The organism is Mycobacterium sp. E1747, from assembly GCF_001667775.1.
GTDB lineage: Bacteria > Actinomycetota > Actinomycetes > Mycobacteriales > Mycobacteriaceae > Mycobacterium.
This window is the reverse complement of record NZ_LZJI01000072.1, coordinates 1-56,374: the sequence shown is the minus strand read 5'-3', so window position 1 is coordinate 56,374 and position 56,374 is coordinate 1. Positions and strand designations below refer to the sequence as shown.

Below are 56,374 nucleotides of genomic sequence, written 5' to 3'. Positions count from 1 at the left end.
TCCCTCCGGCGCGAGCCGTGAGGAGCAGATCCGGGTGGCCGAGAATGTGCTGCACTCGCAGGGCATCGGCGCCTGGCCGGTCTGCGGACGCCGCGGCTGACCATCGCACCAATAAGTAGTGCCGGGCCCAAGGCCCGGCACTACTTATCTGCGGGTCCGGTAGCGTCGGGCGCGTGACCGCAGCGCAGCGCGAGTTCGACATCGTGTTGTACGGGGCGAGCGGCTTCGTCGGGAAGTTGACCGCCGAGTACCTGGCACGGACGGGGCCGGGCGCGCGGGTGGCGCTGGCCGGCAGGTCACCCGAGCGGCTGCGGGCCGTCCGCGACACACTCGGCGAGTCCGCGCAGTCCTGGCCGCTGATCGCCGCCGACGCCTCGTCGCCGACGACGCTGAACGAGATGGCGGCCCGCACCCAGGTCGTCATCACCACGGTCGGCCCCTACACCCGCTACGGGCTCCCGCTGGTGGCCGCCTGCGCCGCGGCGGGCACCGACTACGCCGACCTGACCGGTGAGCCTCCCTTCATCCGCAACAGCATCGACCAGTACCACAAGCAGGCCGCCGACACCGGCGCGCGCATCGTGCACGCGTGCGGCTTCGATTCCGTTCCCTCGGATCTGACGGTGTACGCGCTTTACCTCGCGGCGCGCGCCGACGGCGCGGGTGAGCTTGCCCAGACCGATTTCGTCGTCCGCTCCCTCTCCGGCGGACTGTCCGGCGGCACCATCGCCTCGCTGCTCGAAGTTCTCGAGGCCGCCTCCGCGGATCCCGACATCCGGCGGCAGCTGGCCGATCCCTACACGCTGAGCAGCGATCGCGCCGCCGAACCGGAGTTGGGCCGCCAGCCCGATCTGCCCTGGCGTCGTGGTCGCGACATCGCTCCCGAACTGGCCGGCGTGTGGACCGGCGGATTCATGATGGCGCCGGCCAACACGCGAATCGTCCGGCGCAGCAATGCCTTACTGGACTGGGCCTACGGCCGCCGGTTCCGCTACGCCGAAAGCATGAGCCTGGGCTCGTCGCCGCTGGCCCCGGCGGGATCCGCCGTCTTGAGCGGCGTGGGCAACGCGAGCATGGAGCTGGGCAGCCGCTACTTCAAGCTGTTGCCACGCCGGCTGGTGCAGCGCGTCGTCCCGAAGCCCGGGACCGGGCCCAGCGCGGCGGTCCGCGAGCGTGGTCACTACCGCATCGAGACCTATACCACCACGACCGCCGGCGCCCGATATGTGGCGCGCATGCAGCAGCGCGGAGATCCCGGTTACCAGGCGACCTCGGTGCTGTTGGGGGAGTGCGGTCTTGCGCTGGCATTCGACCGTGACAAGCTCAGCGACCTGCGCGGCGTGCTCACCCCCGCGGCCGCCATGGGCGACGCGCTGCTGGCCAGGTTCCCCGCCGCGGGCGTGACGCTGCACGTGGACCGACTGGCATAGTGAGCTGACTCACCTGCGATTTGGGCAGTTACATCAGGGTGAACGGCCCTCCCTAGAATTGACGGGTGACCGTCAGCCGCAGCCCAGCCACCGACCTGCCGAAGTCGTGGGATCCCGCTGCGGCCGAAGGCGCGATCTACCAGAAGTGGCTCGACGCGGGCTACTTCGAGGCTGACCCGACAAGCGCCAAACCCGGGTACTCCATCGTGCTGCCGCCGCCGAATGTCACCGGCAGCCTGCACATGGGCCACGCGCTGGAACACACGATGATGGACGCCCTGACGCGCCGCAAGCGCATGCAGGGATATGAGGTGCTGTGGCAGCCCGGCATGGACCACGCGGGTATCGCGACCCAGAGCGTGGTCGAAAAGCAGCTCGCGGTCGACGGCAAGACCAAAGAGGACTTGGGCCGGGAGCTGTTCGTCGACAAGGTGTGGGACTGGAAGCGCGAGTCCGGCGGCGCCATCGGCGGCCAGATGCGGCGGCTCGGCGACGGGGTGGCGTGGAGCCGCGACCGGTTCACCATGGACGAGGGCCTGTCGCGGGCGGTGCGCACCATCTTCAAGCGGCTCTACGACGCCGGGCTGATCTATCAGGCCGAGCGGCTGGTGAACTGGTCGCCGGTGCTCGAGACGGCGATCTCCGACCTCGAGGTCAACTACCTTGACATCGAAGGCGAACTGGTGTCGTTCCGCTACGGCTCGCTCGACGACTCGCAGCCCCACATCGTGGTCGCCACCACGCGGGTCGAGACGATGCTCGGCGACACCGCCATCGCGGTCCACCCCGACGACGCGCGCTACCGCCACCTGGTCGGCACCACGTTGCCGCACCCCTTCGTGGACCGGCAGTTGCTGATCGTCGCCGACGAACACGTCGACCCCGAATTCGGCACGGGCGCAGTGAAAGTCACGCCCGCGCACGACCCGAACGACTTCGAGATCGGGCTGCGGCACCAGCTGCCGATGATCTCGATCATGGACACCAAGGGTCGGATATCCGACACCGGAACACAATTCGACGGCATGGACCGCTTCGAGGCCCGGGTCGCGGTGCGCGAGGCGCTGGCCGCCCAGGGCCGTGTCATCGCGGAGAAGCGCCCCTACCTGCACAGCGTCGGACACTCCGAGCGTAGCGGCGAGCCGATCGAGCCGCGGCTGTCGTTGCAATGGTGGGTGCGGGTGGAATCGCTGGCGAAGGCCGCCGGCGACGCGGTTCGCAACGGCGACACCGTGATTCACCCGGCCAGCCTGGAGCCGCGCTGGTTCGCCTGGGTCGACGACATGCACGACTGGTGCATCTCGCGGCAGCTATGGTGGGGCCACCGCATCCCGATCTGGTACGGGCCCAACGGCGAACAGATGTGCGTCGGCCCCGACGAGACGCCGCCGCAGGGCTGGGTGCAGGACCCCGACGTGCTGGACACCTGGTTCTCCTCGGCGCTGTGGCCGTTTTCCACGCTGGGCTGGCCGGAGAAGACCCCGGAGCTGGAAAAGTTCTACCCGACAAGCGTTTTGGTCACCGGATACGACATCTTGTTCTTCTGGGTGGCGCGGATGATGATGTTCGGCACGTTCGTGGGCGGCGACGACGCCATCACCCTCGACGGCCGCCGCGGCCCGCAGGTGCCGTTCACCGACGTGTTCCTGCATGGGCTGATCCGCGACGAATTCGGTCGCAAGATGAGTAAGTCCAAGGGCAATGTGATCGACCCGTTGGACTGGGTGGACATGTTCGGGGCGGACGCGCTGAGGTTCACGCTGGCGCGCGGCGCCAGCCCCGGCGGTGACCTCGCCGTCGGTGAGGACGCGGTGCGCGCGTCGCGCAATTTCTGCACCAAGCTGTTCAACGCCACCCGTTACGCGCTGCTGAACGGCGCCCAGCTCGCGCCGCTGCCGGCGCACGACGAGCTGACCGATGCGGACCGCTGGATCCTGGGTCGGTTGGAAGAGGTTCGCGCCGAGGTTGATTCGGCGCTCGACGGTTACGAGTTCAGCCGCGCCTGCGAGGCGCTCTACCACTTCGCGTGGGACGAATTCTGCGACTGGTACGTCGAATTGGCCAAGACGCAGCTGGCCGAGGGTAGGGCGCACACCACCGCCGTGCTCGCCGCGGTCCTGGACACGCTGCTGCGCCTGCTGCACCCCGTCATCCCCTTCCTCACCGAGGCGTTGTGGCAGGCGCTGACCAACCAGGAGTCGCTGGTGATCGCCGACTGGCCCCGGCCATCGGGGATCGTCCTGGATCCCGTTGCCGCGCAACGGATCAGTGACATGCAGCGGTTGGTCACCGAGGTCCGCCGGTTCCGCAGTGACCAAGGCCTGGCCGACCGGCAGAAAGTCCCTGCCCGACTGGGCGGGGTGGACGACGCGGATCTGAGCGCCCAGGTGGCCGCGGTGACGTCGTTGGCGTGGCTCACCGCCCCTGGCGACGATTTCGAGCCGTCGGTGTCGTTGGAGGTGCGGCTCGGCCCCGCCATGGACAGCACGGTCGTCGTCGAACTGGACACCTCGGGCACCATCGACGTCGCAGCGGAACGCCGCCGCCTGGAGAAGGACCTCGCCGCGGCGCAGAAGGAGTTGGCTTCCACCACAGCCAAATTGGCTAACGAGGACTTTCTGGCCAAGGCCCCGCCGAACGTCGTCGGCAAGATCCGCGACCGCCAGCGGGTGGCCCAGGACGAAGCCGACCGGATCACCGCGCGGTTGGCCGGGTTGCAGTGAGCGAGCCCTCCGACTGGTCTGAGCCCGGCGACGCCACCAGCCTCGCGCCGACCCCTGACGAGATCGCCGCCCTGCTGCAGGTCGAGCACCTGCTGGACCAACGCTGGCCGGAGACGAAGATCGAGCCGAGCCTGACCCGGATCAGCGCGCTGATGGACCTGCTGGGGTCGCCGCAGCTGGCCTATCCCTCGATCCATATCGCGGGCACCAACGGCAAGACCTCGGTCGCGCGCATGGTCGACGCGCTGGTGACGGCGCTGCACGGGCGCACCGGGCGAACCACCAGCCCGCACCTGCAATCGGCGGTCGAGCGCATCGCGATCGATGGACGCCCCATCACCCCGGCGCAGTACGTCGCGACGTACCGGGAAATCGAGCCCTTCGTGCAGATGATCGACGCGCAGTCCCAAGCCGCCGGTGGACCGGCGATGAGCAAGTTCGAGGTGTTGACCGCGATGGCGTTCGCCGCGTTCGCCGACGCGCCCGTCGACGTCGCGGTCATCGAGGTCGGTATGGGCGGGCGGTGGGACGCCACCAATGTCGTCAACGCGCCGGTGGCGGTCGTCACCCCGGTGGGCATCGACCACGTCGAGTACCTCGGGAACGACCTTGCCGGCATCGCCGGCGAGAAGGCCGGGATCATCACCAAGGCGCCCGACGGCGCACCGGACACCGTGGCCGTCATCGCGCGCCAGGCGCCCGAGGCGATGGAGGTGCTCCTGGCCCAGGCCGTGCGCGCCGACGCCGCGGTGGCCCGTGAGGATTCGGAGTTCGCGGTTCTGGGCCGTCAAGTCGCGATCGGCGGGCAGGTGCTTTCATTGCAGGGCCTGGGTGGGGTGTACTCCGACATCTACCTGCCGCTGCACGGCGAGCACCAGGCGCACAACGCGGCGGTGGCGCTCGCGGCGGTGGAGGCCTTCTTCGGCGCCGGTGCTCAGCGGCAGCTCGACGTCGAGGCGGTGCGCGCCGGGTTCGCCGCCGTCACCAGCCCCGGCCGGCTGGAGCGGATGCGCAGCGCGCCCACCGTGTTCATCGACGCCGCGCACAACCCGGCCGGTGCTGCCGCGCTGGCGCAGACGCTCAGCGACGAATTCGACTTCCGCTACTTGGTCGGTGTGCTCAGCGTGCTGGCCGAGAAGGACGTCGGCGGCATCCTGGCCGCGCTCGAGCCGGTGCTGGACGCGGTCGTCGTGACCCACAACGGTTCGCCGCGGGCGCTGGACGTCGAGTCGCTGGCGCTGGCGGCCGGGGAGCGCTTCGGACCCGATCGGGTGATTTCGGCCGACAACCTGCGTGACGCCATCGACGCGGCGACCGCACTGGTCGACGACGCGACGCTGGACGCGGACGCGGAGGCCTTCTCCGGCACCGGGATCGTCATCACCGGATCGGTCGTCACCGCGGGGGTGGCACGAACCCTGTTTGGCCGAGATCCGCAATGACCGACCCCAGCCGGCCCGACCCCTGGAAGAGCTTCGGCGCCGTGATGGCCGCCACGCTTTTCCTGGAAGCCATCGTGGTGTTGCTGGCGATTCCCGTGGTGAGCGCGGTCGGCGGCGGGCTGACCGCCGGGTCCCTGGGCTACCTGGTCAGCGTGGCCGGGCTGCTCATCGTGCTGGGCGGGTTACAGCGCAAACCCTGGGCGATCTGGGTGAACCTGGCCGCTCAGCTGCTCCTACTCGCCGGCTTCGCGGTGTACCCAGGCGTGGGATTCATCGGGGTGCTGTTCACCGGCTTGTGGGCCGTGATCGCGTACTTCCGGGCCGAGGTGCTGCGCCGCCAGCGGTAGGGCCGGCCGCGGTCGCCGCCCGAGGAGATCGCCGACCAGTTCTGTACGCTGTGCGCCGTGACCGAACGGACCCTCGTACTGATCAAGCCGGACGGCGTCGAGCGGCAGCTGATAGGGGAAATCCTCAGCCGCATCGAGCGCAAGGGCTTGACCATTGCCGCGCTGGAGCTTCGGCGCGTCGGCGACGACCTGGCCGCCGCGCATTACGCCGAGCACGAGGGCAAGCCCTTCTTCGGATCCCTGTTGGAGTTCATCACCTCGGGGCCGGTCGTTGCCGCGATCGTCCAGGGACCGCGGGCGGTCGCGGCGTTTCGGCAGCTCGCGGGCGGTACCGACCCGGTGGACAAGGCCACCCCGGGGACGATTCGGGGCGATTTCGGGCTGGAGACGCAGTTCAACCTCGTGCACGGATCGGATTCCACCGAGTCCGCGAAGCGCGAAATCGCGCTCTGGTTTCCCGACGCATAGCGCCCCGGCTAACCACGCCGGACGGCCTCGAACGGGGCGGGTTTGCTCAGGGGCGGTTGGACTCGCCCAGTGATGTGGGATACTGACGGAGGGTGAACGTCGCCGGACCGGTGTCGGACACCCGAATGAAGACTTAGACAAGCGCGACCATCGCCATCCCGCGTTGGTGCGCGGCATGTCAGGCCGTCATTCAGCACGGCGCCGAGTGCGTTCCCCGCGAACCGCTCGGGGCGAGACCATCACAAGCCCGGGAGAAGTCCACCCGGGCCCATAGCGAAGCCCTCGCGTGGCCGCGTCGCAAGGACGCGCCCGGGGGCTTGAGGAGAATACGTGGTAGACGGTGCACCATCCACAGAGTCATCCGAAGAGCCGACACGGCACGACGAATTGCCGGACCGTCTGAGAGTTCACTCGCTGGCACGAACGCTGGGAACCACCAGTAAGCGAGTGCTGGACGCGCTGAGCGCCCTCGACGGGCGAATTCGCAGCGCGCACTCCACCGTGGACCGCGCGGACGCGGTCCGCGTCCGCGACCTGCTGGGAGCCCAGCCCGATGCCGGCGTCGACGCCGCCGATGCCGCCGCGACCAGCGATGCCGCCGCGACCAGCGAAGACCTCGACGAACCCGAATCCCGGCTGATGCTGGCGGCGCCGGAGAACGCCGACGAGCGGCCGCATTACATGCCGCTGTTCGTCGCCCCGCAGCCGATGCAGGCCGACGAAGGGGACGAGAACGCCGACGACGACTCCGACTCCGACGATTCCGACACCGACGACGAAGACGACGAACAGGCCGATCGCCCGGCCAACCGGCGGCGACGTCGCGGCCGTCGAGGCCGCGGACGCGGGCGCGGCGAGCAGGGCGGACCCGATGGCCAAAACGACGCCGGCGACGACGACGAGCCGCAGCAGCGGGGCCAGAAGGCGGGCCGGGGCGACTCCTCCGACGCCGAGGACGATGAGGGCGACGACTCGGACGACTCCGACGACTCGGACACCGGCGATGACGGCTCGGCGGAGGGCGCCAGCCGCCGCCGCCGCAGGCGCCGGCGGCGCAAATCGGGCTCGAATGACGATGGTGACGAAAACTCGTCGCCGGATGATCCGCCGAACACCGTGGTGCACGAGCGGGCACCGCGCAACGGCAAGAACGACGGCGGCGGCGGCTCGTCGAACGCCGAGATCAAAGGCATCGACGGCTCCACCCGGCTGGAAGCCAAGCGGCAGCGCCGCCGGGACGGGCGCGACGCCGGCCGGCGCCGCCCACCGGTCCTCACCGAGGCGGAGTTCCTGGCGCGCCGCGAGGCCGTCGAGCGGATCATGGTGGTGCGCGACCGGGTCCGCACCGAGCCGCCGCATCAAGGGGCGCGGTATACCCAGATCGCGGTCCTCGAAGACGGCATCGTCGTCGAGCACTTCGTGACGTCTGCCTCGTCCGCCTCGCTGGTGGGCAACATCTATCTCGGGATCGTGCAGAACGTCCTGCCCTCCATGGAGGCCGCGTTCGTCGACATCGGGCGCGGCCGCAACGGCGTGCTCTACGCCGGCGAGGTCAACTGGGAAGCCGCGGGACTCGGCGGGTCGGATCGCAAGATCGAGCAGGCCCTCAAACCGGGCGACTACGTCGTGGTCCAGGTCAGCAAGGACCCCGTCGGCCACAAGGGCGCCCGGCTGACCACCCAGGTGTCGCTGGCCGGCCGGTACCTGGTCTACGTGCCGGGCGCGTCCTCGACCGGCATCAGCCGCAAGCTGCCCGATACCGAACGCCAACGGCTCAAGGAGATTCTGCGCGAGGTCGTGCCGTCCGATGCGGGGGTGATCATCCGCACCGCGTCCGAAGGCGTCAAAGAGGACGACATCCGCAACGACGTCACCCGCCTGCAGGAGCGCTGGAAGGAGATCGAGGCCAAGGCCGCCCAGATCACCGAGAAGGCCGCCGGCGCCGCCGTCGCGCTCTACGAGGAGCCGGACGTGCTGGTCAAGGTCATCCGCGACCTGTTCAACGAGGATTTCGCCGGCCTGATCGTGTCCGGTGACGAAGCCTGGACGACCATCACCGACTACGTGAATGCCGTTGCGCCCGATCTGGTTTCGAAGCTGAATAAGTACGAGCCGCCCAGCGGTCCCGAGGGGCAGGCCGGCCCGGACGTGTTCGCCGTGCATCGCATCGACGAGCAACTCGCCAAGGCGATGGAGCGCAAGGTGTGGCTGCCGTCGGGCGGCACGCTGGTGATCGACCGGACCGAGGCCATGACGGTGGTCGACGTCAACACCGGTAAGTTCACCGGCTCCGGTGGCAACCTCGAGCAGACCGTGACCAAGAACAACTTGGAGGCTGCCGAGGAGATCGTGCGCCAACTGCGGCTGCGCGACATCGGCGGCATCGTGGTCATCGACTTCATCGACATGGTCCTCGAGTCCAACCGCGACCTGGTGTTGCGGCGGCTGACCGAGGCGCTGGCCCGCGACCGTACCCGCCATCAGGTTTCCGAGGTGACGTCGCTGGGCTTGGTCCAGCTGACCCGCAAGCGGCTGGGAACCGGTTTGATCGAGGCATTCTCCACGTCGTGCCCCCACTGCGGCGGCCGCGGCATCCTGCTGCACACCGACCCGGTGGACTCGGCCCCCTCGAACGGACGCAAGTCCGAGTCCGGTGGCCGCCGGGGCAGGCGCTCCAAGAAGAACCGGGCCGAAGAGCCGGTGGTGGCCAAGGTGCCCGCGCATGCGCCCGGTGAGCACCCGATGTTCAAGGCGATGGCCGCCGGCGGCTCCGCCCAGAACGGCCTCGACGACGAGGAATCCGACGAATCCACCGAGGAAGCGGCCAACGAGCCCGACGAGCAGCAGCAACGGGACGTGGCCGACGTCGAGGACACCGACCAGGAGGACTTCGAGGAGTCCGACGACGACACCGACGAAGACGCCGACGACGATTCTGACGACGACCTCGACGAGGACGACGAGGACCTCGACGACGAGGAAGACCTCGGCGACGACGACGACGACCTGGAAATGGACGACGACGACCTCGACGTTGAGGACGACTCCGATGACTCCGACGACGAGGGCTCCGTCAGCGCCGGACCGGGGTTCGGACCGCCCCGGCGGCGCCGCGCGGCTGGTCGGCCGGCGGGGCCGCCGATCCATGCGGACTGACCGGGCCGGTTTGACCCTTTCGCCGCTGGTCAAGTAGCCTAGGACAGTTGTCGCCAGCCCGTTTGGACTTTGGCCGGCGACAGCGGGCTCCCGGGCAGTCGGCGCGGACCCGCAACCCAGACCCACCACGCGCACGCCGGTGGCTCGCGCGCGACGAGCCGAAGAACCGGTTGAGCAGAGGAAAGAAGGCAGGAGTAACGATGGCGACCTACGCAATCGTCAAGACGGGCGGCAAGCAGTACAAGGTCGCCGTCGGGGACGTGGTCAAGGTCGAGAAACTCGACTCCGACCCGGGCGCGAACGTCTCGTTGCCGGTCACCCTGGTCGTGGACGGCGCGAAGGTGACCACCGACGCCGCGGCCCTGGCCAAGGTGGCGGTGACCGGCGAGGTGCTCGAGCACACCAAGGGACCCAAGATCCGCATCCACAAGTTCAGGAACAAGACCGGCTACCACAAGCGTCAGGGACACCGTCAGCAGCTGACGGTCCTGAAGGTCACCGGGATCGCGTGATGAGCCGTCAGGCGAAGAACAGACAAGACTGAGCGGAGACCACATAAATGGCACACAAGAAGGGCGCTTCCAGCTCGCGCAACGGCCGCGATTCCGCTGCTCAGCGGCTGGGCGTGAAGCGGTTCGGCGGCCAGATCGTCAAGGCCGGCGAGATCATCGTCCGCCAGCGCGGCACCAAGTTCCACCCCGGTCTCAACGTCGGGCGTGGCGGCGACGACACGTTGTTCGCCAAGGCTGCCGGAGCCGTCGAGTTCGGCATCAAGCGCGGCCGCAAAACCGTCAACATCGTCGCGGCCGGACAGACCGACTGAGCTTCGCGAGCGTGCAGTCGTTGCGATAATTCGAGGCGAATCTCGCAGCAGCAGCGCATTCGGGGAGCTCGAAGGGCTGGTATTCGATGCCTCGATTTGTCGATCGGGTCGTCATTCACGCGCGCGCGGGTTCCGGCGGTAATGGCTGCGCGTCGGTCCATCGCGAGAAATTCAAGCCACTGGGCGGTCCCGACGGCGGCAACGGCGGGCGCGGCGGCAGTATCGTGTTCGTCGTCGACCCGCAGGTGCACACGTTGCTGGACTTCCATTTCCATCCGCATGTCACCGCGCCGTCAGGCAAGCAGGGGATGGGAAACAACCGCGACGGAGCGGCCGGAGCGGATTTGGAAGTCAAAGTCCCCGACGGCACCGTCGTATTGGACGAAAATGGCAGGCTCCTAGCGGATTTGGTCGGTGCGGGCACCCGCTTCGAGGCGGCCGCCGGCGGTCGTGGCGGCTTGGGCAACGCGGCGCTCGCGTCACGGGCCCGCAAGGCTCCCGGCTTCGCGCTGCTCGGCGAGGAGGGCGAGACCCGGGACCTGACGCTGGAACTCAAGACCGTCGCCGACGCGGGTCTCATCGGGTTTCCCTCGGCCGGGAAATCATCACTGGTGTCGGCGATTTCGGCGGCCAAGCCCAAGATCGCCGACTACCCGTTCACCACACTGGTGCCCAACCTCGGTGTGGTGTCGGCGGGCGAGCACACCTTCACCGTCGCCGATGTTCCTGGCCTGATTCCCGGCGCATCCCAGGGCCGCGGTCTGGGCCTGGATTTCCTTCGGCACATCGAACGGTGCGCCGTGCTGGTGCACGTCATCGACTGCGCCACCGCCGAGCCTGGGCGCGACCCGATCTCCGACATCGACGCGCTGGAAGCGGAACTCGCCGCCTATCGGCCTACCCTGCAGGGGGATACGACGCTGGGTGATCTCGCCGAGCGGCCGCGTGCGGTGGTGCTCAACAAGATCGACGTGCCCGAGGCGCGCGAGCTCGCCGAGTTCGTCCGCGACGAGATCGCCGAGCGTGGCTGGCCGGTGTTCCTGGTGTCTACGGTCTCCCGGGAAGGGCTGCAGCCGTTGATATTCGGGCTCTGGCGGATCATCTCGGAATACCACGCCGCCCAGCCGGAGATCGTGCCGCGGCGGCCGGTGATCCGTCCGGTTCCCGTCGACGACAGCGGCTTCTCCGTCGAGCCCGACGGCGAGGGCGGCTTCGTGGTCAGCGGTGCCCGCCCCCAGCGCTGGGTCCGGCAAACCAACTTCGACAACGACGAAGCCGTCGGCTATCTCGCCGACCGCCTGGCTCGCCTGGGTGTCGAGGACGAACTGCTGCGCCTGGGCGCGCAACCCGGATGCGCCGTGACCATCGGAGACATGACCTTCGACTGGGAGCCGCAAACGCCCGCGGGACAACACGTGGCGATGTCCGGGAGAGGCACCGATGTGCGGTTGGAGCGCAGCGAGCGCGCCGGCGCCTCGGAGCGTAAAGCGGCCCGGCGTCAGCGCCGCGCCGGCGACGATGCAGTGGGGGTACCTCCCGCTTGCGGGGGACGCAGCGATGCGGAGGAGCGGCGCAGAACCAGAGAACGCGGTGACGAGTCGTGACCGTCGCCGACGATGGGGTGGGGTACGCCCCCAGCGGGAGGGACCTCCACCCGCGTGCGGGGGAGAGCGGCGCGTCGTGACAGCTCAGCGTGAGGCGGTCCGGACCGCGCGCAGCCTGGTGGTCAAGATCGGGACCAACGCGCTGACCAGCGAGTCCGGGGTGTTCGACGCCGGTCGGCTTGCCGAGCTGGCCGACGCCATCGAGTCGCGCATGAAGGCGGGCACCGACGTCGTGATCGTCTCGTCGGGCGCCATCGCCGCCGGCATTGAGCCGCTCGGATTGGCACGCCGTCCTAAGGATTTGGCGACCAAACAGGCCGCGGCCAGCGTCGGGCAGGTCGCATTGGTGAATGCGTGGAGCGCTGCGTTCGCGCGGTATGGCCGCACGGTGGGGCAGGTGCTGCTGACCGCGCACGACATCTCCATGCGGGCCCAGCACACCAACGCCCAGCGCACCCTGGATCGGTTGCGCGCCCTGCACGCGGTGGCGATCGTCAACGAGAACGACACGGTGGCCACCAACGAGATCCGGTTCGGTGACAATGATCGGTTGTCGGCGCTGGTGGCTCACCTGATCGGCGCTGAAGCCCTGGTGCTGCTCTCCGACATCGACGGGCTGTACGACGCCGATCCTCGAAAATTCAAGGGCGCCAGATTCATTGAGGAAGTGTCCGGCGCGGCGGATCTGGCCGGTGTGGTGGCCGGCCCGGGCAGCGACCTCGGAACCGGAGGAATGATGTCCAAGATGTCGTCGGCATTGCTGGCCGCCGACGCCGGGGTGCCGGTCCTGCTGGCGGCGGCATCCGATGCCGCCGCCGCGCTCACCGACGCCTCGGTCGGCACGGTCTTTGCCGCCCGGCCCGCCCGGATGTCGGCCCGCCGGTTCTGGGTCCGGTATGCCGCCGAAGCGGCCGGCGCGCTGACGCTCGACGAGGGCGCGGTGCGCGCGGTGGTGGACCGGCGCCGTTCGCTGTTGGCGGCCGGCATCACAGCCGTGTCGGGCCGGTTCTACGCCGGGGACGTCGTCGAACTGCGCGGCCCGGACACCGCGATGGTGGCCCGGGGCGTGGTGGCCTATGACGCCACCGAACTGGCGACCATGATAGGCCGGTCAACCTCGGAGCTGCCGGGCGAACTCCGTCGGCCCGCCGTGCACGCCGACGACCTCGTGGCGGTGTAGGGCGGCTAGCTGAACGGGTTGCTGTTGTCCTGCCAGGCCGCCGATTCGGGACGCGGCCCAAAACGGCGGGCGTAGTCCTCGTGCATCTTCGCTTGCTTCTTGTTCTTGATCACATCGACCAGATTCGGGTCGAGGCCGTGCTGCGCCAGCCGGTGCCTACGCCAAACCTTATTCAGCGCAAGCGAGATCAACAGTGCCCAGATGTAGAGCGGCGCGGTCATCTCGGTGTGCACATACAGCGACGCGGGCAACAGCCAGAACGGTGCGAGAACGAACAGCGGCGGGATGGCCCACCGAATCATGTGCCGGCGCACGGCTCCCGGGCCGGCCAGATCGTTGGCCACCCACGTGCGCATCGAGCTGGGTAGGCATCGACCGTACGAGTAGGCGATACGTTGCCAGGCGTTCGGTTTGGTGTCGGTCATGGTGGCTCCTACGGGCGGGCGGGTCAGGACTGTAATGCGCCCGCTGCCAGCGCGGCCGCGTTGACGCGGCTGAGCACTTGGTGCAGGTGCCGAAGTTCGCCGATGTCGACGCCCAGGCGCTCGATCACGGCGGGCGGAATCTTGAGTGCGCGTCGACGCAAGGCGGTGCCGCTCTCGGTGAGTTTCACCTCGGTGGAGCGCTCGTCGACGACGCTCCGGGTGCGGGTGATCAGGCCGAGTGCCTCCAAGCGCTTGAGCATCGGCGACAGGGTGGCCGAATCCATTTGCAACGTGGTGGCAATGTCCTTGACCGACAGCGGTTTCCGCCGGGCCCCAGCTGTCTTCTGGTGATCCCAAAGGGTCAGCATCACCAGGTACTGGGGGTGCGTCAGCCCCAACGGCTCCAACAACGGCCGATAGACCGCCAAAACGGCGCGGTTGGTCGCGCTCAGCGCGAAACAGACCTGCTGTTCCAGGGAAAGCGGGTCGATCTCCGGTGCCGTCAACTGCGCCACCATCGAATGGTAAACGAATAGTTAGGGCATTAACTATATCGTGTTCGTCACACCCGCACCGGCGCATCAGTCGGCCGAGGTTGCCTTGAGATATAGCGCGCCCCAAACGATCTCGGCCAGCGTGGCGGCCAGTTCGCCGTCGTACCCGGCGGACGCGGTCGGCAGGTTCTGTTGGCAAGCGCGCTCGACCATCCACGTCAGAGCGCTGGCGGTGGTGGCTGCGGGCAAACCCGGCCGAATCGAGCCATCGGCCTGACCGTCTTCGATCACCCGGGTCAACCGCCCGGTGATAGCGGTCAACAGGTTGCGGTAGGCCGCCGCGACCAGCGGGTCATAGCCGGCCATCTCGTTGAGGGCGACCAACACCGGTTGGTGACGCCGATAGCTGGCGATGATGCCGTCCATCGCGGCGCGGACGTCGCCAGGATCGTGCCGCCCCGCCACGCTCCACCAGCGGTCCGCGCTGTCCGCGAGGTCGGCGAACACCTGATTGGCCAGGCGGCGCAACAGGTGCCCCTTGTCCTCGAAGTAGATATAGAAACTCGCGCGCGAAATGTCGGCCGCGCTCGACAGCCGGTCCACGCTGAGCTCGGTGAAACTGGCGCCGTCGCGCATCAGTCGCTCGGTGGCGTCCAGCAGCCGGCGCTCGATTTGCTCTCTTCGCTGCTGCCGCTCCTGTTCGCGGTTGGCCTGCGGCTTCCGGGTGACCGATGGCATTTCTCCAGCATACGGCGCTCCTGGACGCCTTGACTAGACACTATGTCTAGGAATATCGTCGCTGACAGTCTGTGACCGAGGTCATATCCAACGGAGGATCGCCATGACCGTGATGACCGGGACGTCGGGCAACGCAAGGCCGGGCCGCCCGTATGACCCCATCGACCTGTCCTCGCGCGCGTTCTGGTCGACGACGGCGGCCGAGCGGGAACGGTCGTTCGCGGTGCTGCGGGCCGAACGACCGGTGAGCTGGCACCCGCCGGTCCAGGACGCGCTGATGCCCGATCCCGACGACCGCGGCTACTGGGCGGTCACCCGCCGCGCCGACATCGCCACCGTCAGCCGCAACAATGAGGTGTTCCTGTCCGGCCAGGGGGTGATGTTCGAGAGCATCCCGGTGGAACTGCTCGAAGCTAGCCAGTCGTTCCTGGCGATGGATCCGCCTCGGCACACCAAGCTGCGCAAGCTGGTCAGCGCCGCGTTCACCCCACGCCAGATCCGCCGCGTCGAGGACTCGATCAAGGCGAACGCGAGGGCGATCGTCGACGAGTTGCGCGCCGCGGGCAGCGGCGCGGACTTCGTCGAGCACTGCGCCAAGCAACTGCCGATCCGCACCCTGTCGGACATGGTGGGGATCCCGGAATCTGAGCGAGAGCGGGTGGCGCACGCTGCCGACGCGCTGGTGTCCTGGGCCGACCCCATTTACCTCGACGGCCGCCATCCCCTTGAGGTTCTGCTCGAAAACCAGGGGTACCTGCACCAAATCGCCGGCGCACTCGCCGCCGAGCGCCGCGATCATCCCGGAGACGACCTGTTCAGCGGCCTGGTGAACGCGGAGGTCGACGGTGACCGGCTGACCGACGCGGAGGTGGCCGCCTTCTTCGTGCTGCTTTCCGTGGCCGCCAACGACACCACCCGTCAGACCACCAGCCACGCGATGAAAGCCCTCACCGACTTCGGAGACCAAAGAGCCTGGTTGCTGGAGGATTTCGACAACCGGATAGGAACGGCAGTCGAGGAATTCGTCCGCTGGGCCAGCCCCGTCATGACCTTCCGCCGCACGGCTGCAACGGATTTCGAGCTGGGCGACCAGACGATCCGGGCGGGGGAGAAGGTGGTGATGTTCTACCCGTCCGGCAATTGGGACACCGAGGTGTTCGACCATCCCGAGCGATTGGACCTGAGCCGCAATCCCAACCCACACGTTGGCTTCGGCGGCGGCGGCCTGCACTTCTGCCTGGGCGCCCATGTGGCCAGGGCGCAGCTGCGGGCCATCTTCTCCGAGCTGTTGCGGCAGCTGCCGGACATCCAGGCGGGCGACCCCGCCTACGTGGCGGGCAATTTCGTGCACGCCATCCGCAGCATGCCGTGCACGTTCTAAAGCATTGCGAGCGGCGATAACTCGTCGACAAGCAACGTCAGCAGCTCGGAGCAGCCGCCGTCGACCTTGACGCTGGCCAGGTCATCGCCGCGGGTAGGGCCGCGGTTGATGATGGCGATCGGGGTACCGAGCGCGGCGGCGTGGCGCGCGAACCGGTAACCGGAGAACACCGTGAGCGAGGAGCCGGCGACCAGCAGCGCGTCGGCTTCGTCCACCAGTGAATATGCTTGATCGACAACGGCTTTGGTCACACTTTCGCCGAAGTAGACGATGTCCGGTTTGAGCATTCCGCCGCAGCTTGGGCAGTCGAGATAGCGGAACGAGGCGGTGTCGGCGACCACGGCGTCGGCGTCGGGGGCGACCGCCAGACCGCCGACCGCTTCGGCGCGTTCGATGAATCCCGGGTTGAGCGCTTCCAGCTGATCGGCCAGCGCGGCGCGGCTCATGGTGTATCCGCAACCCAGGCAGACCACCCGCGCGTAGGTGCCGTGCAGGTTGACGACGTTGGCGCTGCCCGCCTTGGTGTGCAGCAGGTCGACGTTCTGGGTGATCAACCCGGTCACCACCGAAGCCCGCTCGAGCGCGGCCAACGCCCGGTGTCCGGCGTTGGGCAGCGTGTCGTCCATGTGTCGCCAGCCGATGTGGTTGCGCGCCCAGTAACGCTGCCGGAACGCCGGATCCGAGGTGAACTGACGGATCGTCATGGGATTGCTGGGCGGCGAATCGGGCCCGCGGTAGTCGGGAATGCCGGAGTCGGTGGAAAGACCGGCGCCCGTCAGCACCGCGATCCGGCGACCGGCCAGCAACGCGACCAACTCCGGCGATTCGGCGCATCGGGTGGTCATCTCTTCGAGGGTACGGGTCGCCGAGCATCCGACGTCTCCCTTGAGAAGTGGTCACCGCGACGAGCGGCGCTACCGGCGCGCCGCGCCGGCGATCACGCGCCTGTCGGTCGCTACCGGCCCCTGCCGGTGCGCGCTGACTAACCCAGGCAGTCCGCGGCGGTGGTGATCTCCGCCGACATGTTCTTCTCCATCATCTTGCACGCCGCCTCGGCCAGCCCGGCGTCGATGCCGGCGATGGCGTCGGTGGGGATGACGACGGGAAAGTGGCGCACGTAGGCGTCGAGTGCGGTGTAGAGGATGCACTGCTCGGTGACCTGCCCGGCGATGACCAGGCGCTTGGTCTCCAGCCGGTTCAACAGATACGCCAGCGCGGTTGCATAGAAGGCGCTGTGCCGCACCTTGGTCATCACGCGGCAGTCTCCGGACGGCACGAGCGGCTTCACCAGATCGGGCCGGGCACCATCGAGCGCGGAGCCGACGATGTCGGAGAACTGGGCGGCGAAATCGCCGTAGTTGTCGTTGACGTAGATCAGGTCCACGTCGTCGGATTCGCGTGCGCGCCGGACCAAATCGGCCAACGGGTCGATGATCTTGCCGACATTGGGTATTAGTTCTTCAGCATCGGGATGCTGATAGGTGTTCATCATGTCGACCACCACCACCGCAGTATCGCTCATGATGAAGGGGATACCCGGCGGCCGCAGGTTGACACCGGTCAGGCGACAATGGAAGGGCGATGGACTTTTACAACGCTTACAGCCAGGGGTTTGTCCGGGTTGCCGCGTGCACCCAGCACACCACGATCGGTGATCCGGCCGCCAACGCCGAGTCGGTCTTGGGGCTGGCGCGCGAGTGCCATGACGACGGCGTCGCGGTGGCGGTGTTCCCGGAGCTCACGTTGTCCGGGTATTCGATCGAGGACATCGTGATGCAAGACCTCTTGCTCGACGACGTGACGGCCGCCGTTGAGAGCATCGTCGCGTCCTCGACCGATCTGCTGCCGATCCTCGTTATCGGCGCCCCGCTGCGCCACCGGCATCGCATCTACAACACTGCGGTGGTGATTCACCGTGGCGCCGTGCTGGGTGTGGTGCCGAAGTCCTACCTGCCGACCTACCGGGAGTTCTACGAGCGCCGCCAGATCGCGCCTGGAGATGACGAGCGCGGCACCATCCGGATCTGTGACACCGACGTCCCGTTCGGCCCCGACCTGCTGTTCGCCGCCTCCGACATCCCCGGCTTCGTTCTGCATGTCGAAATCTGTGAGGACATGTTCGTGCCGATCCCGCCCAGCGCGGAAGCGGCGCTGGCCGGCGCGACGGTGCTGGCCAACCTTTCCGGCAGTCCCATCACGATCGGCCGCTCCGAGGACCGCTGCCTGCTGGCCCGCTCGGCGTCGGCGCGCTGCCTGGCCGCCTACGTCTATGCCGCCGCGGGCGAGGGCGAGTCGACCACCGACCTCGCCTGGGACGGCCAGACCATGGTGTGGGAGAACGGCGAACTGCTGGCCTCGTCCGAGCGCTTCCCGAAGGGGGAGCGACGCAGCGTCGCCGACGTCGACCTCGACCTGCTGCGGTCAGAACGCCTGCGCATGGGGACATTCGACGACAACCGACGCCACCACCGCGGGGCGGCCGAGTCGTTCCGGCGCGTGGACTTCCGGCTGGACCCGCCTGCCGGCGACCTCGGATTGCGCCGCGACGTCGAGCGTTTCCCGTTCGTCCCGGCCAATCGCGAACGCCTGGAACAGGATTGCTACGAGGCCTACAACATTCAGGTCTCCGGTCTCGAGCAGCGGCTGCGCGCGCTGAACTACCCGAAGATCGTCATCGGGATCTCCGGCGGCCTGGATTCGACGCATGCGCTGATCGTCGCCGCGCGCGCGATGGACCGGGAAGAACGGCCGCGCAGCGACATTCTCGCGTTCACGCTGCCGGGCTTTGCCACGGGCGATCGCACCAAACGCAACGCCATCGAGTTGTGCCGCGCGCTCGGGGTCACCTTCTCCGAGATCGACATCACCAAGACCGCGATGCTGATGTTCAAGGAGATGGACCATCCGTTCGGGCGCGGAGAAAAGGTTTACGACGTCACCTTCGAGAACGTGCAGGCGGGCCTGCGCACCGACTACCTCTTCCGGCTGGCCAACCAGCGTGGCGGCATCGTGCTCGGCACCGGCGACCTCTCCGAGATCGGGCTCGGTTGGTCGACCTACGGAGTCGGCGACCAGATGTCGCACTACAACGTCAACGGCGGTGTCCCGAAGACGCTGATCCAGCATCTGATCCGCTGGGTGATCTCGTCCGGCCAGTTTGAATCCGACGTCACCGACGTGCTGCGGTCGGTGCTGGACACCGAGATCTCCCCGGAGCTGGTTCCTAAAGGCGAAGAGGAGGAGCTGCAGAGCAGCGAGGACAAGGTCGGACCGTATGCCCTGCAGGACTTCTCGCTGTTTCACGTGCTGCGCTACGGGTTCCGGCCCTCGAAGATCGCGTTTCTGGCGTGGCACGCGTGGAGCGACCCCGAGCGGGGCAACTGGCCGCCGGGATTCCCCGAGGACAAGCGACCGACATACTCGCTGAAGGAGATTCGGCATTGGCTCGGGGTCTTCGTGCAGCGCTTCTACTCGTTCAGCCAATTCAAGCGTTCGGCGTTGCCCAACGGCCCGAAGGTGTCGCACGGCGGCGCGCTGTCACCGCGCGGTGATTGGCGCGCCCCGTCGGACATGTCCGCGCGCATCTGGCTCGACGAGATCGACCGCCAGGTCCCCGAGGAATAGCGCGCAGGGCCCGCCCGGGATCGGCCGGACGGGCCCGAACGCCCGGCTTACCCCCTCGCGCGCCGCCAGCCCTGGTATTGCAGCTCCGCGAACACTAGCGTGTAGGCCCCGGCCGCCAGGTTCAACGCGACGCCGGCCGAGGTCAACGGGAAGACGTCCGTGAGCACCAGCACGACGGCGGCCACCGTGTAGAGCAGGTTGGCGATGATGACGCCCATGCCGGCGCGGCGCACCGACGGTAGGGTGGCGAGCCCGAACACGGCCACGCCGTAGCCGATCAAGAACGCGCCCATCCCGTACTCGAACGCCTTCGTGGTGCCCGAGAGCTCGGCGAGCCGGCCCGCCAGCGGGATGCCGGCCAGACCGACCAATCCGCTGATGGCGGCGTCGGCGCGCATGGCCAGGCGCAGCAATCCGTCCCGGGTGCCCGTGCGATCAATGGTGGTAGCGGACATGAGGTTCCTTTCTCGATGGCTGATAGCAATCGCCACCGACGTTGCCCGCGAACGACTGCCAGATCGACGCCAAGCGCTGCCAACTGCTGCCAACCGCAGGTCAGGACAGTGATTGGAGCGACACCTCGATCGCTTCGGCATCGGGTGCGCAGTCGCCGGCGCCGGTCACCAGCGTCGCCAGCGCGCCCGCGGCGCAGGCGCGCCGCAACGCGCGCAGCCGCTCGGCGGGCGAACCCGTATCGGGTGGCCAGCTTCCGGCGAGCACGCCGGCGAACACGTCCCCCGCCCCGGTGGTGTCCACCGCGGCCACCGCAGGCGCGGGCACCGCGAAGTCGCCGTCGACGCCCAGATACCGCGCGCCGCGCGCCCCCAGGGTGATCACCAGGTGATCGGGGCGCAACGGCCATTGGTCGGCCTCGGCCTCGTTGGCGATGACCACATCGGCCAGGGCGGCAAGCTCGGACAACGAGCTGGGGTCCTGCCCGGATGGTGAGGCGTTGACGATGACGACGGCGCCGGCCGAACGGGCCAGCCGTGCCGCGGTCGCTGCGGCCTGCACGGGAATTTCCAATTGCGTCAATAATACGTCGCAATCGCCGATGGCGGTTCGGGCGGCCGTGCGGTCCAGCGTCAGATGCGCGTTCGCCCCCGGCGCGACCACGATGGTGTTTTCAGCGTTCGCATCGACAACGACGATCGCCATGCCGCTCGGCCCGGGCACTTCGGCGGTGCCCTCCAGCTCCACCCCGTTGTCCAGCAGGTGGGCGCGTAACCGCGCGGCGGCCGGGTCCTCGCCGACCGCTCCGACGAATTGCACCCGTGCACCCGCACGCGCGGCCGCCACCGCCTGGTTGCCGCCCTTGCCGCCCGGCGCGGAGGTCAACGACGAGGCCAGCACAGTCTCGCCGGGGCGGGGCAGAGTGTCGACGCGCAGCGACAGGTCCATGTTCGCGCTGCCGACCACACAGACGCGCGCCATTACGTCGACGTCAGCCGATAGCAACGGCTAAAACGTTTGCGGTGCAGCAATTTTGGCGGCCGTGTCAACACCCGCAGTCCTCGCCGCGCCACGCTTGGAAACCCTCGCGGACCGCGACGCCGGCGATGACCAGGCCGACCGCCGGGTCCAGCCACCAGCCGCCCGGCCACAAGGCGATGACGGCGAGCGTCAGCAGCACCGCCGCGGATTGCGCGGCGCACAGATAGTTTTGGGTGCCTTCCCCGGCGGTGGCGCGTGAGTTCAGGCGGCCGCCGAGCCGCCGCTTGGCCCATCCGAGTAGCGGCATCAAGACCAGCGCCGCCGCGGTCAAGGCGATCCCGATGACCGTCGTGCCCGGGCGGGCGCCGGTGAGCAGATTCCGGACCGATTCGACAGCGATGTAGGGCGCGATGAGCCAGAACGAGATAGCCACCCCACGCTGCGCCCGGCGCTCCGAGGTCTCCGACAGCATCCGGTCACCGGTGAATCGCCACACGACGATCACGCTCGCCAGGCCCTCGACCGCACTACCGAGCGCCCACCCGATCAGCGAGATGGACCCGACGGTAAACCCCTGCCACAGTCCGAACGCTCCCTCCGCGCACATCCAGAGGAGGCTCGCCCACGCGAGCCACCGCGCCCAGCCCGCCGCCCGTATCCACTCGGCGTCGCGCTCTGCACCCCGGATGGTTGCCACGTCGGTGGCGCCGCAGCCGTCCCCACACGAGTCGCTCATAGCGCCAAGAATAGGTGCACTGCGTGGGGTTGATGAAGGCCCGAGCGTTCTTCGCCTTGAACGCTTTGCCGCAATCACCCATATCCTGAGACGCGCGCGCTAGTGTGCTGCGTGAGCGATGCTGCCTGTCCGAGGAAGGGCGAAGTCGAGTGACATCGAGCGAGCTACGAGCCGCTGAACCGGCTTCCCAGAACGCACCGGCGCCCGCCCCGGCCGAAACGGTTGTGACGCAAGCGAGCGAGGCCCGCAAAAGACCTAAGTTTCGCCGTCGTCGGCTCTTCCGGATCGGCCTGCAATCCAAGCTTCTGCTGATGCTGCTGTTGAGCAGCATCCTGTCGATCGCGGTGATCGGCTTCATCGGGGCGTCATCGGGCCGCAACGCGTTGCGCCAAGTCGAATCCGAGCGACTCACCGAGCTGCGTGAGTCCCAGGCGCGGCAGGTGCAGTCGCTGTTCAAGGAGGTGACGAATTCCCTGATCGTCTACAGCGGCGGCTTCAGCATCGTCGAGGCGACCACGGCGTTCACCGACGGCTTCGCGCAGTTGTCCAACGCGACGATCACCCCGGCCCAGCAGCAAGCCCTGGTCAATTACTACGACAACAACATGATCAAGCCGATCAAGCGCATCACCGGGGAGGACCTCGACCGCAACGCGATCTTCCCGAGTTCCAACGCGCAGAAGTACCTTCAGGCCAACTACACCGCGCCGTACCCCTCGATCGCCGAGGCGAGGAAGGTGGAGGACGCCGGCGACGGCAGCGCTTGGTCGGCGGCCAGCGCCCGCTACAGCTTCTACATGCGCGACATCGTCACCCGCTTCGAATACCCGGACGCGCTGCTGTTGGACATGCAGGGCAACGTCGTGTTTTCGGTGAACAAGGGGCCAGACCTCGGCACCAATATTCTCACCGGCCCGTACCGCGAATCCCAACTGCGAGACGCATATCAAAAAGCCTTGCGCTCCAACGATCTCGAGTTCGTCTGGATCACCGACTTTCAGCCATACCAGCCGCAACTCGACACTCCCACGGCGTGGGTGGTGTCGCCGGTGGGAATGAACGGCAAATTCAACGGCGTCATGGCCCTGCCCCTGCCGATCTCCAAGATCAACAAGATCATGACCGCCGGCAAGCACTGGGAGGACGCCGGCATGGGTCCGGCAACGGAGACATACCTCGCCGGCGCCGACAACCTCATGCGTTCTGACTCAAGGCTTTTCCTCGAGGACCCGGCGGAATACCGGCGCGAAGCCATCGCCTCCGGGACCCCGCCCGACGTGGTCGAGGAAGCGATCCGCCTGGGTGGCACGACGCTGGTGCAGCCGGTCGCGACCGCGGGCCTTCGCGCCGCCCAACACGGACAGACCGGGGTCATCAGCGCCACCGACTATCTGGGCAACAGGGAGCTGGAGGCCTACGCTCCGCTGACGGTGCCGAATTCCGATCTGCATTGGTCGATCCTGGCGACGCGCGACAACTCCGATGCCTTTGCGCGTCTCGGACGGTTCAGCAGAACGCTCGTGCTTGCGGTGTCGATCATGATCTTCGCCATCTGCGTGGCGTCGATGGTGCTGGCACAGCTGATGTTGCGCCCGATCCGTCGCCTGCAGGCCGGCACGCAGAAGATCAGCTCCGGTGACTACGAGGTCAACATCCCGGTGCAGACGCGTGACGAAATCGGCGAGCTGACTTCGGCTTTCAACGAGATGAGCCGCAACCTGGCCATCAAGGAGGAATTGCTCAACGAACAGCGTCGGGAAAACGACCGCTTGTTGCTGGCGCTGATGCCCGAATCCGTCGTCCAGCGATATCGCGAGGGCCAGGAGACCATCGCGCAGGAACACCAAGACGTGGCCGTCATCTTCGCCGAGATCGTCGGACTCGACGAGGTGTCCGTCGACTTATCCGGTGACGAGCTGGTGGGCATCATCGACGAACTCTTCCGGCAATTCGACTCGGCCGCCGAATCTCTCGGCGTCGAGCGAATCCGCACCTTCCACAACGGCTACCTCGCCAGCTGCGGCGTGGTGACGCCGCGGCTGGACAGCATTCACCGAAGCGTTGACTTCGCGCTCGAAATGCGGCACGTCATCGAGCGGTTCAACAGCCAAACCGGTCACGAGTTGCGCCTTCGAGTGGGGATCAGCACCGGCAACGTCATCAGCGGGCTGGTCGGCCGCTCGGGGCTCGTCTATGACATGTGGGGCGCCGCGGTGAGCCTCGCCTACCAAATGCAAAGCGGTTCAGACCAATCGGGCATTTACGTCACATCGCAGGTGTACGAGGCGATGCGTGACGTGCGCCAGTTCGCTCCTGCCGGCACCATCTCGGTCGGCGGTAGCGACCAGGCGATCTACCGGTTGGCGGAGCGATCATGAACCTGTTCGAATCGTCGTGGTTCTACTGGGCGATCGGGGTCGCGGTCGGATTCCCGGTCTGTTTGATCCTGCTCACCGAGTTGCACCGCGCGCTGGTCCGACGGAGAAGCCACCTGGCCAGACAGATAAGCCTGCTGCGCAACTACCTGCTGCCGCTGGGTGCGCTGCTGCTCTTGGTCGTCAAGGCTTCGCAGATTCCGGCCGGGGACGGCTCCGTGCGCATCCTCACCACGGTCTTCGGGCTGCTGGTGCTGGTGTTGGTGCTCTCCGCGCTGAATGCCACCGTGTTCGAGGGCGCGCCCGCAGAAAGCTGGCGCAAGCGGTTGCCCGCCATCTTCATCGACGTCGCCCGCTTCGGAGTCATCGGCGTGGGCCTGGCGCTGATGCTCTCCTACATCTGGGGCGTCCGGATCGGCGGCCTGTTCACCGCGCTGGGCATCACCTCGGTCGTCATCGGCCTGATGCTGCAGAACTCCGTCGGCCAGGTCGTTTCCGGCTTGTTCATGCTGTTCGAGCAGCCGTTCCGGATCAATGACTGGCTGGACACCGGTACGACGCGGGGCCGCGTCGTCGAAGTGAACTGGCGGTCCGTCCACATCGACACCGGCAGCGGCATCCGCATCATGCCCAACTCGATGCTGGCCAGCACCTCGTTCACGAACCTGAGTCGCCCGTTGCGCGCCTACGACTGCGCCATCACCACGAAGTTCTCCGCCGGCGATTCCCCGGACAAGGTGTGCGCCATGTTGACGCGGGTCGCGGGTGCGCTGCCGGCCCGCAAACCCGAGGTCTTGCCCACCACGGTCGCGCTGGGCGGCGCCCAGTACCGCACCACGATCAGGCTGATGTCGCCCGCCGACGCGGAAGCCACCGAAGCCACCTTCCTGCGCTGGGTGTGGTACGCCGCGCGGCGGGCCCGTCTGCGGCTGGACGGTGCCGACGACAACTACTCCACCAGGCGGCGCGTGGAGAAAGCGCTGCGCACGGTGGTCGCACCGGCCTTGCGGCTGAGTCACACCGATCAGCAATCGCTGGTGCCGTACGCCAAGCTCGTCCGCTACGGTGCCGACGAAATCATCGAGTCCGCCGGTCAGGTGTCCTCCGGCATGACCTTCCTGATCGCCGGCCGCGTCCGGTTGACGGCGACGACCGAAGACGGGTCGGTGGTGCCGGCCAGCATCCTCGACGAGGGATCGTTCCTCGGCCTGACCGCGCTGACCCGTCAACCCAACCTGGCCGGCGCGTACGCGCTGGACGAGGTGACGGCGCTGCAGATCGAGCGTGAGCACCTCGAGCACCTCGTGATGCGTAAACCGTTGCTGCTCCAAGACTTAGGGCGACTGATCGAAGAGCGGCAGACCAAGGTACGAGAGGCGGCCCACCGCGACCGGGTCGGGCAGGCCGGCGTCGCGCCGCCAGAGCCGGCGAAACCGCTGCGCTGACCCGCCGACGCTCGCAATCTCGGTGCGGCGCGTTACGTGCGCAGCGAATGACGTCAGACCCGGGCCGCCGCGCTCGTCCGGCTAACGCCCGATACCCTGGTTCAATGAGTCTGCAAGCACCCTCGCTTCCTGACTTGCGCCGGGAGGTCCACAATGCCGCTCGGCGCGCCCGGGTCGCCTCCCGCGTCCTGGCATTGTTGCCGACGGTGGCCAAGGACCAGGCGCTACGCTCCGCGGCCGACGCGATAGCGGCCCACACCGATCTGATTCTGTCCGCCAACGCCGAAGATCTGAGCGCGGCCGAAGCCGCCGGCACCCCTACCGCGATGCTCGACCGGCTGGCGTTGGACTCCAAACGCGTCGAGGGAATCGCCGCCGGCCTGCGCCAGGTCGCCGGGCTGCCCGACCCGGTCGGGGAGGTGCTGCGGGGTTACACCCTGCCCAACGGTTTGCATCTGCGGCAACAGCGCGTGCCGCTCGGCGTCGTCGGCATGATCTATGAGGGTAGGCCCAACGTCACCGTGGACGCCTTCGGTCTGGCACTCAAGTCGGGCAATGCGGTGCTGTTGCGGGGCAGTTCGTCGGCGGCGCGGTCGAATCAGGCGCTGGTGCAGGTGCTGCGCGCCTCGCTCGTCAGTGAGGACCTGCCCGCCGATGCGGTGCAACTGCTTTCGGCCGCCGATCGCTCGACGGTGACGCACCTGATTCAGGCCCGCGGGCTGGTGGACGTCGTGATCCCGCGCGGGGGAGCGAGCCTGATCGACGCGGTGGTTCGCGATGCGCAGGTGCCCACCATCGAGACGGGTGTCGGCAACTGTCACGTGTACGTGCACGAAGGAGCCGACCTGGATCTCGCGGAACGAATCCTGCTGAACTCCAAGACCCGCCGCCCCAGCGTCTGCAACGCCGCCGAGACGCTGTTGGTGGACGCCACGATCGCGAAGAAGGCGCTGCCCCGGTTGATTGGCGCCCTCGAGAATGCGGGTGTGACCGTGCACGGCGGGGTTTCGGCGGACGCCGGGGAGGACGACCTGCGCCGCGAGTATCTGTCGATGGACATCGCCGTTGCGGTGGTGGACGGCATCGACGCCGCGATCGCTCACATCAACGAGTACGGGACTGGGCACACCGAGGCGATCGTGACCAGCAATATGGCTGCCGCCCAACGGTTTAGCGACGGTGTCGACGCGGCCGCGGTGATGGTCAACGCGTCGACGGCGTTCACCGACGGTGAGCAGTTCGGCTTCGGCGCGGAAATCGGTATCTCGACCCAGAAATTGCATGCGCGCGGCCCGATGGGCCTGCCGGAGTTGACCTCCACCAAGTGGATTGCGTGGGGTGACGGGCAAGTCCGGCCCACCTGACAACGCGACGAAAAGTGCTTTAGGAGAACCCAGATAGTGAGCGTGCCCGCCCGGCCCAAGCCGTTGTTCGCCGACATCGACGACGTGTCGCGGCGGTTGGCCGAGACCGGTTACCTGCCCGACACCGCCACCGCCACCGCCGTGTTCCTGGCGGACCGGCTCGGCAAGCCACTGCTCGTGGAGGGTCCCGCCGGTGTCGGTAAGACCGAACTGGCCCGCGCCGTCGCCCAGGCGACCGACTCGGGGCTGGTCCGCCTGCAGTGCTACGAGGGGGTGGATGAGGCACGCGCCCTGTACGAGTGGAACCACGCCAAGCAGATACTTCGTATCCAGGCCGGCTCAGGGGACTGGGACCAAACCAAGGACGACGTATTCAGCGAGGAGTTCCTGCTGCAGCGGCCGCTGCTGACCGCGATCCGGCGCACCGAGCCCACCGTGCTGCTGATCGACGAGACCGACAAGGCCGACATCGAAATCGAGGGCCTGCTGCTCGAGGTGCTGTCCGACTTCGCGGTGACGGTCCCCGAACTGGGCACGATCACCGCGGAACGGACGCCGTTCGTCGTGCTGACCTCCAACGCGACCCGGGAGCTGTCCGAGGCCCTCAAGCGTCGCTGCCTGTTCTTGCATATCGACTTTCCCAGTCCCGAACTGGAGCGCCGCATCCTGTTGTCGCGCGTGCCCGAGCTGCCCCAGCACCTCGCCGATGAGCTGGTGCGCATCATCGGCGTGCTGCGCGGCATGCAACTCAAGAAGGTGCCGTCCATCGCCGAGACCATCGACTGGGGTCGCACCCTGCTGGCGCTGGGCCTGGACACCATCGACGACGCCGTCGTTGCCGCCACGTTGGGCGTCGTGCTCAAGCATCAGTCCGATCAGCAGCGCGCAAGCGGCGAACTCCGGTTGAACTAGGAACCCATGGCCTCCCGCCGCATCCGCTTCACCCGGCCGCTCGCCCCGCATGGACTGCCGGGCCACCTGGTGGGCTTCGTCGAAGCGCTTCGCGGAGTTGGTATTTCGGTGGGCCCGTCCGAGACGGTGGACGCCGGCCGGGTGATGGTGACGCTCGGCTTGGGCGACCGGGAGGTGCTGCGCGAGGGCATCGCCTGCGCGGTGCTGCGCCAACCCGATCACCGCGACACCTACGACGCCATGTTCGACCTGTGGTTTCCCGCGGCGCTGGGCGCACGCGCGGTGGTCGCCGACGAGGGAGCCGACGGGCCACAAGACGACGATTCGTTGCCGCCCGACGACGTCGAGGCGATGCGCCAGATGTTGCTGGACCTGCTCAACGAGAACCCCGACCTCGCCGCCATGGACGAGCGGCTCGTCGCGATGATCGCGCGCATCGTCGAGGCATACGGCAAGTACAGTTCCAGCCGCGGCCCCTCGTTCTCCTCGTATCAGGCGCTCAAGGCGATGGCGTTGGACGAATTGGAGGGCAAGCTGTTGGCGGGCCTGCTCGCCCCGTACGGCGACGAGCCCACGCCAACCCAGGAGCAGATCGCCAAAGCCCTGGCCGCGCAGCGGATTTCGCAGTTACGCAAACTGGTCGACGCCGAGACCAAACGGCGCACCGCCGAGCAACTCGGCCGCGACCACGTCCAGATGTACGGCATCCCACAGCTTTCGGAGAACGTCGAATTCCTGCGCGCCTCGGGCGAACAGCTGCGCCAGATGCAACGGGTCGTGGCGCCGCTGGCCCGCACCCTGGCGACCCGGCTCGCGGCCCGGCGGCGGCGCTCCCGGGCCGGCACCATCGACCTGCGCAAGACGCTGCGCAAATCGATGTCCACCGGCGGCGTGCCGATCGACGTGGTGCTGGCCAAGCCCCGCCCGGCCCGGCCGGAACTGGTGGTGCTGTGCGATGTTTCGGGTTCGGTCGCCGGGTTCAGTCACTTCACCCTGCTCCTGGTACACGCCCTGCGGCAGCAGTTCTCACGGGTTCGGGTCTTCGCGTTCATCGACACGACCGACGAGGTCACCCACATGTTCGGCCCGGAAGCCGACCTAGCCGTGGCGATCCAGCGGATCACCCGGGAGGCCGGCGTGTACAGCCGTGACGGGCACTCCGACTACGGCAACGCCTTCGCCTCGTTCCTACAGGCCCACCCGAACGCGCTGTCGCCGCGCAGCTCGCTGCTGGTTCTGGGCGACGGGCGCACCAACTACCGCAATCCGGAGACCGAGCTGCTGTCGCACATGGTGACCGCCAGCCGGCACGCGCACTGGCTCAATCCCGAGCCCAAGCACCTGTGGGGCAGCGGCGACTCGGCGGTGCCGCGCTACCAAGAGGTCATCACGATGCACGAATGCCGGTCGGCCAAGCAGTTGGCCGCGGTGATCGACCAACTGCTGCCGGTGTGAGCCCCCATCGCCTTGTCGCTCTTCACGGGGGCGCCACCCACGATGGCCAGCGTCACGCCAGCGTGACCCCGAGCGCCGAGCGTCACGCCAGCGTGTGTCGCGCGATCGGCCGGCTGCCCGCTCGGGGCTGCTGTGGCCGCTGTGACCAAATCGGGCCTGGTCGGCGCCTCAAGTAAGCTGGCAAATCGTGCAAAAGGAGCTGCGCAGGCTAGGTGTGATGGGTGGGACGTTCGATCCCATCCATTACGGGCACCTGGTTGCCGCCAGCGAGGTCGCCGACCTGTTCGACCTCGACGAAGTGGTGTTCGTGCCCAGCGGCCAGCCCTGGCAAAAGGATCGGCACGTATCCGCGGCCGAGGACCGGTACCTGATGACGGTGATCGCCACCGCGTCGAACCCGCGCTTCTCGGTGAGCCGGGTCGACATCGACCGCGCCGGTCCCACCTACACCAAGGACACCCTGCGGGATCTGCACGCTCTCAACCCGGATTCGCAGCTGTACTTCATCACCGGCGCCGACGCGCTCGCCTCCATCCTGTCCTGGCAGGGTTGGCAGGAGATGTTCGACCTGGCGCGATTCGTCGGCGTCAGCCGGCCCGGATACGAGCTGCGGCGCGAACACATCACCGGTGTGCTGGGCGAGCTGGCCGAGGATGTGCTGACGCTCGTCGAGATCCCGGCGTTGGCCATCTCGTCGACCGATTGCCGGCTGCGCGCCGAACAACACCGGCCCCTGTGGTACCTGATGCCCGACGGCGTCGTGCAATACGTCTCCAAGCGCCGGCTGTACCGCGCCGGCGAACACTCGAAGGACACCGTGAGCCGATCAACCCTGCCCGCCGGGAACAACACATGACCGCCACGCAGGAGGCCATCGACATGGCGACCGTGGCCGCCGGCGCGGCCGCCTCGAAACTGGCAGATGACGTCATCGTGATCGACGTGTCGGGCCAGCTGGTCATCACGGACTGTTTCGTGATCGCCTCGGCGTCCAATGAGCGACAGGTCAACGCCATCGTCGACGAGGTCGAGGAGAAGATGCGCAGGGCCGGCTACAAGCCCGCGCGCCGGGAGGGCACCCGGGAGGGCCGCTGGACGTTGCTGGACTACCGCGACATCGTCGTGCACATCCAGCACCAGGAAGACCGCGAGTTCTATGCCCTGGACCGGTTGTGGGGAGACTGCCCCGTGGTGTCCGTGGACCTGACCGAAGACCCCGACGACTCGACGGCCACGCCATGACGATTCGTCGGCTGATCATGTTGCGGCACGGGCAAACCGAGTACAACGCAGGCAGCAGGATGCAGGGCCAGCTGGATTCCCGACTTAGCGAACTCGGCCGCGCCCAAGCGGTCGCCGCCGCCGAGGTCCTGGGCAAGCTGCAGCCGTTGCTGATCGTGTCGTCGGATCTGCATCGCGCCTACGACACGGCGATCAGGCTGGGGGAGCGAAGCGGCCTGCCGATCCGGGTGGACAAGCGGTTGCGGGAAACCCATCTCGGCGACTGGCAGGGACTGACGCACACCGAGGTGGATGCGCAGGCTCCGGGTGCCCGGCTGGCCTGGCGCGAGGACGCCACCTGGGCGCCGCACGGCGGCGAGAGCCGCGTCGACGTCGCCGCCCGCAGTGTGCCACTGGTCGCCGAATTGGTCTCCGGCGAACCGGAATGGGGCGATCCCCAGCACGCGGATCGCCCGGTGGTGCTGGTGGCTCACGGCGGCTTGATCGCCGCGCTGTCGGCCGCGTTGCTCAAACTTCCGGTTGCCAACTGGCCGGTATTGGGCGGTATGGGAAACGCGAGCTGGGTCCAGCTTTCCGGTCACTGGAACGAGCAAGGCGCGAGTTTCGATGCGATCCGCTGGCGCCTCGACGTGTGGAACGCTTCGGCGCAGGTGTCCAACGATGTCCTCTGAGCCACGACCGACGCTGCTGATTTTCGCCGACTCCCTGGCGTACTACGGACCTACCGGCGGCCTGCCCGCCGACGATCCCCGCATCTGGCCGAACATCGTTGCCAAACAGTTGGATTGGGACGTCGAGCTCATCGGTCGCATCGGCTGGACCTGCCGCGACATCTGGTGGGCGGCCACCCAGGACCCGCGCGCGTGGGCGGCGCTGCCCAGGGCGGGCGCCGTCATCTTCGCCACCGGCGGCATGGATTCGCTGCCGTCGGTGCTGCCGACCGCGCTGCGGGAACTCATCCGCTACGTGCGCCCGCCGCGCTTGCGCCGCTGGGTTCGCGACGGTTACGGCTGGCTACAGCCCCGACTCTCACCGGTGGCCAGGTCGGCGCTGCCCCCGCACCTCAGCGTCGAATACCTCGAACAGACCCGCGGCGCAATCGATTTCAACCGGCCCGGGATCCCGATCGTCGCGTCACTGCCCTCGGTGCACATCGCCGACACCTACGCCCAGGCCCACCACGGCCGCCCGGGAACGGTGGCGGCGATCACCGAGTGGGCGCAGACCCACGATGTGCCCCTCGTCGACCTGAAAGCCGCCGTCGCCGAGCAGATCATGTCCGGCCGGGGCAATCCGGACGGCATCCACTGGAATTTCGAGGCGCACCAGGCGGTTGCCGAGCTGATGCTCAAGGCGCTGGCCGAGGCGGGCGTGGCGACCGATAAGCCGCGCGGGTAGCCCCCGTGTCTGTCGTTGTGGTGACCGACGCGTCGGCGCGCTTGCCTCCCGACTTGCTGGACGAGTGGGCGATTCGCGTTGTCCCGCTGCATATTCTGCTCGACGGCGTCGATCTGCGGGACGGTGTGGATCAGATCCCGGAAGACATCTACCAGCGCCACGCGACCACTGCGGCGGCCACACCCGCCGAACTGGCCGACGCGTATCAGCAAGCGTTGGCCGACAGCGGCGGAGACGGCGTGGTGGCGGTGCACATCTCGTCCGCGCTGTCGGGCACCTGCGGCGCCGCGCAACGGACCGCCGCCGACCTGGACCCCCACGTGCGCGTCGTCGACTCGAAGTCGACCGCGATGGGCACCGGTTTCGTGGCGTTGGCGGCCGCGCGGGTTGCGGCCGCGGGTGGTGACCTTGACGCCGTCGCCGAGGCGGCGAATTCGGCCGCGCGGCAGACCCATGCGTTCATGGTGGTGCATCAACTGGACAACCTGCGCCGCAGCGGGCGGATCGGCGGTGCCAAGGCGTGGCTGGGCACCGCGCTCGCACTCAAGCCGTTACTGCGCATCGACGACGGGAAACTCGTTCTGGCCCAACGGGTGCGCACCATCAGCCACGCGACGGAGGCGATGATCGACCGGGTCTGCGAGGTTGTCGGCGACGGCCCCGCCGCCCTGGCGGTGCACCACGTCGCCAACCCGGACGGCGCCAAGGAGGTGGCCGCGACGCTGGCGCGGCGGTTGCCGGCCTGCGAGCCGGCGATCATCACCCCGTTGGGTCCGGTGCTGGCACTGCACGTCGGCGCGGGAGCCGTCGCCGTCGTCGTCCAGCCGCCGACGCCTTAGGCGGAGGCTGCCGCCACCGACCGCCGAGCGTTGTCGCCCCGTGGATGCACCACCCGCGGCCACCAGAACCAACGGCCCAGCAGCGTCGCGATCGACGGCATCAGCAACGTGCGCACGACGAGCGTGTCGAGCAGCAGACCGATGCACACCGTCGAACCGAACTGCCCCAGCACCCGCAAGTCGCTGCCCAACATGGCCGCCATGGTGAACGCGAACACCAGACCGGCCGCCGTCACCACCCCACCGGTACCCGCCATCGACCGGATGATTCCCGTCTTGAGGCCGGCATGGATCTCTTCTTTGAACCGGGAGACCAGCAACAGGTTGTAGTCGGATCCGACGGCCAGCAGGATGATCACGGACAGCGCCATCACGATCCAGTGGATCCTGATGCCGAACAGGTCCTGCCAAATCAGCACGGACAGGCCGAACGACGCTGCGATCGAGCTGGCCGCGGTGCCGACGATCACCAACGCGGCTACCACGCTGCGGGTAAGCAGCAGCATGATCATGAAGATCAGCGTCAAGGCGGACACCACGGCGATCATCAGATCGTATTTCTCGCCGTCGCCCATGTCCTTGAACGTCGCGGCGGTTCCGCCCAGATAGACCCGGGCGTCGGACAGCGACGACTGCTTGAGACCCTCCTGCGCGGCGGTGCGTTCGGCGTCGACTTGCGCAGTGCCCTCCGGCGACATCGGATCGCCCTGATGCGTGATGAAGAACCGCGCCGATTTACCGTCCGGTGACAAGAACATTCGAAGGCCGGTCTGGAAGTCCGGGTTGTCGAAGGCCTCGGGCGGCAGGTAGAAGAAGTCGTCGTTCTTCGATGCGTCGAAGCTTTGACCCATCACGATCGCGGTGTTGCTCATCGCCTCCATCTGGTCGATCATCGCTTTGAACGTCTGATACAGGGTGAGCGTGATGCCCCTGGTGGTCTTCAGCGTGGTGATCAGCGTGGGAAATAGCGCGGTCAGGTCGCGTGAGGCTTTGGCGGTGTGCTGGATATCGGTTGTCAGGTAATGGAATTGCTCGGCGAGTTGGTCGAACCCGTCGAATGTGTCGAACAGGGACCTCAATCCGATGCAGACGGGAATGTCGTAGCAGTGCCGCTCCCAGTAGAAGATGCTGCGTATCGGCCGGAAGGTGTCGTCGAAATCCGCGATGTGGTTACGCAGGGTGTCGGTGATCTCCGATGTCACCGCGGTGGTCTTCGCGCTGTCGTCGGCGGCGTTGGCCAGGTCTAGCGACACCTCGTATTGGCGTTGCGTGGTGTCGATCTGGGTCTGCAGGTCGTCGGCCATCCGCAGGATGTCGGCGATGCGTTCCTTGAGGAAGGCCATGTTCTGCATCGTCGTCTGACTCTGGACGCTGTTCTGAAACGGTATCGAGCTGTGCTGGATCGGAATGCCCAGCGGCCGGGTGATGTCCTGGACCATGGCGACGCCCAGCGTGCGCATCTCGTTTTTGGCCACCCGGTCCAGCACCAGCATGTCGGCCGGGTTTCGCATGTCGTGGTCGGATTCGATCATCAACAGGTCCGGGTTCATCCGCGCCTCGGAGAAATGCCGGTTCGCGGCCTCTTGTCCTTGATTTGATGGCGCTGACAACGGCAGGTAATGGCGGTCGTTGTAACTCGTGTGGAAGCTCGGCAAGGCGGTCATGCCGACCAGCACGACCGCGGCGCTGACGGCCAAAATCGGTGCCGGCCAACGTACTACGGCGGTACCCACCCGGCGCCACAGCCGGCCTCGCTTGGCCTGCCTCTCGAACAGGTGGAAGCGGCTGCCGACGAAGACCACCGCGGGCCCCAGTGTGACGCCGGCCAGCACCACGACGATCATGCCGATCGCCACGGGCGGCCCCATGGTGCTGAACCAGGGTAGCCGCGAGAAACTGAGGCAATAGGTCGCGCCCGCGATCGTCAGGCCCGACCCCAAGATGACCGGTGCGACACCCTTGAACGTGGTGTAGTACGCGGTTTCTCGGTCCTCACCTGCGGCCAACGCCTCCTGATAACGGCCGATCAGGAAGATGCCGTAGTCCGTCCCCGCGGCGATCGCCAACATGGTGAGGATATTGGCGGCGAAGGTGGTGAGCCCGAATGCGTCGTGGTACGCCAGAACCGCGACGACCCCCCGCGAACACGCCAGCGCGACAAAGGTCATGAACAGCTGGACCAGCGTGGTGACGATGGACCGGTAGACCAGCAGCAACATGATCGCGATGGCGCCCAACGTGAACAGCGTGATCTTGGCCAGGCTGGCGTTGCCGATGATGTGCGTGTCGTCGGACAGCGCGGCGGGGCCGGTGACGTAGGCCTTCACGCCGTGCGGCGCCTTGTTCTCCTCGATCACCTTGCGGACGGAATCCACGGATTCGTTCGCCTGCGTCGTGCCTTGATTTCCGGCAACGTAGATCTGCACATAGGCGGCCTTGGCATCAGCGCTCTGCGCGCCCGCCGCCGTCAGCCGGTCACCCCAGAAGTCCTGGATGTGCCGGATGTGCTTGGGGTCCTGGCGGAGTTGCCGAATCAGCTTGTCGTAGTACTGGTGCGCGTCGGGGCCGAGCGGTTGCTGGCCCTCCAACACCACCATCACCGTGCCGTTGGAGTCGAATTCGCGGAAGTTGTGTCCGATCCGCATCATCGCCTTCATCGACGGCGCGTCCAGCGGCGTCATCGGCGCCGAGTGGGCCTCGCCCACTTTCTCCAGTGTCGGAACGATGACATTCACCAGGACCGTCACGAACAACCAGACCAAGATGATCGGCACCGCAAAGATGCGGATCGCGTGCGGCAGGTACGGGCGGTGGCCCCGCTCGGCCTTGGACAGGCCCTTGGCGTTGATCGGACCGGTGTCGGCCGCGCTCAGGTCACGTTGGGTCTCGTTGCTCGTGTTGCTCATGCAGACTTCACCAGGCAGAAGGTCTGCGCGTTGTGGCCGTCGGAACTCCGCTGTTCGCGCACGACACCGTCCACGGTGATCTTGCAGCTGATCTCACCGCTGTCGCTTTGCGCCATGATGTTGGCGCTGACCGACGGCAAGGTCGTCGAGACGGTGGTCGACCACGGCAGCGGCGCCGCGTTCACCTGATGGGTGTTGGCGTTCTCGTCCCAATAGTTGATGTTGGCGGTGGCCCCGGGTGGCCCGGTGATGTCGTAGACGACGACCTTCGGGTTGAACTGCACGATTTCGATCCCCTTGCCGGCGTTCGCGTTGAGGTCCTGAGAGCCGAAAATCTTGTGGAGCCGCGACACGATCAATGCCGAGAAGGACAGGACGACCACCAAAACCAGCGGTATCCACACCCGCTTGAGCACACCGGTCACGGTGCCAGTACGTGGACCCGAGTCTGAACCAGCCACCACCTGACCGCCTTCCGCTTGCCCGCCGTCCGGGCATTGCCGCAAAGCTCACCTAGTTCGTCGATGACACCGCTGTCTTCCGACTATTTGCCTCAGCTAAGCACTCTAAACCTTAGTGCACGCAAGCGTTCCTCCGGGGCCCGTCGATGTGGCGCACGGCTGATGGTGCGGCCTAGCGTGCGACGCGGCCGGTGATGGGGGGCAGATCGGCCAGCGTGACGATCCCGGGCTCGGCGGCGACCACGGCCGGGACCGCATTGGTGACCGGCATGGCCGTGTAGATCATTCCCAATCCCATGAACCCGGGCTCGGCCCAGTCTTTGGGCGGCAGGCAGTGCAGGACGGTGCGCATGTTGGGCAGCCCGAATACCTGGATGACGTGGCCGTGCTCCAACGGTTTGGGCGGCACCACGTGACTGCCCATGGTCCAGTTGAACCCCACGCTGACCACGTTGCGGTCGCCCTCCCAGCCGCGGTGGTAGCCGTAGACGCCGCCCACGGTTCCCGCGGGAATCGTCATGAAGCCCAGATCGGAATCCCCGGTGGCGGCGGTGAAGGTGACGTCGAACGTCATCCGGTCCAGCTTCGCCCCGATCGCGTCGGCCATCATGGCGGCCGATTCGGCGAAGACCTCGCTTTCGCGGCGCACGCTTTCGGCCAGCCCAGGAGTATCGGGATCCTGCGAGAAGCCCATCGCGGTTTGGGTTTGCGCAGACTCATACGTCGAGCAGTTCACCGACTCGGTGATGCGGATTTCGTCGACGCGTTCGCAGGCGCCGGACAGCACCATGCCCACCGTGTTGGTCATGCCCGGGTGCGCGCCGCTGCCGAAAATCGTCGAACCGCCTCGCTTGCAGGCGTCGGCGATGCGTTCGCGGTCCCCGGGCGTCTGCTTGCCGCCGGTGATCCACGCCGCGCTGGAGCAGACGTTGACGCCGGATTCCAGCAACCGCACCAGTTCGTCGACGCTTGGCCACAACGGGTTATAGCAACAAGCGTCGGCGCCCAGGGCGAGCAGCGCGTCGATGTCACTGGTCGCCCGCACGCCCGTCGGTTCCGGCCACCCCGCCAGTTCGGCGGCATCCACGCCCACCTTGTCCGCCCCGTGTGCGTACACCCCGACCAGCTCCATGTCCGGCCTGCCGATGATGGCGTGCAGCGAACGTCGCCCGATGTTGCCGGTGGTCCATTGGATGACGCGGATGGGACGTTCGGTGCTGGCGGTGCTCATGCTGGCTCCTTTGCCGCTGCGGTTGAACTCAATTATTAGTCAGCGGCTACGCGCCGCCTGGGAAAGGTCAAAGCCCTGCCACACCGAGCGCGAGGACCCCACAGCCGACCGCGGCCAGTAGGGCGGCCACGTCAAGGCGACGACGCGATCGAATCCAGTTGTGTAGCGCCGCCACCGAAGTTGCGGTTGTTCTGGGCGCCAGTAGATAAGCCAGCAGCGGGAGCTCCACGAGCGCGAAGGCCACGACGTTGAACAGCAAGAGCACGGCTACTTGCGTCAGGACTGCGGTGCCGGAGGTCAAGATGATGGCCAGCGCCGCGAGATAATCGACCGACGGCAACGCGATCCCGAGACCGGCGATTCCGGCGATGGACAACGAATGTCCGTTCAGCAAGCGTCGAGCAGGCGTCGCCATTCTCGTCGTGTGCGCGCCCAGCCGCCCGGGGACGTCGGCGGCCACGACTACCGCGACCAACAGCGTGAGGAACCCGATCAGAATCTGAACCTTGGGCAACGGGAAGTGGGCAGAGCCCAGCAATGTGCGTCGAAAGACGAACAAGACAACCAGACCCACCGTCATTCCCATTGCGTAACCGCCAGCCAAAAACGCGAGCAGTTGCAGCACGGGTCTGGGCCTGTTCAGCATGAGTACCGTCATGCCGATCCGAAAAGGCTCGAGGCTGACGGCGACCGCCATCAACAGGACAGTGACGAGCATTGCCATTCTGCGGCGGCCCCGACCGGGCTTAGGCGTCCAAGCGGGCGAATCGGTGCTGGCTGTACTGCTCGACACAGGCGGCGCGCCGGATCTTGCCACTTGTAGTGGTGGGAATCGAGCCGGGCGGGACCAGAACGAGGTCCCCGACATTCACGCCGTGCGCATTGGAGATGGCGGAAGTGACGTCGGCTCTGACGGAGGCGAACCAACGCATCGCCTCCTCGTCGGCATCGCCGGGCTTCTTGACCTCGATGACGGTGACAAGTTTCTCGGTACTGTTCACCGGAACCGATATCGCCGCGACCCGGCCACCCGTGATCTCCTGGACCGTCGCCTCGATGTCTTCCGGGTAGTGGTTACGCCCACGGATGATGAGCAGATCCTTGATGCGCCCGACAATGAACAGCTCACCGGAATAGATGAAACCGAGGTCGCCGGTTCTCAGCCAGGGTCCGTCGGGAGTACCGGAGGACGGGTCGACGAGCGTTGCGCCGAAGCAGCTCTGCTCCTCCGGCGGTTTATTCCAGTAGCCCTCGGCCACGTTGGCGCCATGCACCCAGATCTCGCCGACCGACCCCGGCGGGCACTCGCGGTTCGTGTCGCCGTCGACGATTCGCAGTGTGGGCGATTGCGGCACGTCGTACTTCACCAGCGCGGCGCCCGTCCCCGCACAACGCCGCGCCTGACCCGCGGCCAGCTCGTCGAGGTCGAAATGAACCGTCGACGAGTCACCCCAGGTGCCATTCGCCACGAAGACGGTTGCCTCGGCCAAGCCATAGGAAGGACGCAGCATGTCGTCCCGAAAATTGAAGTGAGCAAATCGGTCGACGAAGCGATTCAAAGTGGCCGGCTCCACGCGTTCGGCGCCGCTGATGATGCCCAGCACGCCCGACAGGTCGAGCCCGGCCAGGTCGCTGTCACTGGTCTTGCGAGCCGCCAAGTCAAAGGCGAAGTTGGGCGCCGCCGACCAAGACGACGGATTCTCAGCCAGGGCGCGCATCCATCTGGCCGGCCTTTCCAGGAATGCAACCGGACTCATCAGCTCGCCGCGATAGCCGCCCAGGATTGGCGCGCACACCCCCAGCACCAAACCCATGTCGTGGTAAAAGGGCAACCACGACACAATCGTCATGTTCGTTGGAGCCTTGGCATGCGGTTGCCCGAAGAAGCCGCGCATCAACTGCTCGAAATTCACCTGAAGATTACGGTGCGAGACCGTCACGCCGGTAGGTGTGCGTGTCGAGCCCGAGCTGTACTGCAAGTACGCGAGGCTGGGCAAATCAGCTGTCGGGACGCTACTTCCGCCATCCACGTCCAGATTCATCGAATTGATTTCGATAATCTTGGGCACGTCTTCCATGCGCGTTTGATCGACGTATTCGGCCACATCTTCCGCGACTTCGGACGTCGTCAGGATGACCGAGGGCGACGTATCGGCAAGGACCGCCGTTACCCGCTCATGACTCGAACCCCGATGCGGCAGGGGCAGCGGAACCGCGATGAGCCCGGCCTGCATGGATCCCAGGAAGGCCGTGATGTAGTCGAGGCCCTGCGGGGCCAGGATTACCGCCCGGTCTCCGACCGAACCGCGCGGGCCGAGTTCTTGGGCCACATTGAGAGTTCGGCGGGCCACTTGCGACCAGGTGAGGCTCTCCGGAACGCCCGCCCGGTCGTCCTCGTAACGGGTGAATGTGTACGCCACGTCGTCGGGCCGCATGCTGGCACGTCCGTGCAACATGGAGAGAATCGTTGGCTGAGACATAGGCGCGTGGTCAGCCTGCGCCGTGGGACAACACGGACGTGGCGCCGCTGAGGATTTGCGAGAACGGGTCGGCGCCCCCGCCGAAGGTCGCCTGGTTGGCCGGCGCGGTAACTTCCGCTGGGTCGAAGCCGTGCACCGGGTCCACCTGGACCGGAGCGGTCGCTGGGTCGTCGTTTCGCGAGTAACCCGCGTTCACTCGGGGAATCAGGATTGCGTCCAGCTTGTTCAGCGTGTCCTCCGGTATCCCGATGTATTTCAGCGGCATGACCAGCGGAAGGTGCTGTTCGGGGACCATGATCGTGGTGTCTTTGGCGCCGCGAGAGTTGATCGTCGTCCTTATGTTCTGGGGGGGCACCATGCTCGGGTTGGTGAAGGCCACCGCGGTGTGACCCGTGGCGAGGCCCAGCAGCGTATTGGCAAGAGCGAACATGTTGTCCGGCCGGTCGGGGAAGTCCGCGATCGAGTCGTACGCGGCCACGAACCGGTTTGTGTCGTACTGGCTCTCATACGGCGGTGGCATGACGTAGTCGAGCGCGGGAACGACGCTGCCGACTCCGAACATGGCGGTCAGGAAGCTCTGACCGAAGGCGTGACGCCCGATCGGGTCGCCGAACGTCGCGAAGTTCAGTTTATCCGGCGGGGGAGCTGCCGGGTCGTTGGCCAGTCGGGCCTGCTCGCCGTCGACCACGAACCCGCCCTCGGACAAGCCGATCGCCGTGCCGGGGCGACCGGTTTTGATCGCCGCATCCAGGTTGTCCACTCCAGCGTCGACCGACTCGCCGACGCTGGGGCCGTCGAGCCCCAGGCCGGGGAACAGGTCATCGCCGACTTTGCCGATGCCCGGGAAGAGCCGCTCCAGCACGTGGCCCTGAACCTGGCCTGCGGGGTAGCGGACGATCTCCCGCTTCTGACCGGGGAACCATTGAGCACCCTCCTGGCGAATGTATTCGTCGTAAGGGATGCCAAGAACGTGAGCGCCGCCGAGGGCGAAGGCGGTTTGGTCCCCCGGCGCGTCGGGAGTCGGTGGACCTCCGATTGGCGTGTCGTCGGCCGTCGCGGTGATGACGCCGAAACATCCTGTGGCGCCGACGGTTACCAGCACCGTGACTCCTGCGAGTAGTTTCTTCATCCCTACTCCTGACCGCTTGAATCGTCTCGTAGTCTCACACACCTCATGTGCGCGCGCTAATTGGGTTGCGGCTCGGCGCGCCGCACCGGCGGCCGTCGTAGCCTCACTCGTGACGGCCACCAGTTCGCCGATCCCACCAGCGCAGCGATGGCGGGAACGGTGATGGTGCGTACCAGAAAGGTGTCCAGCAAAATCCCGGCACCGATCACGAAGCCGCCCTGCACCACGGTGCTGATGCTGGAAAACAACAGGCCGCACATGGAGGCGGCGAAGATAAGACCTGCCGCGGTGATCACACCGCCGGTGGAACCCAAAGTGCGAACGATGCCGTAACGCATGCTGTTTGGCGATTCATCACGCATCCGCGAAACAAGCAGCATGTTGTAGTCGGCTCCCACCGCGACCAATACCACGAACGCCAGCGGGGGCACACTCCAATGCAACTGCTGGCCGAGGAGGTACTGAAACACCAGCACGCCGATGCCCACCGCTGACAAGTACGAGATAACCACCGAAGCGACCAGATACAGCGGGGCGACGATCGCGCGTAGCAGCGCGATCAACGTGAGCAGCACCACGAGCAGGGTTGCCGCGATGATGAACCGGATGTCGTGTTGGTAGTAGTCGCGGGTGTCCTTGAGACCCACGGTGTATCCGGCCATCGATACGGTGGCGTCCGACAACGCGGTATTCGGTTGTGCTCCCCGAGCCGCCGCGGTGATCGCGTTGACCTGATCCATGGCCTCGGTGCTGAACGGATTGAGTTTCGTCTGAACCAAATACCGCACCGAGTGCCCGTCCGGCGAAATGAAGGCCTTGGCCGCCTTCTGGAACTCCTCCAAACCCAGCAGCTGCGGCGGGATGTTGAAGCCGGCCATTGCCGGTTGCGCCGCGTCCCGTTTCAGCGATAACAGGAACGCCGCTGACTCACTGAGTCCCGCACCGAGCTGTTTGACTTGGTCGACGAGTTGCGCCACCGCGTCGGCCACTTGGCGGCTTCCACCGGCGAGGCGGTTTGCGCCATCTTGCATGCTGTTCAAATTCGCTTGCAGGCCACCGGGTTTGTCCATCCCCATCGAGTGCATCACCTTGGTGAGCTTTCCCAATGCGGCCCGCACGCGGTCCGTCGACGCTTTGAGCGCCTTTTTGTCCTGGTAATCCTGCAGCTGATGGGCCAGATCGTTGATGGCGTCGAGGTCTGCCTGATCGCGCGAACCCACCAGCTGCTCAAATGTCCCGCGGGTGGTGCTGCACGATGGATCGGCGTCGCAGACCGGGTTACCCTGCAGCGCTGCCAGCACCGGGCCTATCCAGGCGAACACATTCTTGGCCGCCGAGAAATTCCAGCCCATGGCGTTGCTGAGTGAGTTGACGTGATCGACGAGCTGGGCCGCGATGTCGACCTGTTTGACCAGCGCATCGCCGGTGTACTGGCTCTTGGCCGATGAGAAGGCGCTTTGCAATTCCTCCAAGCTGGCCGCGAGCTGGCTGACCTGGCCGCGGACATCGCCGAGGCTGTTGGCCAGCGAGCCGGTCCCGGCGACCAGCCGGTTGAGGTCACCGGTGTGGTCGTTGATCTGGGTGGACCCGTCGGCCAGCAGGGCGCCGATCGCGCCCGCCTGATAAGTGGCCCTGAATTGTTCTGGCACATTGCCGGTGGGACGCGTAATGCCGCTGACCGCGGCGATATTCGGCAGTTGGCTGACTCGGTCCGCCATCTGTTCCAAGTCCGCAAGGGCCTTCGGCGTCCGGAGGTCATGCGGTGATTGGACGAGGATGTATTCGGGGATGGACTGATTCACCGGGAAATGACGATCCAGCGCGGCATACCCGATGGAACTCGGGGCCGACGAGCGCAGGGCCTTGCGGTCGTCGTAGTTGTAGCGCACCAGGCCAGCGCAGCTGGCCAGGATGACCAACACGAGCACACTGGCGAGCAGATTGACCTTGGGCCGGCGCACGATGCGTATGCCCGAACGCCGCCAGAACCGGGCGGTGAGTTCACGTCGTGGCTTGACCCAGCCGCGTGGCCCCGCGAGCACCAGAATTGCCGGCAGCAACGTCACCGCGGCCAGGAATGCCACGCCGATCCCGATCGCCGACGACGCTCCGACGGTTTTGAACACCCCCATTCGGGCAAAGCTGATGAGGAGAAACGTGATTCCGACGGTGGCGGCGGATGCGCCGATCACTTTTCCGATCGAGATCAATGCGCCCTTGACCGCCTGGTCGGAATCCGCGCCTGACCGCAAATAGTCGTGATAACGGCTGATGAGAAACACCGCGTAGTCCGTTCCGGCGCCGGCCATGATGGCGCTCAGAAACACGATGGACTGGTTGGAGACGCCCGAGCCCATCAGTTGGGAGTATCCCGCTACCACCGCCTGCGCGATCACCAGCGATGTCCCGATCGTCAGCAGTGGCAGCAGCATGGTGACCGCGCTGCGGTAGATCACCAACAGCACGATGAGCACCAGAACGGCGATCGCCAGCTCGATCGGAAGCCGGTCCCGATCGCCCGCGACGGTGAGGTCGGCGACGGTTGCCGCCGGGCCGGTGACGTTTGCCGTCAGGGACGTTCCCGCGACCGTGCGCGTGACGATGTCGCCGATCCGATTGAAAGCGGCGTACGACTGTGGGGTGCCCAGCTCGCCGGCAACGCCGACCGGCAGCACCCAAGCCTTGCGATCCTTACTGGTCACGACCGAGCGCAGGGGCGGCGTGCTGAGGAAATCCTGCACCATCACAACGTCGTGCGTGTCCTGGTGCAGCGCGTCCACCAGCTTGCGGTATGTGGCCTCGTCTGGGGGGGCAAGCCCCTTGTCGTCGGCCAGGACCACCAACAGAAGGTCTTCTGTACCCGATTCGTGAAACGCCTGGGTCATCTTGCGGGCGGTGGCGTTCGACGGTGCATCGCTGGGCAAGATAGCGAGCGGGTGCTTCTGGGCCATCTCGCCCAGGGATGGCAACGTCAGTGGAAGCGCGGCCGCAATCACGACCCAGAGCCCGACCACCACCCAGGGCCACCGCACCACGAAATCAGCCAACCGTCGCATATCGCCCTCGCTCCCGGTCGGCGCAGTCGTGTGCGCCCGCCGGCGACGCTCGCCGGCGCTGTGTCAAGCCGCGCGGATTCGTCATGTGTTCGACCGGAATTCGCGCTCCCAGAACGGCCCTAGCCATCGAGTGGCTCCACGCTACGCGACGCGCCCCCAGTGGCCGCTACCGGCGACCCGCCCGCATACCGACTTCATCGCCGCCAGGTAACGGGAAACCGATTTCTGGGCGACCGGGTTGTCGGGATGCATGATCGCCATTGCGGTGCCCTCACCGTACCGAAATGTATAGATGGTCAGTTGGTATGAATAGCGGCCGTCGGGATAGATGCCGATATTGTCCGCCAGGCCCAAGTCGGCCGCGGCGAGAATGGCGTTGAGTGGAGCGGCGCCGCCGTGGAAGAAGTTCGAGACCGGAAAGTTCGGCTGTGGCCAGCTCAACCACGGGGCTAATTCCAATACGCGGTAATACGGCACCCTCGCCATGTCCAGACTCGAATCGAAAGATGTCTGCGCCGCCCACGCGGCATCGCCGAACGAGGCCGCAGCAATGGGCACGGTGATCGGAATCAGGCCGGTAAACCATCCCTGGGTCATGAAATTGTCGGCGCCCGTCCGGGAGTCCCTGGGCGTGAGCCCGTGATACGTGAGCGCGCCCGTGAACTCGTGCTCGAGCAGGGCGAAGCATGCGAACAAGCCGCCGACGAAGCGTGCGCCTGCCGCCGTGCAGGCTGATTCGAACCGCTCCGTCTGTGCCGGGTCCATCAGGAGTTCAGAGGTCATGGCACTGCTGCTTGACTCCAACGGGTTACCCAGTGGGAGGGGGAATTCAGGGAAACCGCCATTGTTGTTTTCGGCGAAGTCAATCCAGGCGCGCACCTCGGGCGAATCCAGGGTCAAGCTTGACGTGTACTCGCGTTCGCGGGTGCAGAAGTCATCGAAGCTGCCGGCATCGGGAAGAACGAGGGCCTGACCGCCTCCGCTCAACGCCGTATACATTCCGTTGGCCTCCATCATCGTGGTGCCGATCAACGTCGCATCCCCGTGGACATGGTCCATGGCGGCAAAGAAGGTGAAATGGTCCTCGCTCTGGATGATCCCGAAGGTGAAGCAGCCCCACTCCAGTGGATTCGGTATGGCGACGACATGAGCGTGTATTTCCTCGACGGTCATCGGGCCGAAATTGACCGGCGCGAATTCGATATCAGCAGGATCGGCAGTGGTATGCCTGACGAATTCGCCGTTACCGGCATGCTCGAACCAACTGCGGAACGTGTCATGCCGGCGCAGGTAGGTGTTGACGGCGTGGTCCATGGCAGAGACATCGCACTTCCCGGGTACTTCACAGGTAGCGATGATCTGCCGGGAAAAGTTCAGCCCCGCGGCCGCCCGTTCACAGTAGTTACGAAGATGTTGGCCCTGCATGTAGCTGACCGGGACGGAGCTGACCGGCGCTTGTCGGACCTTTTCGCTGGCGGCCGCCGTCGGGTGCCATGAGGTGACCGAGCCCGGGGTCAACGTCCAATCATCGAGTGCGCCGATCGTAATCTTCCCGATGCGCAAAACGACGTCCTCCTCGGTTTGAACGGCTCAGTCCGACCACGTCGGCGACACCCAAGATAACCCTCGCGGCGATTGCCGTCGCAGGCATGCGCGGATCACCGCCTACACTCTCTGACGGATCCGGTGGGCCGTTGTTCGATCGAACGGCCGGGGAGGGACGCAGGCCGGCAGCCGCACGGGCTGTCGCTGCGCGGTGCGGGCGCTGCAACTGTAGTGCTGGTCTTTGGAGATGATCTTCGAGCGCGCAGCCGGCCACCCCGAGGGGCCCATCATGGCCGGCCAAGGAGGACAAGCGCATGGCATCTGTCGAAGGTCTGAATGAGCCGTCATCAGGTTTTGCGGTCGTCGGCTACGCGGCGCGTTTTCCGGGCGCCGCGGATGCGGACGAGTTCTGGGACGTGTTGCGGCACGGCCGGGACGCGATATCGGAGGTGCCGCAGGACCGGTGGGATGTGGACGAGTTCTTCGACCCGCAACCAGGGGCGCCGGGCAAGGTCGTGACCCGTCGTGCGGGTTTCGTCGACGACGTAACGGGTTTCGACGCGCCGTTTTTCGGTATGTCGGCGCGCGAGGTCAGGTTGATGGACCCCCAGCACCGGATCTTGCTGGAGATGGCGTGGCGCGCGGTGGAGCATGCGGGTATCGCACCCACGGCTCTGGCTAACACCAATACCGGTGTCTATGTCGGCTTGGCCACGCACGACTACCTCGGAATGGCATCCGACGAGCTGACTTACCCCGAGATCGAGGCCTACATGGCCATCGGGACGTCGAATGCCGCAGCCGCGGGCCGGATCAGCTACCGGTTGGGGCTGCAGGGCCCCGCGGTCGCCGTGGACACGGCGTGCAGCTCTTCGCTGGTGGCAATCCATCAGGCGTGTCAAGCGCTTCTGCTGGGCGAATGCGACCTCGCGCTGGCGGGCGGTGCGAACGTGCTGCTCACCCCGGCGACCATGATCACCTTCTCCAGCGCGCAGATGCTCGCGCCGGACGGCCGGTGCAAGACGTTCGACGCGGCCGCGGACGGCTATGTGCGCGGCGAGGGATGTGGCGTCATCGTGATCAAGCGTCTCGAGGACGCCATTCGCGACGGTGACCGGATTCGGGCCGTGATCCGCGGCAGCGCGATCAATCAGGACGGCGCATCGGGTGGGTTGACGGTGCCCAATGGCGTTGCCCAGCAAAGGGTCATCGCCGAGGCGCTGAAGCGCGCCGACCTCGAACCACGCGACGTCGGGTACCTGGAAGCGCACGGCACCGGTACGTCGTTGGGCGATCCCATTGAGGCGCAGGCCGCGGGTGCGGTGCTCGGCGCCGGACGCGACCCCGGACAGCCGCTGCTGATGGGTTCGGTGAAGACCAACATCGGGCACCTGGAAGCCGCCGCGGGCATCGCCGGCGTGATCAAAGTCATCCTCTCGCTCGAGAACGAGTTGCTGCCGCAGCACCTGCACTTTCAGAACCCGTCTCCCCACATTCCGTGGGACCGGCTTGCGGTGGAGGTCGTCAAGGACGCCACCGCCTGGGAACGCAACGGGCGGCCGCGCATTGCTGGAGTCAGCTCGTTCGGGTTTGCCGGGACGAACGCGCACGTCATCCTCGAGGAAGCGCCCGAGCAAGCGGTCCCCTCGGCTCCGGTCGAGCGACCCGGGAACCCACGGTTCAGCATCCTTCCGCTGTCGGCGCGAACGCCGGCCGCGCTGGTGCGGCTCGCCGATCAATATCGCAGCTGGTTGAGCGCCCACCCGGAGGCGACCCTGGCGGACGTGTGCTTCACCGCCGGGGCGGGGCGAGCGCACCTGGAACAGCGCGCCGCGTTGGTGGTCAATTCCAGGGAATCCGCCATCGAGCTACTCGGCGCGCTCGCGGACGACCGCCCGGCGCCCGGTCTGTTTCGCGGGGAATCTCGTGACGCGCCGAAGACGGCGTGGCTGTTCACCGGTCAAGGCAGCCAGTATCCCGGGATGGCCCGGGAGTTGTTCGACACCGAGCCGGTGTTCGCGCAGACGCTGAATCGTTGTGCTGCTGCGGTCGCCGATATTGTCGAAAAGCCGTTGCTGGACGTCATTTTCGATGTGGACGGCCCCGAGGGCGAAGCGACCCTGCAACAGACCACCTACGCCCAGCCCGCGTTGTTCGCGGTCGAGATGGGCCTGGCCCGACTCTGGCAGTCTTGGGGTTTCGAGCCAGACGTGGTGCTGGGTCACAGCGTCGGCCAATACTCGGCGGCCTGCGTCGCGGGCGTGTTCGGTCTCGAAGACGGCGCGCTGCTGATCGCCGAACGCGGGCGCCTCTTCGGCAGCCTGCCTGCCGGCGGCCGGATGGTCGCGATCTTCACCGCCGCCGATCGGGTCGAGCACCTGACCGACGAGTTTCCGAGCCTGTCCGTCGCCGCCTACAACGGCGCCAACACCGTATTGTCCGGACCCGCCGCGGATCTGGAGCGGGCGGTGGCCCAACTGGCGGGCGCCGGTGTCCGGTGTGACTGGCTGGACACCAGCCACGCGTTCCACTCGGCGCTGCTGGATCCGATCCTCGACGAATTCGAATCGTATGCGGGGCGGTTCGACTTCAAGGCGCCACAACGGATTTTGATCGACAATCGCTCCGGTGCCGCGCTCGGCCGGAGCGTGAAGCTCGATGGCGCCTATTGGCGCCGCCACGCGCGGCAACCGGTGGAATTCGCCAAGAGCGTGCGCACCCTGGCCGAACTGGGTTGCAAGGTATTGCTTGAGCTCGGCCCGCGCCCGGTGCTTACCGCCGCGGCCCTTGCCGCATGGCCTGACCCGGCCACCGCGCCGCGAGCAATCGCGTCTCTGCGCCGAAACACCGCCGACCACCGGCAGATCACCGAAGCGGTTGCCGACGCGTACATTTCGGGTCACCTGCCCGACTTCGACGCCTTGCGGCAACCGCACGCGCAAAAGCTCGACTTGCCCACCTACCCGTTCGAGCGCCGTCAATACTGGTTCCGCGACAATCGGGCGAACAACGGGAACGACACCCCGGATCGCGCCGGGCAACAACAGCATCGTGGCGAGCGCACCCGGACCGTCCGCCTTCTCGAGGACGGCCGAATCGAGGAGCTCGCGACTCTGCTCGACGGTGCGGGTGGCGATCATCAGACCTTGAATGTGCTGACCAAGCTTGCGGCGCAACACAACCAACAGCGCACGACCCGGTCTATCGCGGACGACCGATACGAGATCCGCTGGGACAAATCAGCTGCTGCAGTCTCCCGCGCAGAAGGGGCCGAGGGATCGAGCTGGATCGTCGTCGGGGATGACGCCGACGCGGTTCAGCCGTTGGTCGACATGCTGGTTTCACACAACCACCAGCACCGGATCGTGGGACTGCCGATGTCCGACGCAGACGAGGATCGGCTCGCAGACGCGTTCCGCGCTGCCGCACCTGAGGGTTCGACGCTTCGCATCGTGCATGTCGCGGCCCTGGAGGCCGCGACCACACCATCGATGCGCTCACTGCTGCGGATGCAGCACCGGATCCTCCGGGGAACCCGGCGGCTCTTTCGCGCCGCGGTCTTAGCTGAACTCCGGAGTCCTATCTGGGTCGTGACCCGCTGCGCACAGCGCGTCGTCGCCTCGGACACCGTGGCACCGCAGCAGAGCTGCCTGTGGGGATTCGGTCGTGCCGCGGCGCTGGAATTTCCGCACTTGTGGGGCGGCCTTGCCGATCTGGGCGCAGGTACCGCCGAGGAATGGTCTCAGCTCGTCAACCGGATCGCGACGCCCCCCGGCTCGGCGATCAGGGAAGACCAGCTCGCGCTGCGTGGTCAGGCGGTCTACGTTCCCCGGTTGGTTCGGCGCGCGGACCCGCCGGAAGGCACGACGCTCCAACTGCGCGACGACGCAACGTATTTAGTAACCGGTGGGCTGGGTGCGATCGGGCTGGAGATCGCCGGGTACCTGGCCGCCCACGGCGCGAGGAATCTGGTGCTGACCAGCCGGAGAGCGGCAAGCGCTGCTGCGCAACAGCGCATCGATGCCCTGCGAGAACAGCACGGCTGCCAAGTCCGCGTCGTCGCTGCCGATGTCGCCGATGCGCACGACGTCGCACGCCTGCTCGCAGGTGTGCAGGCGGAGCTGCCACCGTTGGCCGGCATCGTCCACGCTGCGGGCGAGATCGGTACCACCCCGCTGAGTCACCAGCAGGACGCAGAGGTCGATCGTGTATTCGCCGGCAAGGTCTGGGGTGCTTGGCATTTGAGCGAAGCGGCGGCTGACCTGACGCTCGACTTCTTCATCAGCACGTCCTCGATCGCCTCGGTGTGGGGCGGATTCGGCCAGACCGCCTACGGCGCGGCAAACGCCTTCCTCGACGGGCTGGCCTGGCGCCTGCGCGAGCAGGGCGTTCCCGGCTTCAGCGTCAATTTCGGTCCGTGGTCGGCGGGCATGGCCGACGCGCAATCTCGTGCGCGGCTGGATCAGCGCGGGGTCCGCACGTTGTCACCCGCCGATGCGCTCGCGGGTCTGGCCGACGTCCTCTCGCCCGTTGCGTCGCCTGGCCCCGTACAGGGAGTCGTGGCACGCATCGACTGGGCGCGCTTCTTGCCGCTCTACCAGCAGGCTGGTAGGCGGGCGTTGCTGGCGGAGTTGGAACGTGAGGTGCCTTCTCCTGAGCAAGCTTTGGCGCCGGCCGGGAAGACCCCGTTGGTCGAGCGGCTCACCGCCGCCCCGGTGCAGCAGCGCAAGAAACTTCTCACCGACTACCTGCGTGACGCGGTAGCGGAGGTGACGCGCGTCGACGCCGCGGAGATCCGCGAGGACGCGGGGTTCTTCGACCTCGGCATGGATTCGCTGATGGCTGTCGAATTGCGGCGCCGCATCGAACAAGGGGTGGGCAAGGAGATCCCGGCCACCCTGGCGATGGATCACCCGCGGCTGTCCGACGTGGCCGACTACCTGCTCGGGGACGTGCTTGAGCTCAGCGACCAGGCCAAGCCGACCCCACGACCGGCGTCATCGGTGGCGACGCGCACGGATGAACCCATCGCCGTCGTTGCGGTGTCGTGCCGTTTCCCGGGGGCACCCGACCCGGAAGCCTTCTGGGCGTTGCTGTTCGACGGGGTCGACGCAATCCGGGAGGTGCCGGAGGACCGATTCGACATCGACGAGTTCTACGACCCGGATCCGGAGACGCCGGGCAAGACCTACACACGGTTCGGCGGATTCCTCGACGAAATCGACGGATTCGATCCCGAATTCTTCGGCATCTCGCCGCGCGAGGCCGTCTGGATCGAGCCGCAGCAGCGGCTGATGCTCGAAACCGTATGGGAGGGTCTCGAAAGGGCCGGGTACGCGCCGGCGTCGTTGCGCGGCAGCCGAACCGGCATCTTCGCCGGCGTGGCCGCCAACGAGTACGCGCATCTGCTGTCGTCGGAGTCGATCGACAAGATCGAGCCCTACTTCATCACCGGCAATGCACTCAATGCCATCTCCGGTCGGGTTGCCTTCGCGCTGGGGCTCGAGGGCCCCGCCATGGCAGTCGACACCGCATGCAGCTCGGCGTTGGTGGCGGTCCATCAGGCCGTCCAGGCCTTGCGCTCCGGTGACTGCGACATGGCGTTGGCGGGCGGGGTGAACGTTCTGCTTTCACCGGTGACGGTCATCGCCGCCTCGCGCGCGCGGATGCTTTCCCCCGTCGGGCGATGCAAGACGTTCGACGCCTCCGCCGACGGTTACGTGCGCAGTGAAGGCTGCGGGATTCTCGTCCTCAAGCGGTTGAGCGACGCCGAGCGCGACGGTGACCGGATCTGCGCGGTCATTTCTGGCAGCGCGGTGAACCAAGACGGGGCCTCCAGTGGTTTGACGGTGCCCAACGGCGGTGCGCAGCAGCGGCTCATCGGGGCGGCACTGGCTCGCGCCGGTTGGGCCGGCGGTGACGTCGACTACCTCGAGGCGCATGGGACGGGCACGCCGCTGGGTGATCCGATCGAGGTGCAGGCGGCCGCGGCCGCCTACGGTGTCGGGCGTGATGCCGACCGGCCACTGCTGATGGGGTCGGTGAAAACGAACATCGGGCACACCGAGTCGGCTTCGGGTGCAGCGGGTTTGATCAAGGTCGTGTTGTCGTTGCAACACGGGGTCCTGCCGCAGAGCCTGCACTTCGAGCAGCCGTCCCCGCACATACCGTGGGATTCACTGCCCGTGCGGGTCGTGGATGAGGCCCTGCCGTGGCAGACCAACGGCAGGCCGCGGCGCGCCGGCGTGAGCTCCTTCGGATTCACCGGTACCAACGCGCACGTGCTGGTTGAGGAGGCTCCGACACGAGCTGCACCCGCCGGCGAAGGCCTCGACGACGACGTCGTGGCGAAGTCCGCGGAAGCTCAGCACGAACAGGTAAGGGTGCTGGCACTGTCCGCGCGGTCACCGGAAGCACTGGCGGCACTGGCGCTGCGTTACCAGAACTGGCTCAGCGACCACCCGGATGCGGACCTCTCCGAGGTGTGCCTTACCGCGGGAACGGGTCGTTCACACTTCGAACATCGCGCGGCGCTGGTCGTGGATTCTGTCGAGGGTGCGCGCGACGGCCTGGCCGAATTGGCCGAGAACCGGCTGCGGCCCGGTGTCGTTCGTGGCGAGCACGCACACCACCCGACGACGGCGTGGTTGTTCGCCGGCCAGGGCAGCCAGTATCCGGGGATGGCGCGTGAGTTGTTCCACGCCGAGCCCGTTTTCGCCGAAACCGTGACACGTTGTGCGGACGCGGTCAGCGACTTACTGCCGCATCCGTTGCTTCAAGTGCTGTTCGCCACCGATCGGGAAACCGGCGGCGAAGCCGGAGCGAGACTGAGGCACACGTCGTTTGCGCAGCCGGCGCTTTTCGCGGTCGAGATGGGTCTGGCCCGGCTGTGGCAGTCCTGGGGGATCGAGCCCGATGTGGTGCTGGGGCACAGCGTGGGTCAATACGCGGCCGCTTGTGTGGCAGGCGTGTTCGGTCTCGAGGACGGCGCCCGGCTGATGGCCGAGCGCGGCCGGATGTTCGGCAGCCTGCCCGACGGTGGGCAGATGGTAGCGGTGTTCGCCGATGCCAAACGCGTCGAGGACGTGGCCGGCGAATTCCCGCGCCTGTCGGTCGCCGCCTACAACGGGCCCAACACCGTGCTTTCGGGTCCGGGCGAAGATCTGGAATCGATCGTCGCCAAGTTCGGTGCGGAGGGGATCCGTTGCACCAAGCTGCAGACGAGTCACGCCTTCCACTCAGAACTGCTGGACCCGGTGCTCGATGAATTCGAGTCGTATGCAGCGCAATTGCCGGCCGCCGCCCCGACGATGCCGCTGGTCTGCAACCGGACCGGCGCCGTGCTCACCGCCCAGACGCCGCTCGACGCTCAATACTGGCGGCGGCATTCCCGCCAGCCGGTCCAGTTCGCCGAGAGCGTGCGCACGGTGGCGGCACTGGGCTGCTCGGTGTTGATGGAGATCGGACCGCAGCCCGTGCTGACCGCGGCCGCGGTGCAGGTCTGGCCGGAGCATTTGGCCGCGCCGCGGGCAATCGTCTCACTACGGAAAGGCGTCGGCGACCGGCGCCAGATCGCCGATGCCTTGGCCGCTGCGTACGTCGGCGGCCACCTCCCCAATTTCACTGCGGTGCATGGTCGGCCGCATCGCAGACTGGAATTGCCCACCTATCCGTTCCAGCGCCGCCGGTTCTGGCCCAAGACGTCCAGCATCTCGGTCGACGGTCCGGCGGTATCCGGAATCCTCGGAAATGTGAAAGACCTCGCCTCCGGCGATTCGGTCTACACCAGCAGGTTGTCCGTCAAGTCGCAGCCGTGGCTGTCCGACCACGTGATCTATGGCACCGTCGTTGTACCCGGAGCGACATATGCAGCGATGGCGCTGGCCGCAGTCGGCGTGCCGGCGCGAGTGAAGGACGTCTTCTTCTACGAGCCGATCATCCTGCCGGAGAAGAGTTCTCGCGAGGTGCAGCTGACCCTGCGTCCGCGGCAGGACGGTGGTGAATCCAAGTTCCAGGTGCATAGCCGCCCGTACGGTGAACGCGGTGTTGAGTGGTCCTTGAACGCTGAAGGCACCGTCGTGAGCGGCGCGGGCGACAACACCGACGAACCCGTTTCCGATGCGGCGGTCCCACTCGAAGAAGCGATCGAACGATCGAACCGCATGCGCCCGCAGGAGTTGTTCGAGACCTTCGCCGACTTGGAGTTGGCATGGGGGCCAACCTGGTCGGGTTCTCTGAAGTCACTGTGGCTCGGTGAGCGCGAGGCCATCGGCGACATCGTCATCGGTGAAGAACTCGCCGAACACCTTGGGGCCGAGCCGATGCACCCAGTGCTGATGGACCTGTGCACCGGAGTCGCCTTCCCGGCGTTCCCGGCACTTCTCGCAGCCGAACAAGGCGTCAACGATCTGTTCCTGCCATTGCGGTACGGGCAGGTGACGCTGCGGGAGAAGATGCCTCGACGGTTCTACTGCCGCGCACGGTGGCACGAGAGCGCGCTCGACAGCGAAACGCAGGTCTTCGACCTCGATTACGTCGATCGAGATGGCCGTCACTTGGGCGGGATTCGCGAGTTCACGGTCAAACGTGCACCGCGCGAGGCGCTTCTTCGTGGCCTCGGCGGCGATGCCACCCGGCTGCTCTACACCCTTGGTTGGCACGAGGTTGCACCGCCTGAGCCGACGGAAGACACCGAGAACGGCACCTGGTTGATCGCCGGATTCGACGAACTGGCAGCCAAGGTGCCCGGCTGCATTCCGTTCGACCGCACCACCGATCCGGAGCCCTTAGGGCAGCTACTCACTCAGGCGCACGAGCGTGGAGTGCCCGTCTCCGGCGTCGTCTGGCGCAGCAGGGGGCGCAATGGCGAAGAGTCGGGTGTTGACGCCGCCGCGCGCATCGAGACTGAAATCGCCAACCTGCTGAGCGCCGTGCACGCTTCGCAGGGCGGCGACGTGAAACTGCCCAACGGCCTGTGGATCGTCACCGAACGGGCGGTCGCGACCGAGTCCGGCGAACCGGTCGACCCGGTGCAGGCCGCGCTGTGGGGCTTCGGGCGGACCACGATCAACGAGGAACCGGCGCTGCGCTGCAAGCTGGTCGATTGCGACGGATCACCGGAGGCGGTTGTGGTGCTGGCCGGCCTGTTGGCCGGCCCGCCCGACGAACCGGAACTCGCGCTGCGGCAAGGAAAACTGCTGGCCTCCCGGCTCTTGCCGTGGGCGCGCAGCGGTCATCTGGCGGTGCCGCGTTCCACCGACTACGTCCTTGCGCCCACCGAACGCGGTGCGATCGACAACCTTCGGCTGACCGAGACGAACGTCCCACCGCCGGACGAGGGCTACGTGCAGGTCCGGGTGGAGGCGGCGGGCCTCAATTTCCGCGATGTGCTCAATGTGCTGGGCCTCTACCCGGGCGACCCCGGGCCGATCGGCGGGGACTTCGCCGGCGTCGTCACGCAGTCGGGTGGCGGCGTCAGCGGACTCGAGGTGGGCCAACGTGTCTACGGGTTCATGCAGGGCGCGTTCTCCAGCCGGTTCAACGTGCCGGCCCAGTTGTTGGCGCCGATTCCGGACGGAGTGAGTGCGGTCGACGCCGCCACGATCCCCGCCGCGGCGCTGACGGTCCGACTCGCGTTCGACTGGGCAGATCTGAAGCCCGGTGACCGAGTGCTCATCCACGCCGCCAGCGGTGGCGTGGGGCTGGCCGCCATCCAGCTTGCTCAGCAGCACGGTGCCGTCGTCTTCGCCACCGCCAGCACCTACAAGCGAGCGGCGCTACGCAAACTGGGTGTGAAGTACGTCTACGACTCACGCACAACCGATTTCGCTGACCAGATCCTCGCGGACACCGACGGCGCAGGTGTCGACGTGGTGCTCAACAGTTTGACCAACGAGGGCTTCATCGAAGCGACCGTACGGGCAACCGCCCGTAATGGCCGCTTCGCGGAGATCGCCAAGCGCGACATTTGGACTCCCGAACAGATGGCGGAAGCCCGTCCCGACATCGCGTATGAGATCGTCGCGCTGGACACGGTGACCTTCCAAGAGCCCGAGCGGATCCGATTTAGCAGCTGCGCCACCTCGGACTCGTCGCCGACATCGGCGGTGAAGACGTGGACGCGGCACCTGTAGCGCTCGGCGACCTCGTCAATCAGCCGTTGCGCGTCCGCATCGGGCACGCGCCGGCTGGTCAACACGAGGTCACCGGCGCCGCGCTGGGCCAGGAACGACGCCGTGTGCAGGCCGATGGCACCGAGCCCACCGGTGATCAGATAGCTTCGATCAACCCGCGGCTGAAGCGGATTCGGCATCTGCAGCACGATCTTGCCGATGTGCCGGGCTTGCTGCATGCGGCGAAACGCCGTCCTAGCCTCGGTCACCGGGTAGATCTCGGCGGGCAGTGGCGTCCAGTCGCCCTTGGCCAACCCGTCGGACACCTCGGTCAGCAACCCGCGGATCCGCTCGGGCTCTTGGAAGGTCACCGTGTCCAGCGCGACGATCTCATACGCGATGTCGGGACGGGCTTCCGC

At 66.9% G+C, this 56,374-nt stretch carries 39 protein-coding genes and 2 pseudogenes; 24 read left to right on the top strand and 17 right to left on the bottom strand.

Going from position 1 to position 56,374, the window contains the following annotated elements:
• From A5695_RS27345 to proB, 11 genes are all read left to right on the top strand, one after another.
• The coding region (locus A5695_RS27345) for a transglycosylase family protein (protein ID WP_197515388.1) at positions 1-100 on the top strand (100 nt) is incomplete at its 5' end.
• 73 nt (positions 101-173) lie between these two features.
• A complete protein-coding gene (locus tag A5695_RS07605) occupies positions 174-1,430 on the top strand; it encodes a trans-acting enoyl reductase family protein (RefSeq protein WP_068079610.1) in 1,257 nt (418 codons plus the stop codon).
• Positions 1,431-1,495: 65 nt separating this feature from the next.
• Positions 1,496-4,153, top strand: a complete 2,658-nt coding sequence (locus tag A5695_RS07600; RefSeq protein ID WP_068079608.1) for a valine--tRNA ligase — start codon at positions 1,496-1,498, stop codon at positions 4,151-4,153.
• Positions 4,150-5,595 (top strand): folylpolyglutamate synthase/dihydrofolate synthase family protein, encoded by a 1,446-nt coding sequence (locus A5695_RS07595; protein WP_068079606.1) that lies wholly within the window; start codon positions 4,150-4,152, stop codon positions 5,593-5,595. Before A5695_RS07600 ends, A5695_RS07595 begins: the two co-directional genes overlap by 4 nt.
• Positions 5,592-5,942: a DUF4233 domain-containing protein gene (locus A5695_RS07590; protein ID WP_068079602.1), complete on the top strand. Its 351-nt coding sequence runs from the start codon at positions 5,592-5,594 to the stop codon at positions 5,940-5,942. Before A5695_RS07595 ends, A5695_RS07590 begins: the two co-directional genes overlap by 4 nt.
• Before the next feature lie 57 nt (positions 5,943-5,999).
• Complete coding sequence (gene ndk / locus A5695_RS07585) at positions 6,000-6,410, top strand: nucleoside-diphosphate kinase (RefSeq protein WP_068079600.1); 411 nt, start codon at positions 6,000-6,002, stop codon at positions 6,408-6,410.
• 330 nt (positions 6,411-6,740) lie between these two features.
• A complete protein-coding gene (locus A5695_RS07580) occupies positions 6,741-9,566 on the top strand; it encodes an Rne/Rng family ribonuclease (protein WP_082945897.1) in 2,826 nt (941 codons plus the stop codon).
• Between the two features lie 200 nt (positions 9,567-9,766).
• Positions 9,767-10,078, top strand: a complete 312-nt coding sequence (rplU, locus tag A5695_RS07575) for a 50S ribosomal protein L21 (protein WP_067898924.1) — start codon at positions 9,767-9,769, stop codon at positions 10,076-10,078.
• Between the two features lie 47 nt (positions 10,079-10,125).
• A complete protein-coding gene (gene rpmA, locus A5695_RS07570) occupies positions 10,126-10,389 on the top strand; it encodes a 50S ribosomal protein L27 (protein WP_067275368.1) in 264 nt (87 codons plus the stop codon).
• Between the two features lie 86 nt (positions 10,390-10,475).
• A complete protein-coding gene (obgE, locus tag A5695_RS07565) occupies positions 10,476-11,993 on the top strand; it encodes a GTPase ObgE (protein ID WP_068079598.1) in 1,518 nt (505 codons plus the stop codon).
• A gap of 76 nt (positions 11,994-12,069) precedes the next feature.
• Entirely contained in the window at positions 12,070-13,173 is a 1,104-nt protein-coding gene (gene proB, locus A5695_RS07560) for a glutamate 5-kinase (RefSeq protein WP_068079596.1), read from the top strand.
• Between the two features lie 5 nt (positions 13,174-13,178).
• On the opposite strand, the gene A5695_RS07555 is transcribed toward proB, so the two are convergent.
• The 3 genes from A5695_RS07555 to A5695_RS07545 all read right to left on the bottom strand — a co-directional run bounded on the left by A5695_RS07555 (position 13,179) and on the right by A5695_RS07545 (position 14,830).
• A complete protein-coding gene (locus A5695_RS07555; protein WP_068079594.1) occupies positions 13,179-13,598 on the bottom strand; it encodes a DUF5313 domain-containing protein in 420 nt (139 codons plus the stop codon).
• 23 nt (positions 13,599-13,621) lie between these two features.
• Entirely contained in the window at positions 13,622-14,116 is a 495-nt protein-coding gene (locus A5695_RS07550; protein ID WP_082945896.1) for a MarR family transcriptional regulator, read from the bottom strand.
• A 63-nt stretch (positions 14,117-14,179) separates the two neighbouring features.
• The gene (locus A5695_RS07545) at positions 14,180-14,830 is read right to left on the bottom strand and encodes a TetR/AcrR family transcriptional regulator (protein ID WP_068079592.1); all 651 of its coding nucleotides are present in this window, start codon (positions 14,828-14,830) and stop codon (positions 14,180-14,182) included.
• Positions 14,831-14,933: 103 nt separating this feature from the next.
• On the opposite strand from A5695_RS07545, the gene A5695_RS07540 reads away from it, so the two are divergent.
• Positions 14,934-16,211 (top strand): cytochrome P450, encoded by a 1,278-nt coding sequence (locus tag A5695_RS07540; RefSeq protein ID WP_068079590.1) that lies wholly within the window; start codon positions 14,934-14,936, stop codon positions 16,209-16,211.
• Here the strand turns inward: A5695_RS07540 and A5695_RS07535 are convergent.
• Positions 16,208-17,056 carry an NAD-dependent deacetylase gene (locus tag A5695_RS07535; RefSeq protein WP_068079588.1) on the bottom strand — a complete coding sequence of 283 codons (849 nt, stop codon included), beginning with the start codon at positions 17,054-17,056 and terminating at the stop codon, positions 16,208-16,210. The two genes, A5695_RS07540 and A5695_RS07535, sit on opposite strands and share 4 nt — an antisense overlap.
• Before the next feature lie 137 nt (positions 17,057-17,193).
• Positions 17,194-17,733, bottom strand: coding sequence for a cysteine hydrolase family protein (locus A5695_RS07530; RefSeq protein WP_068079586.1), 540 nt, complete (start codon positions 17,731-17,733; stop codon positions 17,194-17,196).
• 59 nt (positions 17,734-17,792) lie between these two features.
• Between A5695_RS07530 and A5695_RS07525 the strand changes: the two genes are divergently transcribed.
• A complete protein-coding gene (locus A5695_RS07525) occupies positions 17,793-19,835 on the top strand; it encodes an NAD(+) synthase (RefSeq protein WP_068079584.1) in 2,043 nt (680 codons plus the stop codon).
• 47 nt (positions 19,836-19,882) lie between these two features.
• On the opposite strand, the gene A5695_RS07520 is transcribed toward A5695_RS07525, so the two are convergent.
• The 3 genes from A5695_RS07520 to A5695_RS07510 all read right to left on the bottom strand — a co-directional run bounded on the left by A5695_RS07520 (position 19,883) and on the right by A5695_RS07510 (position 22,005).
• Positions 19,883-20,290, bottom strand: a complete 408-nt coding sequence (locus A5695_RS07520; protein ID WP_068079581.1) for a hypothetical protein — start codon at positions 20,288-20,290, stop codon at positions 19,883-19,885.
• A gap of 100 nt (positions 20,291-20,390) precedes the next feature.
• Positions 20,391-21,269, bottom strand: coding sequence for a ribokinase (locus A5695_RS07515; RefSeq protein WP_068079578.1), 879 nt, complete (start codon positions 21,267-21,269; stop codon positions 20,391-20,393).
• A gap of 64 nt (positions 21,270-21,333) precedes the next feature.
• Entirely contained in the window at positions 21,334-22,005 is a 672-nt protein-coding gene (locus A5695_RS07510; RefSeq protein ID WP_082945895.1) for a cation transporter, read from the bottom strand.
• A 149-nt stretch (positions 22,006-22,154) separates the two neighbouring features.
• Here A5695_RS07510 and A5695_RS07505 point away from each other — a divergent pair, with 149 nt between their 5' ends.
• The 10 genes from A5695_RS07505 (at position 22,155) to A5695_RS07460 (ending at position 33,035) form a co-directional block, all read left to right on the top strand.
• The gene (locus tag A5695_RS07505; RefSeq protein ID WP_068079577.1) at positions 22,155-24,383 is read left to right on the top strand and encodes an adenylate/guanylate cyclase domain-containing protein; all 2,229 of its coding nucleotides are present in this window, start codon (positions 22,155-22,157) and stop codon (positions 24,381-24,383) included.
• The gene (locus tag A5695_RS07500) at positions 24,380-25,825 is read left to right on the top strand and encodes a mechanosensitive ion channel domain-containing protein (protein ID WP_068079575.1); all 1,446 of its coding nucleotides are present in this window, start codon (positions 24,380-24,382) and stop codon (positions 25,823-25,825) included. Before A5695_RS07505 ends, A5695_RS07500 begins: the two co-directional genes overlap by 4 nt.
• Positions 25,826-25,929: 104 nt before the next feature.
• A complete protein-coding gene (locus A5695_RS07495) occupies positions 25,930-27,189 on the top strand; it encodes a glutamate-5-semialdehyde dehydrogenase (RefSeq protein ID WP_068079573.1) in 1,260 nt (419 codons plus the stop codon).
• A 36-nt stretch (positions 27,190-27,225) separates the two neighbouring features.
• Positions 27,226-28,101: a MoxR family ATPase gene (locus tag A5695_RS07490; protein ID WP_067781981.1), complete on the top strand. Its 876-nt coding sequence runs from the start codon at positions 27,226-27,228 to the stop codon at positions 28,099-28,101.
• A 6-nt stretch (positions 28,102-28,107) separates the two neighbouring features.
• Positions 28,108-29,556 (top strand): VWA domain-containing protein, encoded by a 1,449-nt coding sequence (locus tag A5695_RS07485; RefSeq protein ID WP_068079571.1) that lies wholly within the window; start codon positions 28,108-28,110, stop codon positions 29,554-29,556.
• Positions 29,557-29,755: 199 nt separating this feature from the next.
• Positions 29,756-30,412, top strand: coding sequence for a nicotinate-nucleotide adenylyltransferase (gene nadD, locus A5695_RS07480; protein ID WP_255398626.1), 657 nt, complete (start codon positions 29,756-29,758; stop codon positions 30,410-30,412).
• A complete protein-coding gene (gene rsfS / locus A5695_RS07475) occupies positions 30,409-30,798 on the top strand; it encodes a ribosome silencing factor (protein ID WP_068079567.1) in 390 nt (129 codons plus the stop codon). Before nadD ends, rsfS begins: the two co-directional genes overlap by 4 nt.
• Complete coding sequence (gene gpgP / locus A5695_RS07470) at positions 30,795-31,469, top strand: glucosyl-3-phosphoglycerate phosphatase (protein WP_068079566.1); 675 nt, start codon at positions 30,795-30,797, stop codon at positions 31,467-31,469. The genes rsfS and gpgP overlap by 4 nt, the downstream gene beginning before the upstream one ends.
• Positions 31,459-32,196 carry a diglucosylglycerate octanoyltransferase gene (gene octT, locus A5695_RS07465; RefSeq protein WP_068079565.1) on the top strand — a complete coding sequence of 246 codons (738 nt, stop codon included), beginning with the start codon at positions 31,459-31,461 and terminating at the stop codon, positions 32,194-32,196. Before gpgP ends, octT begins: the two co-directional genes overlap by 11 nt.
• 5 nt (positions 32,197-32,201) lie before the next feature.
• Complete coding sequence (locus A5695_RS07460) at positions 32,202-33,035, top strand: DegV family protein (protein WP_068079564.1); 834 nt, start codon at positions 32,202-32,204, stop codon at positions 33,033-33,035.
• Here the strand turns inward: A5695_RS07460 and A5695_RS07455 are convergent.
• From A5695_RS07455 to A5695_RS07420, 8 genes are all read right to left on the bottom strand, one after another.
• On the bottom strand, positions 33,032-35,941 hold the full coding sequence (locus A5695_RS07455) for an RND family transporter (protein ID WP_068079562.1): 2,910 nt from the start codon (positions 35,939-35,941) through the stop codon (positions 33,032-33,034). The two genes, A5695_RS07460 and A5695_RS07455, sit on opposite strands and share 4 nt — an antisense overlap.
• Positions 35,938-36,366: an MmpS family transport accessory protein gene (locus A5695_RS07450; RefSeq protein WP_156749509.1), complete on the bottom strand. Its 429-nt coding sequence runs from the start codon at positions 36,364-36,366 to the stop codon at positions 35,938-35,940. Before A5695_RS07450 ends, A5695_RS07455 begins: the two co-directional genes overlap by 4 nt.
• Positions 36,367-36,574: 208 nt before the next feature.
• Entirely contained in the window at positions 36,575-37,633 is a 1,059-nt protein-coding gene (locus A5695_RS07445; RefSeq protein ID WP_068079561.1) for a dihydrodipicolinate reductase, read from the bottom strand.
• Positions 37,634-37,700: 67 nt separating this feature from the next.
• Entirely contained in the window at positions 37,701-38,351 is a 651-nt protein-coding gene (locus tag A5695_RS07440) for a GAP family protein (protein WP_068079559.1), read from the bottom strand.
• Between the two features lie 28 nt (positions 38,352-38,379).
• A complete protein-coding gene (locus A5695_RS07435) occupies positions 38,380-40,113 on the bottom strand; it encodes an AMP-binding protein (RefSeq protein WP_082945893.1) in 1,734 nt (577 codons plus the stop codon).
• A gap of 10 nt (positions 40,114-40,123) precedes the next feature.
• Positions 40,124-41,242 (bottom strand): acyltransferase PE, encoded by a 1,119-nt coding sequence (gene pe, locus A5695_RS07430; protein ID WP_068079555.1) that lies wholly within the window; start codon positions 41,240-41,242, stop codon positions 40,124-40,126.
• Between the two features lie 56 nt (positions 41,243-41,298).
• Positions 41,299-44,298 (bottom strand): RND family transporter, encoded by a 3,000-nt coding sequence (locus A5695_RS07425; RefSeq protein WP_197515387.1) that lies wholly within the window; start codon positions 44,296-44,298, stop codon positions 41,299-41,301.
• A 141-nt stretch (positions 44,299-44,439) separates the two neighbouring features.
• The gene (locus tag A5695_RS07420) at positions 44,440-45,861 is read right to left on the bottom strand and encodes a condensation domain-containing protein (RefSeq protein WP_068079553.1); all 1,422 of its coding nucleotides are present in this window, start codon (positions 45,859-45,861) and stop codon (positions 44,440-44,442) included.
• A gap of 296 nt (positions 45,862-46,157) precedes the next feature.
• Here A5695_RS07420 and A5695_RS07415 point away from each other — a divergent pair.
• Positions 46,158-55,907: pseudogene (locus A5695_RS07415) on the top strand (type I polyketide synthase); the annotation flags it as partial.
• Between the two features lie 32 nt (positions 55,908-55,939).
• Here A5695_RS07415 and A5695_RS30185 read toward each other — a convergent pair.
• Positions 55,940-56,281: pseudogene (locus tag A5695_RS30185) on the bottom strand (KR domain-containing protein); the annotation flags it as partial.
• Between the last annotated feature and the right edge of the window lie 93 nt (positions 56,282-56,374).

What these genes read in the sequence shown, in the direction of transcription:
- A5695_RS07590 (WP_068079602.1), top strand. Translation starts at nt 5,592, where the DNA reads ATGACCGACCCCAGCCGGCCCGACCCCTGGAAGAGCTTCGGCGCCGTG.
- rplU (WP_067898924.1), top strand. Translation starts at nt 9,767, where the DNA reads ATGGCGACCTACGCAATCGTCAAGACGGGCGGCAAGCAGTACAAGGTC.
- rpmA (WP_067275368.1), top strand. Translation starts at nt 10,126, where the DNA reads ATGGCACACAAGAAGGGCGCTTCCAGCTCGCGCAACGGCCGCGATTCC.
- obgE (WP_068079598.1), top strand. Translation starts at nt 10,476, where the DNA reads ATGCCTCGATTTGTCGATCGGGTCGTCATTCACGCGCGCGCGGGTTCC.
- A5695_RS07555 (WP_068079594.1), bottom strand. Translation starts at nt 13,598, where the DNA reads ATGACCGACACCAAACCGAACGCCTGGCAACGTATCGCCTACTCGTAC.
- A5695_RS07550 (WP_082945896.1), bottom strand. Translation starts at nt 14,116, where the DNA reads ATGGTGGCGCAGTTGACGGCACCGGAGATCGACCCGCTTTCCCTGGAA.
- A5695_RS07545 (WP_068079592.1), bottom strand. Translation starts at nt 14,830, where the DNA reads ATGCCATCGGTCACCCGGAAGCCGCAGGCCAACCGCGAACAGGAGCGG.
- A5695_RS07540 (WP_068079590.1), top strand. Translation starts at nt 14,934, where the DNA reads ATGACCGTGATGACCGGGACGTCGGGCAACGCAAGGCCGGGCCGCCCG.
- A5695_RS07535 (WP_068079588.1), bottom strand. Translation starts at nt 17,056, where the DNA reads ATGACCACCCGATGCGCCGAATCGCCGGAGTTGGTCGCGTTGCTGGCC.
- A5695_RS07530 (WP_068079586.1), bottom strand. Translation starts at nt 17,733, where the DNA reads ATGAGCGATACTGCGGTGGTGGTGGTCGACATGATGAACACCTATCAG.
- A5695_RS07525 (WP_068079584.1), top strand. Translation starts at nt 17,793, where the DNA reads ATGGACTTTTACAACGCTTACAGCCAGGGGTTTGTCCGGGTTGCCGCG.
- A5695_RS07520 (WP_068079581.1), bottom strand. Translation starts at nt 20,290, where the DNA reads ATGTCCGCTACCACCATTGATCGCACGGGCACCCGGGACGGATTGCTG.
- A5695_RS07515 (WP_068079578.1), bottom strand. Translation starts at nt 21,269, where the DNA reads ATGGCGCGCGTCTGTGTGGTCGGCAGCGCGAACATGGACCTGTCGCTG.
- A5695_RS07510 (WP_082945895.1), bottom strand. Translation starts at nt 22,005, where the DNA reads ATGAGCGACTCGTGTGGGGACGGCTGCGGCGCCACCGACGTGGCAACC.
- A5695_RS07500 (WP_068079575.1), top strand. Translation starts at nt 24,380, where the DNA reads ATGAACCTGTTCGAATCGTCGTGGTTCTACTGGGCGATCGGGGTCGCG.
- A5695_RS07495 (WP_068079573.1), top strand. Translation starts at nt 25,930, where the DNA reads ATGAGTCTGCAAGCACCCTCGCTTCCTGACTTGCGCCGGGAGGTCCAC.
- A5695_RS07485 (WP_068079571.1), top strand. Translation starts at nt 28,108, where the DNA reads ATGGCCTCCCGCCGCATCCGCTTCACCCGGCCGCTCGCCCCGCATGGA.
- rsfS (WP_068079567.1), top strand. Translation starts at nt 30,409, where the DNA reads ATGACCGCCACGCAGGAGGCCATCGACATGGCGACCGTGGCCGCCGGC.
- gpgP (WP_068079566.1), top strand. Translation starts at nt 30,795, where the DNA reads ATGACGATTCGTCGGCTGATCATGTTGCGGCACGGGCAAACCGAGTAC.
- octT (WP_068079565.1), top strand. Translation starts at nt 31,459, where the DNA reads ATGTCCTCTGAGCCACGACCGACGCTGCTGATTTTCGCCGACTCCCTG.
- A5695_RS07455 (WP_068079562.1), bottom strand. Translation starts at nt 35,941, where the DNA reads ATGAGCAACACGAGCAACGAGACCCAACGTGACCTGAGCGCGGCCGAC.
- A5695_RS07445 (WP_068079561.1), bottom strand. Translation starts at nt 37,633, where the DNA reads ATGAGCACCGCCAGCACCGAACGTCCCATCCGCGTCATCCAATGGACC.
- A5695_RS07440 (WP_068079559.1), bottom strand. Translation starts at nt 38,351, where the DNA reads ATGCTCGTCACTGTCCTGTTGATGGCGGTCGCCGTCAGCCTCGAGCCT.
- A5695_RS07435 (WP_082945893.1), bottom strand. Translation starts at nt 40,113, where the DNA reads ATGTCTCAGCCAACGATTCTCTCCATGTTGCACGGACGTGCCAGCATG.
- pe (WP_068079555.1), bottom strand. Translation starts at nt 41,242, where the DNA reads ATGAAGAAACTACTCGCAGGAGTCACGGTGCTGGTAACCGTCGGCGCC.
- A5695_RS07425 (WP_197515387.1), bottom strand. Translation starts at nt 44,298, where the DNA reads ATGCGACGGTTGGCTGATTTCGTGGTGCGGTGGCCCTGGGTGGTGGTC.